Source organism: Xanthobacter aminoxidans (assembly GCF_023571765.1).
Taxonomy (GTDB): domain Bacteria; phylum Pseudomonadota; class Alphaproteobacteria; order Rhizobiales; family Xanthobacteraceae; genus Xanthobacter; species Xanthobacter aminoxidans.
The window spans coordinates 1-53,220 of sequence record NZ_JAMJXC010000026.1 but is presented as its reverse complement, the minus strand read 5'-3'; the positions used below and the strand labels follow the sequence as shown (position 1 = coordinate 53,220).

Below are 53,220 nucleotides of genomic sequence, written 5' to 3'. Positions count from 1 at the left end.
CGCCGGTGACGGCCATCGCCCGAAGGCCGGACATGAGCAGATAGTTCTGGACCTCGAACGCGTTCAGGCCGTCCGGCAGGAGATATTTCTGCTCGAAGATGCGGTCCTTGTAGCCGAACTCGACGCCACGCTGGGCGAAGGCGGGCGCCGGGCCGAGAACGGCGAGAATGACAGCGGCGAACGTCGCATTATGGAAATTGGCTGAGAGTTTCATGGTTGCGCTTGTGCACATAATGGACAACTATTAATATACATTTTGTTCGTAGACGGCACAAGGGGTGCCATGAACATTTTGTTCTCATGGATCTCTTTGCAGCCAATCTTCGAGCCCGTGCCGCGGCGCTCAATCTCTCCAACGCCGAAGCCGCCCGCCGGGCCGGCCTGAACGAGCGTCGCTACTTCCATTATGTGAGCGGGGCGAGGGAGCCGGACTTGGCGACGCTGGTTAAGATATCGAAGGCGTTGGGCACGACGCCCGATGCGCTGCTCGGGGTGAAGCGCGAGCCTGAAGACCTGCCTGAGCCGACGGAGCGCTCGAAGCTGATCGACCGCATGGTGTCGGCCGTGAACAATCTGGACGACTACGAACTGGCCATCGCGGTTCAGCAGGTCGAAATCATCCTGCGCCTGCAGGGCGAGAAGGCGGCTGCGACGAAGGCACGCGAATAGCTCGCTAAATGCTGTCCTCGCGCGCACGAGACGACAGAAACGAAATGTGGGGCAGAATGAGGGGCTTGAGGTTAGGTGCCAGGCAAACTTATTGTTTTTATTGAGTTTTTAATGGTATCTGGCGGTGGCCGCAGTCGGCTGCGAACTCGTCTCCGCTGAATTTCCCTGTTTCCCGGTAATTTGCAGGAAATTTTGCCGATTCCGGATTCCATTCATGACTTTGGCTCGTATATAATATTGATATCATGATTTTTCTCACAAGATCCCATAAATCGGAACAGCGAATAGTTTTTCCGAGAACAGGGAACGTGCAAGCGCCTGTAGGGAAAGGTCCACCGAGATCGGTTCTATCGCTCAATGCGTCTTGTCCAGCGCTATCGTGCCGCTAATCTGACACGCCGGAACACACCGCTGGGCGCCCTGTGTCCGTGAGCAGCCTCACCTGCGGGCCTTCAGTCCCATGAGCCCGGCCACCAGGGTCCGCAGTGTCTCCGATGTCCCGGCCGCGATGGTCGCCGAGCGGGCATCCCGATAGTGCCTCTCCATGGCATATTCGGTGCTCAGCCCGTAGGCCCCCATGATCTGCACGCCCTGGCCGGCCACCTTCACGAAGGTTTCGGAGGCGAACAGCTTGGCCTCGGTGATCTCGCGCAAGGCGTCGCGCCCCCGGGTCACGAGGAAGACGGCGCGCAGCATCAGCATCCGTGCCGCGTCTACCGCCGTCTGCATGTCTGCGACGGCGTGGCCGATGGCCTGGAAGCTGCCGATCGGCGCGCCGAACTGATGGCGCTGGCGCGCATAGGCCACGGCGAGGTCCACCACCGCCTGCGCGCCGCCGCAGCTGCTCGCGGCCGAGACCGCCCGTTCCAGCTGAAGTCCGGACATGAGGCAACCCCATCCACCGCCCTCTCCGCCGACGAGGCGGGTGGCGGGCACGCGGACATCGTTGAAAAAGACCTCATAGGTGCCCGTGCAGCGCCGTCCCAGCATCTCCAGCTTGCGCAGTTCCACCCCGCTCGTGTCATTGTCCACCAGCAGCAGCGACATGCCGTCCCGGAACGGCGCGTTGCGATCCGTCTTCAGATAGACGTTGAGCACCGCATCCTGGAGACCGGCGCCGGTGTTCCAGAGCTTCTGGCCGTTGACGACATAGTCCTCGCCGTCCTGCCGGGCGTGGGTGGTCATGGCGCCCACGTCGGTTCCGGCGCCGGGCTCGGAGATGGAGATCACGTGTTTGACGGCACCCGACATGATGCGCGGCAGCCAATACTGCTTCTGGTCTTCGCTGCCCTTGCGCAAGACGTTGAGGCCGCAGAACACCGTGCTGGAATAGTTCATCGACAGGTCTGTACTGAAGCGCGAGATGGCCTCCACCGCCAGCGCCACGTCCATAGCATCGCCGCCGAGGCCGCCATATTCGACCGGGAAGGGCAGCTGAAGCAGGCCCGCCGTCACCCATTCGCGATATAGCGCCTCGGGAAAGCTACGCGCCGCATCCCAGGACCGCAGCCGTTCCTCGGGTGCATGCCGCCGCATGAGGGTGTCGATGCTGGCAACCAGCAGTTCCTGTTCCTCGGTCAGGTCGAGATCCATGGCGCCCCCCTCAGCGCACGACGATCAGCGCGTCGAGGGGGAGCGCGCCCTCCCCCTCGGCGAATACCATCAGCGGATTGATATCCACCTCCGCCACCTCCGGATGGGCGCGCATGAACGCGCCGAGCGCGGCGGCGATCCGCCCCACCGCCGTCACGTCGCGGGCCGCGGAGCCGCGGAAAGGGCCAAGCACCTTCGCACTCTTTAGCTGCCGGAGGGCGAGGACGATATCGGCCGGCTCGGTGTCTGCGGGAACAAGGCGGACATCGCCCAGCGCCTCCGCGAACACGCCACCGAGCCCCACCGCCAGCACCGGTCCCCAATCGGGATCATTGCGGGCGCCGAGGATCAGCTCCGTGCCGGCCGGCGCCATGCGCTCCACCAGCACGCCATCGAGCGCGATGCCCGGCGCCGCCGCGGCAACGTTGGCGTTGAGCTTCTCCCAGCCCTCAGCCAAGGCGACGGGATCGCGCAGGTTCAGCACCACCCCGCCCACGTCGCTCTTGTGCGGCAGGCCGGGAGCCTGCGCCTTCAAGGCCACCGGATAGCCGAGCGACTCGGCCGCGGCACCCGCCGCCTCGACGGTAGGGGCGAGGATACGCGGCGGCATGGGCACACCGGCGGCCTCCAGCACGGATTTCGACGCATATTCCGGCATCACCCCCAGCGGGAGGGGCTCGCCGGCCGGAACGGGCGCACTTTCGCGCACCGGCCGAGCGGCCCAGGCCGAGAGGCGCGCGAGGGCGCGCAGGGCGCGCTCGGGCGAGCGGAAAAAGGGCACGCCCAGAGCGCGCACGGCATCAATGTATGCGTCGCCGATGCCTGCATCGTCGCCGAGCATGGCGAAGATCAGCGCCCGACGGTCGGCAAACGTGCGAATGAGGTCGAGCAGCGGCGGCATCTTCCGCTTCGCCATGCCCGGACTGGTGAGGCTGATCGCAAGCAGCACGGCGCCGCTGCGCGGGTCTTCAAGCAACGGCGCAAGAGCACGCGCGTAGAGGCTCGGATCCACCAGAGCCTGGGCGGTGAGGTCGAGCGGATTCACTGGCAGGATGAGGCCTGGCGCGAGGCTTGCCAGGGCCTGCGCGACCTGCCCCTCGGGCTGGGGCAGGACGAGGGCGATCTCCTCGCAATAGTCCAGGATGAGGGCCCTGAGCGCCCCGGACTCGCCTAGGACCGAGACGCCGCCGAACGGCCGCTGCCGGCATCGCTGCAGACATTCGCTGAGGTCGATGAGTTCCTCGAGCGTGTCGGCCACGAGCACTCCGGCGGCCTCCGCCAACGTGCGCATGACGGCATGATCGCCCGCCATCGCGCCGGTGTGGGTGCGCGCCGCCTCCCGCGCCGCGCCCGACTTTCCCGGATGCAGCAGCACAATGGGCTTGCCCGCCGCATGCGCGCGCCGGGCGAGGTCCAGAAATCTACGCCCTTGACGGAAATGCTCCACGACAAGGACGATCACCCGTGTCTCGTCGTGGTCCACAAGGTATTCGACATAGTCCTCCACTCCGCTCGCCGCCTCGTTGCCGGTGGAAACGGAGAGCGACACGTCGAGACCGCGCCCGTGGAGTGCTGCGCGCACGCACGCCGCCATGATGCCGCTCTGGGAAACGACGGCGATGCCGGGTCCCGCCAGCGGATGCGGCTCGGTGGCGCTGAAGCTGAGGGGAATGCCGTCCGCATAGTTCAACGTGCCGAGACAGTTCGGTCCCTCGATGACCATGCCCGTGGCGCGGCTGATGGCGGCGAGCTCTGCCTGCGCCGCCCGGCCGTCCGCGTCCTGCTCGGCAAAGCCGGCGGCGAAGATGATGACGCCGCCCACCTTGCGCGACGCGCAGCCTCTGACCGCCTCCAGGACCCCCGCGGCCGGAATGGCGAGCACCACGCAGTCGACGCCCTCGGGCAGATCCGCCGTGGATCGCACGCAGCGCCTGCCGCGGACCTCGGCCTCGCGGGCGTGGACCAGATGGATGTCGCCGGCAAAGCCGAAGCGTTCGAGATTGTCGAGCACATCGCCGCCGAGCGATCCGGGCTTCGATGAGACCCCGACGATGGCCACCGAGCGGGGCCGCAGCAGCCGGTCGAGGGGCCGGCGCGCGGGGCGCACTTGCTGTTCCAAGGTTTCCTCCCTGCCGGCGCGGGCCGATGCCCGGCGCCGGTCCTGTTTTCCCTGCCCCCGCGCGCCCTGTGGCCGGGCGCTGCATTCTCTTCGCGAGGCTGCCACAGGAGTAGCCCGAACGGCAGCGCCCGAACGTCAGCGCTGATAGGCGCCGAGGCCGGGCTTGTAGGTCTTGTCGTCGAGGAACTGTTTCAGGCCTTGCTCACGCCCGCGCTCCGGGTCGAGCGCCGTGGTCTGGTCGCCCTTGGCGTGCAGATATTCGGCCGCCTGCTCCCAGCTCATGTCCTGGGCGAAACGGTAGGAAATCTTGGTCGCGCGCAGCACCGCGGGATTCTTGCCGAGCAGCACCCGCGCCAGCGCCCGGGTGCGCTCCACCAGTTGCGCCGCCGGAACGGATTCGTTGACGAGGCCGAGTTCGGCCGCCTTGCGTCCGTCGAACTGCTCCCCGGTCATGGAGTAATAGAGCGCCTGCCGATGGTTCATCAAAGTCGAAATGGCCTTCGGCACCACGCCGCCCGGGATGATTCCCCAGTTGATCTCGGAGAGACCGAAGACCGCCTCGTCCGCGGCAATGGCCAGATCGCAGCACACGAGCGGCGTGAAGGCGCCGCCGAAGCACCAGCCGTTGACCATGGCGATGGTGGGCTTGCCGTAGACCATCAGCTTTCGGAACTGCCAGTCTCGGTTCTTGCGGTAGGCCTGGATGCGGTCCACGTCCGACATGGCATCGACCGTCCGGAAGAAGCCCTTGAGATCCATGCCGGCGGACCAAGCCTCGCCCTCTCCGGTGAGCACCACCACCCCGGCGCGGTCATCGACCTCAAGCGCGTCCATGACCTCGTTCATCTCATAGGCGAGTTCGAGGCTCATGGCGTTGCGCTTCTCGGGGCGATTGATCTTCAACCAGGCGATGCCGTCCTCGAACTCCACCTTCACCGTCTTGCCGCCCGGAACCTGCCGCTCAGCTGCCTGCGCGTCGTTGCTGCCCATGATCGTGTCCTTTCCCTGCGGTGATCGTCCCCCGCCCAGTGACCGGCGCGAAGATGCTCAATAATCAGGATACCTGATATCAGGTATCCTTATATCTGCGACGCGATCGGCGTCAACGCAAAAAATCCCGCGGCGGAGACACCTTCCCGCAGGCGGAAGCAAAGCAGGTCGGCGCGGCGCGACGATTCAGGCGGGATTGCCGCGCCAGAAGCCGCGGGCGCGGAGCACGTCCACCTGCTCGGTGATGGCCTTGCGCACCTCCACGAGCGCCCGGGAGATCTGGGTGGATCGGCGCTCGGCCATGGCCAGCGTCCAGTAGAGCGGGGGCGTGAAGGGAATGGTCTTCAGCGTCCCGGCATTCACTTCCTCATAGACGCCCGCATAGCTGAAGGCAGTGAATCCGAGCCCTGCCTCCACCACCGCCTTGGTGGCGCGCATGCCGTCGATCTCGGTCACGATGTCGAGCGCGACGCGGTGCTCGGCCGCGGAGCGTTCCATGAGCGCACGCAGGCTGTGCGTCGGTCCGGGCAGGACCAGCGGCAGGGCGCCGATCTTCTTCAGTCGGAAACGCCCGCGACCCATGGTGCCCTCCGGAAAGGGCGGATGGTCCGCGGGGGCAATCAGGTAGACCGGCTCCCGCAGGAAGGGCGTGATCACCAGTTCCGCGCTCTCCTCCGGATTGTAGAGAAGAGCGATCTCCACGCGTCCTTCGAGGAGCCAGTCGTGGATCGCCCCGCTGAACCCCTCGCGGATGTGCAGCCTCACCCGCGGGAAATTGCGCCGGATCTGGGCGAGGACCAGCGGCGCCAGCACGGTGGCAGTGGTGGGCGGAAGGGCTATGCGGATCTCCCCGCTCGCCTCCTCCGCCCGAGAGAGCATGTCGCGCTCGATCTCCTTCAGTTCGGCGACGAGGCCGCTGGCCCGGTCGAGCAGCGCGATGCCGTGCTCGGTCAGCCGCACGCCGCGGCCGTGCCGCTCCAGGAGGCGCACGTTGAGGTGATGCTCCAGCCGCGTGACGCGCTTGCTCAGGGCGGACTGGGCGACCCGGCGCTGGGTGGCCGCACGGGAAAAACCGCCGTGCCGCGCCACCAAGATGAAGGCTTCCAGATCCTCGAAGTTCATGGCCGGATGTCCGAAGGGGCTGGCAGTTGCGCCGGGCGCTTCACGGGTCAGCCCGCCTCGTCCGTATCCGGCGAAAGGGCATTCAGCATGCGCTTCAGGGTCACGCGGAAACGCTCCAGCTCGTCGGCCTCGATGTCGGCGAAGAGGTCCGCCTCCAGCGCCTGCACCATGGCGTCGCAAGCATGCAGCGTGGCATCGCCGGAATCGGTCAGCGTGATGCGCAGCGTGCGGCGGTTGCGGGGATCGGGCGTGCGGCAGATCAGGTCCCGCCGCTCAAGGGCGAAGATCACCTCGTTCATGGACTGGGGCTTCACATGATAGTGCCGTGCAATGTCGGCCGACGAGAGCTGTGCGCGGCCCTTCAGCAGGCTGAGGATGGTGTATTGCACCCCGGTCAGCCCCGCCGGCGACAGCACCTGATCGATGCGCCCGCGCACCGCATAGTGCGCGCGCGACAGGAGGTAGAGCGTGCGCGTGGACGCAGGCGCGCCTCCTGGGCGGGGCGCTGCCTTCGCGGGCTTTGCCGATCTGCGCGGCGCCACGGCCTTCGATTTCGCTGTCGCCATGGCCGGGTCGGCCCTTCTGAATAAGGAAGCCTGATACCGAATGCTAGCCGATGCCGGGCGCCGCGACAATGCGGGTGCCGGAGCCTCGATCGTTCTCGATCCGAGATCGGTTCCATCCCTCTATGCGTCTTGTTCGACGGCATTGCGCCGCTATCGTGACCCATGACGAACGCAGCTGCGGACAGGTCGTTTCCGGTTGTCTGCGGTCCTTGCGCAAATATCCGACGAGAAGAAATCCGCGATCTACCGCTGCGCCGCAGCATGAATGACCCGCGGTGCGGAAGGAGATCCTAGATGAAGCTGGTGCGTTTCGACGGTTGGCGTGTGGGCGTGACCGACGGGGTGAAAATCGTCGATCTCAGCGCCCTGTGCGGCGCCTCCGAGGCGGATTGGCCGCCTGTCGCGATGAACCGGCTGATCCGCGACTTCGATGCGCTGCGACCGCGCATCGCCGCCCTGCTTGCGGGGGAGGCGGGCGTACCCCTCGCCAGCGCGCGGCTCGAAACGCCGGTGCCGTGGCCGAACAAGCTCGTCGCATTCCCGGTCAACTATCACGACCATGCACGAGAGATGGCCTCGACCGGCCTCGCCAACATCCAGGGCTTCTTCCTGAAGGCCAATTCCTCGCTCTGCGGCCCGCACGACGCCATCGAGCTACCGGACCTGCCCGGCCGCCAGATCCACCACGAATGCGAGATCGGCCTTATCATCGGCAAGACCGGACGCGAGATTCCGCCCGAGAAGGCGCTCGACCACGTGTTCGGCTATTGCTGCCTGCTCGACATCACCGTGCGCGGCAAGGAAGAGCGGGTGATGCGCAAATCCTACGAGACCTTCACGCCGGTCGGCCCCTGGATCGTGACGGCAGACGAGATCGCCGACCCCGGCAATCTCGACATGCGGCTTTGGGTGAACGACGAGTTGCGGCAGTCGGCCAACACGCGCGACCTCATCGTCGACATCCCGAACATGATCGCCATCACCTCCTCCGCCACCACGCTCCATCCCGGCGACATCTTCGCCACCGGCACGCCTGCGGGGGTGGGACCCATCGTCGATGGAGACGTGGTGACGATCGAGGTCGGCGGCGTCGGGCGCATGAGCATGCCGGTGGTACAAGGCCGGCGCGGGCACAACGTCGTCTTCGCCAAACCCTACGATTTCCAGAAGATGCCTGTCTGAGGCGAGGCAAAAGATGAAAAGCACGACAATCTCCGAGATCCGCGCCGCCGACAGCCTCGACGATCTCTACAGGATCTTCAACGAGAACTGTCTGACGGCGGGCTGGCACAAGAAGCGCTCCTCCCTGTGGCCCGAGCCGCGCACTGCGTTCCGCCCGCGCAACTGGCGCTACGCCGAGGCCGCCGAGGCCATGGACCGCGCTGGCGAATGGATGAGCACCGAGGATGCAGAGCGCCGCAACCTGCTCATGTTCAACCCGGTCGACGACAACGACTACGACACGGTACGCACCATCGTGTGCGCTTACCAGATGATCAAGCCGGGCGAGTATGCCCGCGCCCATCGCCACACTGCCAACGCCATGCGCCTCATCCTCGATGCGCAGGAGGGCGTCCATACGGTGGTGAACGGCCTCAAGCTGCCCATGCGCGCCGGCGACTTCCTTCTCACCCCCAACTGGCACTGGCACAGCCATTTCAACACGGGCGGCGCCAACGCCTACTGGATCGATTTCCTCGATGTGCCGCTGGTGCATCGGCTGGAGCCGATGTTCTGCGAGAACCTGCCCGGCGGGCACCAGACGGTGGTCAAGGAGCCCGATCCGGAGGCATCGCCGTTCGTGTTCCCGCTGGCGGCGATGCGCGCGCGTCTTGCCTCCACGCCGCGGAGCCCGGACGGCAGCCGGCGCCACCGCATCGATATCGAACGGCATATCCCCACGCTCGCCGTGACCTATACCGAGATCCCCGCCGGGGCCGAGAGCGCGACGCCGCGCACCACGGCGAGCCGCATCTTTGCAGTGATTGAAGGCGAGGGCTCCGCACAGGTGGGCGGACATGACTTCGCGCTCACCCGGGGCGACGTCTTCTGCGCCCCCTCCTGGCACGCCTCAAAGGTAACGGCGGCCACGGACATCCTCGTCCTGGAGGTCAATGACGAGCCGACGCTCAGCAAGCTCGGCTTCCTCATCTCCGACGCCGCGCGGCCTGCCTGAGGGCCCCCTTCGCATCAACTGCCGGAACCGCCGGCCACCCGCCCCCCCCCCCGCGCGTTGCGGTACGGGAGCGGGTGACGGCGTCCGCAACCAAACGAGAGTGTCATGGGATCGCAATCGGGTCGTATCCTGCTCGCCGGTGGCGGCATCGGAGGCATGGCGGCGGCGCTGTCGCTGCTCCGGCGCGGCTTCGACGTGGACGTGTACGAGCAGGCCGGAGCCCTGCGCGAGGTGGGGGCCGGCGTGCAGATCAGCCCTAACGGCAACCGCGCGCTCCAGACTCTCGGCGCCTTCGAGCCGCTCCGGGCCCTGTCCTGCGATGCCGACGGCAAGGAAATCCGGCTCTGGAACAGCGGCCAGACCTGGAAGCTGTTCGATCTCGGCAAAGAGGCGGAAGCCCGCTACGGCTTCCCCTATCTCACCGTGTTCCGGCCAGACCTGCTGCAGGTGCTGATGGACGAGGTGCAGAAGCTGAAGCCGGACGCCCTGCACCTCGGCAGCCGGGTCGCCGGCCATGTCGAGACAGGGGAGAAGGTGGCACTCCTGCTGGAAGACGGCACGCGCATCGAGGGCGACGCGCTGATCGGCGCCGATGGCGTGCATTCGCGCATCCGCCGGAGCCTGTGGGGCGACAGCGCGGCACAATTCTCCGGCATGATGGCGTGGCGCGGCGTCATTCCCATGGAGCGCCTGCCGGACCACATGAAGCGCCCGGTCGCGACCAACTGGGTGGGGCCTGGCGCGCACGTCGTCTGCTATCCCCTGCGCGGCGGCGCGCTGATGAATTTCGTCGCCACGGTGGGCCGCGACGACTGGCAGGTGGAATCCTGGAGCACGCAGGGCACACGGGAGGAATGCGCGACGGACTTCGCCGGCTGGCACCCGGACATCCAGACCATGATCGCCACCGCGCCCTCCCTGTTCAAATGGGCGCTCATGGGCCGCCCGCCCATGGCGGCGTGGACGCGCGGGCGAGTGACGCTGCTCGGCGACGCCTGCCATCCCACCCTGCCCTTCCTCGCCCAGGGCGCAGTCATGGCCATCGAGGATGCGGTGGTGCTGGGGCGGAGCTTCGAGAGGCACGCAGGCGACATTCCAGCGGCACTGGCGGGCTACGAGGCGGCACGCATCGAGATCACCGCCCGCAAGGTGCGCGGCGCCTCGGCCAATACGGAACGCTTCCACAACGCCGCCCTCGCCACGCAGGACGGCGCCGAGGCCTATGTGAACAAGGAGTGGAGCCGCGCGGCGATCCTCAACCGCTATGAATGGATCTTCACCTACGACGTCGACACCGTGGCGGTGTAGCGAGCGGATGGGAAGAGGGGCCGGGCCCCAAGGCCGGACCACAACGGGGCGGGCGGCGATCCGCCGGCAAGCGGGCCGGACGACGCGCGCGCTCCCAAAGATCAAGGCCGGCTCGATCCGGCTCCAGGGAGGACCAGGATGTTCCGCTTCATTGCCTCAGTGGCCTGCGCCTTATCGCTGCTCGCCGCGCTCCCGCACCCACCCGCGGCAGCGCAGAATTTTCCATCCCGCGCGGTGACGGTGATCGTCCCGTTCGCCGCGGGCGGACCGACCGACGCAGCAGGCCGCATCATCGCGCGTGCCATGCAAAGCCTTTCGGGCGAGCCATTCGTGGTGGAGAACGTGGCCGGCGCGGGCTCCACAATCGGCGCCGCCAAGGTCGCCCACACCCAACCGGACGGCTACACGCTGCTGCTCGCAACATCGAGCGCCATGGTGGTGGCGCCGCATCTCTACGCGAAGATCACCTACGACGGGTTCAGGTCCTTCGCGCCCATCGGGCTCATCACCGAGGCCCCCTTCATCCTGCTGGTGCCTGCGAATTCCCGGTTCGACAGCTATGACGCGCTCGTCGCATACGCACGGGCTCATCCCGGACAGCTGAACTACGGGACCCCCGGCCTCGGCACCGTCCAGCATCTTGGCCTCGAGCGCCTGCTGGAAGCCAGCGGCGTGAAGGCGGCCCATGTACCCTACAAGGGCACCGCCCCCTCGCTCATCGGCTTCCTGGGCGGCGAGGTGGACTTTATCGTCGAAACGCCGAACGCGGCCATGCCCCTGATCAAGGGGGACCGCGCGCGGGCGCTGGCAGTGACGGGCCCGGCCCGCCTGCCCGCCCTTCCCGACGTTCCGACCGTCGCGGATCTCGGAGTGAAGGGGGCTGACATGCGCTCCTGGTTCGCCCTGATGGCGCCGCGGGACACCCCGGCTCCCGTGCTTGCCACCCTGCGGTCGCTGCTTGAAAGGTCCCTCGCCGACCCGGCGAACGTGAAGGCGCTCCGCGAAGCGGGCTTCGAGGTGGCGACAATGGACCTGCCGTCCCTCCATAAGATGATGGAGCAGGAATACGGCCAGTTCGGCCAGATCATCAAGGCTCAAAACCTGGTCATCCGCTAGACGACCAGCCCATTGCGAGGGCGCGGCAACCCCGCCGGGGGAGCGCGCCCTCTCTTGCCGAAGAGCCCTCCAGAGCTTTCTCCGCCGGAAACGACTGAGAAACGCTCCGGATACTTGTCCTCGCGAAGGCGCTTCGCGCGAGCGCTCGCCCGCCTCGCCCGAAGAACCTCCCGGACGGCGCTGGACGGTGCTGATCGCACGGGGTTGGCTTCCCGTACGCGCAGGCGCGTGATCGCGCCGGCTCCCCACCCCCTCTCTGCGATCCGGACACATGAAAACGATCATCAACTCAAGAGACGTCCTCTCGGGCCTCCTCTTCATCGCCCTCGGGCTCTTGTTCGGCTGGCAGACCCAGGACCTGCCCATGGGCACGGCGGTGCGCATGGGGCCGGGTTATTTCCCGCTGGTGCTCTCGGGTCTGCTCGGCCTGCTCGGGCTCATCATTCTCATCAACGGCCTGCGCTTCCCCGGCGAGATGCCGAGCGGCATCGCCTGGCGGGCGGTGCTCATCATCACCGGCGCGGTGGTGTTCTTCGGCTTCGGCGTGCGGCCCCTCGGCTTCCTGCCTGCCCTCGGCATCTCGGTGTTCGTCTCGGCGCTGGCCTCGCGCCTGTTCACCTTCCGGACGGCGCTGCTGAACACCGCCGTGATGGTGGTGTTCGCCTGGGCCGTCTTCATCAAGGGCCTCGGCCTGCCGCTGCCGCTGCTCGGCCCGTGGCTCGGCGGATACTGAGGAGGCGCCCGTGGACCTTCTCGACAACCTCGCCCTCGGCTTCTCCGTCGCGCTGTCGCTGCAGAACGTCTTCTACTGCTTCGTCGGGGCGCTGCTCGGCACGCTGATCGGCGTTTTGCCCGGCCTCGGCCCGGTGGCGACCATCGCCATGCTGCTGCCGCTCACCTTCGGCCTGCCGCCGGTCTCCGCCCTCATCATGCTCGCCGGCATCTATTACGGTGCGCAGTATGGCGGCTCCACCACCGCCATCCTCATCAACCTGCCGGGCGAATCCTCGTCCGTGGTCACCGCCATCGACGGCCACCAGATGGCCCGCAAGGGCCGGGCGGGCGCGGCGCTCGCCACCGCGGCGCTGGGCTCCTTCTTCGCCGGCTCGGTGGCGACCCTGCTGCTCGCCCTGTTCGCGCCACCGCTCGCCAACCTCGCGCTGCAGTTCGGGCCGCCGGAATATTTCTCGCTGATGGTGCTCGGCCTCATCGCCTCGGTGACGCTGGCCTCGGGCTCGGTGGTCAAGGCCATCGCCATGATCGTGCTGGGGCTGATCCTCGGCCTCTCCGGCCAGGACATCTACACCGGCACGCCGCGCTTCACCTTCGACATGCAGGAACTCTCCGACGGCTTCGACTTCGTTGCGCTGGCCATGGGCATGTTCGGCATCAGCGAGATCATCCGCAACCTGGAGGATGAACACCAGCGCTCGCTGGTGGCGGCCAAGGTGAAGAGCCTGATGCTCACGAAGGAGGAGTTCAAGCGCATCATCGCGCCGGTCCTGCGTGGCACGGTGATCGGCTCCTTCCTCGGCATCCTGCCGGGCGGCGGCGCCATGCTGTCCTCCTTCGCCTCCTATTCCATCGAGAAGAAGATCTCGAAATACCCGCGCGAGTTCGGGCGGGGTGCCATCGAGGGCGTGGCGGGGCCGGAGAGCGCCAACAACGCCGGCGCGCAGACCTCCTTCATTCCCATGCTGACGCTGGGCATCCCCTCCAACCCGGTGATGGCGCTGATGATCGGCGCCCTCATCATCCAGGGCATCACGCCCGGTCCCAACGTGGTGACGGAGAAGCCCGACCTATTCTGGGGCGTCATCGCCTCCATGTGGGTGGGCAACTTCATGCTGGTGCTGCTCAACCTGCCGCTCATCGGCATGTGGGTGCGCCTGCTCACCGTGCCCTACCACGTGATGTTCCCGGCCATCATCGCCTTCTGCTGCATCGGCGTGTACAGCGTGAACAACAACACGTTCGACGTGTACACCATGGCCCTGTTCGGCCTGCTCGGCTACGCGCTGGTGAAGCTCGATTGCGAGCCCGCCCCGCTGCTGCTCGGCTTCGTCATCGGCCCCATGCTGGAAGAGTATCTGCGCCGGGCCATGCTGATCTCGCGCGGCGACCCCACCGTGTTCGTCACCCGCCCCATCTCGGCCGTGCTGCTGCTGCTCGCCCTGGCCGCACTGGTGGTGGTGCTGCTGCCCTCGGTGCAGAAGGGCCGCGAGGAGGCGTTCAAGGAGTAGCGTTTCTGGATGCCGGATAGTCCGAGAAACCCGGAACAGGGTTTTCCAGATCGTGCCGTCTGCTGGTGGAAATCGAACCCCCGGTGGAAAGCGCCTGGCGATGGGCCTGGCAACGGGCGTCTTCCAGACCGATCGGACCGCCGCCTTCGAATGCCCATCGCAACCTCCTTGGCTCAGGTGTTGCGACGACCGATTGAATCCGCCTTGGATGGCGCGATCTGATTGGTGGATTAGACCGGGCGCTGGCCTCTGGCGGTCAATCGCCATGGCGAGCGCCTCAAGCGCGAGCTGGTGTGCAGGGATCTCGCGCATGGACCAGCCGACTAGCTTGCGGGTGTGCATGTCGAGCGCGCCGGCCAGGTAGAGCCACCACTCACCGGTGGGGAGGTCGGTCAGGTCCGCCAGCCAGACCTGGCTCGGAGCCGTGGTCGTGAAGTTCCGGGCGAGCCTGTTGGGAGCAATCGGATAGGAAGGCCGGCTGTGGTCGTCCTGGAGCGACGCGCAAGGCGGCCATGCTCCGAATGCCGGCACGGCGCATCAGCCGCTCGATGTGGGCACGGCCCACGCGCCGGCCTTGCCCTTGCAAGACCTCACGGATCCGCGGCGCACCATAGGTCCCTCTACTCTCAGCGCGGATCATCCGGATGTCATCGATGAGTTCCGGCCGGGGCCGCTCACTGGGAATCGCCCAGCTGCAATGCTCGCCGCTTCCAGCCCCTCGCATGCGTGACCACATTCACAATCGGCGCACCGGCCGGACCCATGGCCGCTTCCCCGACCCCTAGATAGCCCGCGCGGATGGTCGATCAGGCTAACGGCGATGTCGGGCGCCTCAGGGATGCTCATCCTGAACTCAGCGGAATACGTGTTGCCCGTTTGGCAACGCGGCGTTTCCGACAAGCTGCTACATGCCCGACAGATTGACGTCTAACATATGCGCAGCATGTTTAGCTCGCAGCATTGGCAAATGAATCAAGCCACATGCGGCGAGACGGAACAGTTTAACATTAATTATTTGGAATATGTATTCGGAGGTACGCTGTGTCTTTAGCGCCGATCAGAGATGCAGAACTTTACTATGAAGTCGACGGCTCGGGTGAGCCGTTGATCCTGATCACGGGGATGGGTGGGCTGGCGTCATATTGGGCGCCGCAGGTCCAGGCGTTCGCGAAGCACTTTCGTGTCTACCGATTTGATCACCGCGGGACCGGTCAATCAACACATAGCGATGTTGCGTATTCGATCGAGCTTCTCGCGTCGGACACGATCGGGCTCATGTCAGCGCTAGACATACCGTCCGCACATTTCATCGGGCATTCGACGGGTGGAATGATGCTGCAGGTAATCTCCTCACAGCATCCTGAGATCGTCGCGAGCCAAGTCCTCTATGGCACCCGAGGTCGAACCGACGCATTCTCCCGCCGCGCCATGGGACTGCGCAAGGAAGCTGCGCTGCACATAGGGATAGACTCCTATGTGCGTTCTTCGCCCATTTTCCTTTATCCGAGCGCGTGGGTGCATGAGCACGATGCAGAGCTGGCTCAAGCCGAACGTCAAGCGGTGGCGTCGTCGGCACCAGCGAAGATCATCGCCAGCCGTCTCGATGCGGTGCTGCGGCATGACCAGATGCATGCGTTGGGGAAAATCGTGGCGCCGACACTTGTCACCTGCGCACGCGACGACTTTCTCACGCCGCCCTACTACTCGGAGGAACTGGCGGCGGCGATACCCAATGCCTCCCTTGAGTTCGTATCAAAAGGGGGGCATGCCTGCTCGATTACGAACGCTGGCGAATTCAACGACCGTGTTCTGAACTTTCTGCGCCAGCAGAGCAGCATAGCATAGCCGTCCAGCCCGATCAGAACGCCCGCGACCACGATCCCGCACCTCAAGACAGGAACACGCCATGCCGAAGCAGATCATCATTCCCCCCGGCAGCCCGCCGCCGCTGGCGCCCTATTCTCCTGGCACGCGGGCGGGCAATGTCGTCTACGTCTCCGGCGTGCTTGCCATGGCATCGGACGGCACGACCGTCGGCGTCGGCGACGTGGAAACCCAGACTCGTCATGTGCTCTTTACGATCAAATCCGTCGTCGAGACCGCCGGCGGAACAATGGACGACATCGCGTTCAACAGCATTTTCTTGAAGTCGCTCGACGATTACACCGCCATGAACCGTGTCTATGCGGAGTTCTTTCCCTCCAGTCCACCTGCCCGCTACTGCATCCGCGCCGATCTCGTGCGGCCGGAGTTCCTGGTGGAGATAGCGTCCATTGCGCACCTCAGTTGAGGGCGCGTTCGAGATGCGACAGGAGCGCGTGGGCGGCGAACGGAAGTCGCCGATCGCGGTGAGCTTGAACCTCGAGACGATACGGACCAAGCGGTTCAGGGGTCACCGGCCGCGCGCACAGCACACCCCGTGAGAGTTCGTCGCCGATGAACATTGGCGACATGAAGGTCAAGGCGCCCCCGTGCTGCACCATGGCCTTCAAGGCGACGACGGAGTTCGATGTCATCAGTTCGCGCGGCGCGAGACCTCGCCGCGCGAACTGCGCATCCATGAATTGGCGCGCGCCGAAGGATGGCTGCAACAGCGCCATGGGGTATGCCGCCGCTTCCTCCACTGTGATCGATGCGCGCTCGGCGAGCGGATGCCCGGGAGCGATGACGACCTCGAGCGTATCGATCCGCGACGCCACGGTCTTGATGTCCGGCCTGGCTATGGCATTGATAGTGATGCCAAAATCACACTCGTCCTTGACGATGGCCTCGACGATGCGGTCCGTCGGCGCGGTAACGACGCGATAGTCGATGCCGGGGTTCTCGCCATGAAAGGCGCCAAGAACCCTGGGCAGGAATTCGACCACCAGACCCTCGACGCAGAAGATGTCGATCTGACCGCGGCGCAGCCCCTTCAGGTCGTCAACGAGCGAGCGGATGCGCTGGAACTCCCGGAACGTCGACCGGCAGTGCTGTGCCACGACCTCCCCGGCCGCGGTCAGGCGAATGCCGCTCGGGCCGCGCTCGATCAGTTCTGCGCCCAGCTCATGCTCTAGATTGGCAATCTGCCGGCTGATCGCGGAGGCCGCGACATGCAGCCTGTTGGCCGCCTGCCGGATTGAGCGGCAATCGGCGACCTCGACGAAATAGCGCAGGGCCGTGTGGTTCATCTTCCCTCAGTGCGCAACGAGGGCGCCGCATAAGCCCGAAACCTGCCCGCGTCGATGCGAGTCAGCGCGCGGCGTGGTCAGGATCTCAGCCTAAGCAAAGCACAGGCGCATGCCTATCGCAATTGACCGCGAAGGGGTGATGCCGATTCGGCAACAGCGTGTACAGCACACGGTTCTACCCGCGAGCACGCGGGTCATGATCTATTCTCGCGAATGACCGGGGTCTGCCACAGATGGAGCTGATGATGACAGTAAACCAGGTGCGTGACGGCGTCACGAAGAGCTTGCGGCTGCCGGAAGGCAAAATGCGGATCGCTTCTCCCACAACGGCGCAGAAGATCGTGTTCGCACCGCGCTCCTACTACAATCCGTTGATCGATCGGGGCGAGACGCCCGTCTTCATCGGAATGCAGACCTGTGAGCCCAACTATCAGATTGGCGCCCACTGGCATCCTTACACTGAATGCCTGGTGGTGCTGGAGGGGGAGGCCTTTGCTTGGCTCATCGGTAAGGAGGAAGAAGGTGGCGTCGCGCGCGCCGGCGACGTTATCGAATTCCCGCCGATCCTGCCCCACGCCTTCCGTACCCATGGCGACAAGCAGCTTCGCGTGCTCGGCATCCACTGCTCGCCCACGCGGATCGTGCACTTCCTCGACGAAAGCCTCGTCCTCAAGAACGGCTACCAGGTGCTGAACGACGAGCTCCAGCCGACCTACGCGTGACACCCCGTCCACGTGCCTAGCCATACCCGACTGGATACCGCGCCGGCTTTGTCCGGCGCGGAATTCCGGACCGTTACGATCTCGAGGAAGCGATGAAGCTTTATTCCGCCGAAAACACCTGCTCGCTCTCACCCCATATCGTTTTGCGGGAGTTGGGCCTCGGCTTTGATCTGGTGATGATCAATAACAAGACGAAGGAGACGGCGACAGGCGAGGACTTCCGCACCATCAACCCGAAGGGCTACGTCGCCGCGCTGCAGCTCGATGACGGCCAAGTGCTGACAGAGGGCCCCGCCATCGTGCAGTTTCTCGCCGACCTCAAGCCGGACGCGGGTCTCGCCCCGCGGGCCGGATCGTGGGAGCGGGTCCGGCTTCAGGAATGGCTCAATTTCATCACCAGCGAAGTGCATTCGGGTTCGGCGCCGCTTTTTAACGCCTGGTTGCCCGAGGCGGTGCAAAGTCATTTCAAGGAACGGCTGTTCCACCGCTTCCGCGAGATCACGGCGGTTCTCGATACGCAGCCCTATCTGCTGAACGGCCATTTCAGCGTGGCCGACGCCTACCTCTACACCGTCCTGCGCTGGATGAAGTTCTTCGCCATCGATCTTCGGGACTGGCCCGCCATCTGGGCCTTCATGGAGCGAGTCGAGGCGCGTCCGTCGGTGCAGGCGGCGCTCGAGGCCGAGCGGCTCGCCCCGAAGCCGGCCTGATTCCATTTTTGTTCGAAACACGCGGTTCTAGCGACCGAGCGCCTGACGCGCGCTCGGCGAGAGGAGATTGTCATGTCGTCTTCCCCTATCAGGGCTCTCGATCCCCGCTTTGCCGACCTCGTGTCGGCCACGGCAGACCTGCAGCAGATCACCACAGGCTTCGGTTTCACCGAGGGCGTGACCTGGGTTCAGAATGGAACCCACGGACATCTGCTGTTTAGCGACATTCCGGCCAACGTTATCTACCGCTGGACACCGGACCGGGCTGGGGCGGGCTCCCTCGATGTTTTTCTCGAGAAAGCAGGGTACCAAGGGCACGATGTCTGGCGCGTAGGCATGCCGTTTACGAACGGCAAGGCGCCGGATGATCCCGGCTACGAGCAGTTCAACATGTTCGGCTCCAACGGCATCACGCTGGACTTGGAAGGGCGAGTCGTCATCGCCACGTGGGGTGGCAGATCCATCGATCGGATCGAGGAGGATGGCAGGCGGACGGTGGTCGCCGATCGCTTTGATGGCAAACGCTTTGGCGGCCCCAACGACGTCGTTGTCTGCAGGAACGGCTACATCTACTTCACCGATACCTTCGGCGGCATGCTCGGGCTCGGCGAGGACCCCTCGCGGGAGCTCGACATCAATGCCATTTACCGCATCCGTGACAGTGAGGTCATTCGCGTCATCGACGACATCCCCAATGTGAACGGCCTCGCCTTCTCGCCCGACGAAACGGTGCTCTACGCCAACGGCTCAATCGACAATTTTATCCGACGGTATGACGTCGATGCCGACGGCAATATCAGCAACGGCTCGCTGTTTTACGATTTTGCAGACGTTCCAGGCGACGGAATTACCGATGGGATGCGGGTCGACGTCGCGGGAAATCTCTGGACGACCGCACCGGGGGGCGTCTGGGCATTGTCGCCCGATGGTGCACCGCTCGGAATGATCGCGCTGCCGGAGGGCGGCAGCAATCTGGTGTTCGGCGGCCCCGACCGCAAGACGCTCTATATCTCGGCGGCCACCAGCATCTACCGCATCGAGACCAAGATTGCTGGCGCGCGGTAACAATAGCAGCAACACGGCTATGAGAAAAAACAATCGCAAAAACTAAATAAATCCAGGGGAATATAATGAAACGGCGCCAATTTCTTAAGATGTCGAGAGGCATCGGTTTCCTTGCGGTCGGAGCGGCGATCGGGCCGTTCGTCGCTCCGACGCATGCGCAAACCAGCGGGCGTAAGTCGATCCGGATCGGCATGTCGGTCGCCTCGACGGGGACATTCGCTCATGATTCCCAGTCCGGCCGCCGGGCGATCGATCTGTGGCTCGAACAGGTTAACGCGCAGGGCGGCCTGCTCCACCAGGGGCAGCGCTACCCGGTCGAGCTTGTGGTCCGCGACGACCGCAGTGACAAGCAGCTCGCGCCACGCGTGTACGAAAGCCTGATCTTCGACGAAAAGGTCGACCTCGTGCTCGCTCCTTACGGTTCGACTCTGACGGCGGCCGCGGCGACGATCACCGACCGCAACGACATCTTTATGATGGGGTGGGCCGTCGCCGCCGATTCGGTATTCAAGCAGGGCTACAAATATATCGTCAATGGAGGCACCACCCCCGTTTCGCGGGTGCCGGAGGTGCCGGTCCAGGCGCTGAAGCGCTTCGGCGGCAAGGTCGTTTCCACCATCGCGGTCGACGAGCCCTATTCGGACGCGCTCGCCGGCAGCTTTCGTGCCACGGCCGAGAAGAACGGTCTCGCTGTCGGCGTTGCGGAGAAGTACAGCCGGGGCGCGAAGGATTTTACAACCATCCTCAACAAAGCTGCCGCAGCAAAGACCGATCTTCTGTGCATCACGTCCTACGACACGGACATGATCGTCATGCTGCGGCAGATGAAGGAAAACGACATTAATTTTCCGGCGATTTTTTCGACCTTCTCCCAGAACTCGTCGATCCTCGCGCTCGGCAACGACGCCATCGGCCTCTGGGGACAATCGAACATCGACCCGCGCGTCGCCTACGCGGTCAATCTTGGACCCACCGCCGCGCAATATCTCGATGCCTACAACACCAAGTATCCGAACGGGCCGCAGTCAGACATCAATTCTGCTGTCGCCTTTGCGAGCCTCATGGTGCTGGGCGCGATCATCGAGCGTGCGCCGAGCCTGACGGCGCCCGACCTCAAGGCCGCGGCTCTTGATCTCAGCGGCCACCTCACTGTGCTGAACGGCACCTATCGGATCGACGAGACGGGCTTCCAGACCGGCTACGACATCTTGGTCATCCAGAATACCGCGAAAGGTGGAAGGGAGGTCATCGCGCCGGCTGCGGTCGCGACCTCGGCGCCGCTCTTTCCCATGCCCACCTGGGACCAGAAGGCGAAGATGTAGCCTTGCTTCGCCTGCGGCGGAAGCATCCGCCGCTCCTCGTCCTGAATACGGCGGCCACGCAGGAAGTCTCGATGTCCATGGTCATGCAATCTGCCCCTTCAGCCGAAACCGCCCCATCCGTGCGGCAACGTGCGCCGCTGTTCCGGCTGCATCGCGCCAGTGTCTGGATCTGGTGTCTCACGCTTGCAGGTATCAGCCTCATTGCGGTCTCGATCCCGGCCGTCTCGGCGGGTGTCTCGTTCTGGTTCTACTTGTTCCAGTGGATCGCGCTCGCGTCCGCGCTCAATCTGATGGCTGGAATGACAGGCTATGTGCCCTTCGGCTTTGCCGCCTTCTTCGGCATCGGCGCCTACGCCGCAGCGGTGCTGAGCCAGTTCCACCACGCGCCGACCTGGGCGGCGCTCGTCGGAGCTACGGCGGCCGGAGCGCTGCTCGCGGTGCTGTTTGCACCCACGCTGCGGCTACGCGGCGTGTTCTTCTCGGTGGTCAGCCTGTCGCTCGCCATCGTGCTGCGTAGCGTTATCGTCCTCCTGCCGGAGGACGTTGCCGGGGGCAGCAGCGGGATCACCATCACCGGGCGGCATGATCCGATCCGCCTCTATTATCTGATGGTCGCCGTCTCCATGGGGGCGGTGGCGATCGCCACGGCGATCTCGGTCACGCCCCATGGGCTCCGGCTCAAGGCGATCGGCGACGACCTCGATGCGGCGCAGATCATCGGCGTCAACGCGAAGGGGCTTCGGCTCGCCATGTGGATGCTTTCCGGCACCATCGCGGCGGTGTGCGGGGCGCTCGAAGGCCTCTATTCCTCCGCCATCGACCCCGCGGCCGCGTTCAACATCCTGATCTCGACCAAGGCTATCATCTATGCCGCGCTGGGCGGCCTCGGCACCGTCATGGGGCCAGTGGTTGGCGCTGTGCTCATGACCATCACCGACGAACTCATCTGGACCCGCTTTCCCATTGCCAACCTCTTCATCCTCGGGCTGATCGTCTCGGCGACGGTCCTGTTCTTCCCACGGGGCATCGTCGGCTCGCTGCTGCAGCGCCACCCGCGATTCCGCCGCTGGTTCTTCTAGGAGCGCCCCATGACTTCCCTGATGACAGGCGCCATCGTCAACGCGATCGCCCTCGGCATCCTCTACGGCCTGCTGGGCCTCAGCCTCACCATCGTCTACGGCGCCATGCGCATCGCCAACCTGGCCCATGGAGAGATGGTCCTAGCCGGGAGTTACGTGGCCTATGTGGTGACGACCCAACTCGGCTATTCGCCTCTGGCGGCAATCCCCGTCGCGTTCATTCTGCTGTTCCTGCTGGCGTTTGCGCTGTTCGCCGTCGCCGGACGCCGGCTGCAGGCGGCGCGCGATCCGGAAATGGCATCCTTCCTGTTCTTCTATGGCGTCTCGCTGATGGTCGCGTCGGGGCTGCTCTTTCTCTTCGACGCGGATGCCCGGTCGGTTATCTTCCAATTCCAGCCCCTATCGTACCGGGTGCTGGGGCTGGTGATCCCCAAGGCGCGGGTCGTCGCGGTGGGCGTCGCCATGGTGCTGGTTCCGGCGCTGTTCCTATTCCTCTACCGCACGACCTCCGGCAAGGCGCTGCGCGCCGCCGTCATGAACCGCGACGCGCTCCGGATCGTCGGCGTCGATGTCGAGCGCCTCTCGCTCGTCGCCTTTTCGGTCAGCGCGGGGATCGCCGGTGTGACGGGGGTACTTCTCGCGCTCGTCTTCCCGGCCTTCACGCCGTTTTCCGGGTTGGACTACACCATCACTGGCTTCGTCGTGATCGTTCTGGGCGGGCTCGGCAGCCCCCTCGGAGCCTTGCTGGGCGGGATGATCTTCGCCTTCTCGGAGCAGCTCACCACCTTGTGGATCGGGCAGAGCGCGGGTGTTCTCGCTGGCTTTCTGATCCTCGTCCTGGTCGTCGCAATCCGTCCCGCGGGCCTCATTGGCCAAGCCGAGTGGAAATCATGAGCCTTCAAATCTCTAATCTCTCCAAAAGCTACGGCCGGGTCCGAGCGCTGAGCGACGTATCTCTCTCCGTCCATCCCGGCGAGGTCCTCGGCATCATGGGGGTGAACGGTGCCGGCAAGTCCACCCTTCTGAACTGCATCTGCGGCTTTGCCACGCCGGATGCAGGAGCCATTGAACTGGGCGGTCGTGGCATCTGCGGGCAGCGACCCGACCACGTCAGCCGTGCGGGTGTCGGGCGAACCTTTCAGGTCCCGCGTTCGTTCCGGAGCCTCACCGTGCTGGAAAACCTGCTCGTGGTTCCCGCACGCGGGGAGCCCTCCGGCATCCGGCTCGACCGGGCGCACCACGCCCTCGAAAAGGTGAAGCTCGCGACCCTCGCGAACAATTATGCGGGCGAGCTTTCGGGCGGCCAGCAGAAGCTGCTGGAACTCGCCAGGATTCTGATCCTCGCGCCGCGGGTCGTCCTCTTCGACGAGCCGCTGGCGGGGATGCATTCCGACCTGTGCCGCGTCTTCCTCGACGAGGTGGCAGAGATGCTGTCGCGGTCAGTCGCGGTCATGCTCGTCTGCCACGATCCCGGCATCCTCTACCGGCTCGCGCGCGACATCGTGGTGCTGCACGAAGGCCGCGTGCTCAGCTCCGGCTCACCGGCAGCGGTCCGGTGCGACCCGGCCGTCATCGAAGCCTATTTGGGCGTCCAGCATTGATCGGGAGCTTATCTTGAACGCCTTGGCACAAATTGGACCCGACTCGACCCTGATCTCGTTCCGCAATGTGTATGCCGCCTATTTCGGCGACATCCATGTTCTGAAAAATCTCACCCTGTCCTTCCGCTCCGGCGAGGTTACCGGCATCATTGGCCCCAATGGCGCAGGCAAATCGACCGTCCTCAAGACGCTGCTGGGCTTCTTGAAGCCCAGCGCCGGGGATATCGTGTTCGATGGCCGGTCTTTGCTCGGAACACCTTCTCACGACATGGTGCACGTCGGCGTCGGCTACGTGCCCCAGAACAGCAGCCTCTTCCTAGACTTGTCCGTGGAGGACAACCTGATCCTCGGGTGCTGGCCCGTTCGTCGCGATGGCGCGCGGGTACGACGGGCCATCGACAGAGTGCTCGGCGACTTCCCCATGCTGGCTCCCTTCCGCCATGGGCGGGCGGGCGAACTCAGCGGCGGCCAGCGCCGCTTCCTGGAGATCGCCCGGGCGTTGCTGATCGAGCCAAAGGCCCTGCTCTTCGACGAGCCGACAGCGATGATCGCTCCGAAATATGCTTCCGAGGTCTATGATCACATCGCCCGACTGGCGCGTCAGGGAATTGCCGTCATCCTCGTGGATCAAAACGTGCGCCCCTGCATCCAGGTCTCCGACTACGTCTACATCCTGGAGCTTGGACAGAAGACCATGGAAGGCGATGCTGATGCGTTTCGCTCCGACGAACGCATACGAGCCGAGATTGGCCGCTGGCTCGAAGTGTCGGGGGGCTGAGGACATTTCTGACAGGCCTTCCGGTGGCGCGTCTCGTTCCGTCAGGCTCACATCATGCATCCCATGCCGGTGAGCAGGTCGTTGGCCTTCTTCTTCTGGTCATCGCTTAGCGCGGCGTAGAGGTTGCTTAGCGGCTGCTTCATATCCTTGAGAGCAGCGGCGCGGGCTTCCATCACCGAAATGCGGGACTCAAGACGATCCATCGGCGTGTCCGCGTCAAAGCTGGCGCGCATGGCCTGGCGCAGGCCCTGCATGCTGATGAAATTGTTCTTCATCGCCGCCACATAGGCATCCCACACCTTGGCCTGCGCATCGGTGACGCCGAGCTCGGCCTTCAGGAAGGCGACACGCCCCTCGATGAAGGCGGGCAACTGGCCGTCGGCATCACCCGTCATCCAGCCTCCGCAGCCACCCATCATGCTCCGAGCCGAGCGGTGGAATCCGGGGCCCCACCCTCCCTGGCCGGGCCCCATATAGCCCTCACCCTGGCCCATCATGCCCGGACCAGAGCCGGGCCCACCGCCCATCTGGGCGCTCGCCGGCACAGCGGACAATGCCGCGGCCAGCGCGAGCGCTGCGAACCGCGCAACGGAAACGGATTTGATCTTCATGACGCTCTCCCTACCTCTGGGCGGACATGTCCGCCCCTCCGAACTGCGCCGGGGGCGAGCCCGAACATCTTAGGCTGCGCCTGCGCCGTCCTGCCGGGTCGATCAGGCGTGGCACCACACGCGCGATGCACGGCGAATGGCTTCCCCGTCCTCCCGCGCGAACCAGAGCGGCGGGCCGTCAGACCCGAAACGGTCGTCCTCGATGGCCGAAACCTCCGCACCACCGACAATGATATTATTTATGCGCTTGCACGCATATGCGCATGAGCGTAAATTGAAGCCATGGACTCCGCGCTCACCCTTCTGTCGGCCCTGGCTGAACACACCCGCCTCGCGGCAGTCCGACTCCTGTGGGACGGGCGCGAGCATTGTGTATGCGAGCTTGTGCGCGTCCTCGGCGTCACCCAATCCCGCATGTCGCGCCATATGGCGGTGCTCAAGCAGGCCGGCATGGTGATCGACCGGCGGGACGCCCAATGGGTGCGCTACCGTCGCAATCCTGAACTACCGGCCGAGCAGGCCGCCATCGTCGATGCTGTTCTCAACAGCCTGAATGCTTCGTCCGATAGGAGAGCCGCATGAGCGCTGACCTGTCATTGACCGAGCGCAAGCCGCCGCGGGAGGCATCGCCTTTGGCCTGGGCGGCGGCAACGGTCGCGGCGATCGCGATCTGGTTCGTGGTCTATGCCCAGCTCGCGCCGTTCTCCCAATGGCTGGTGGCCCGTCTGCCGGTGGAACCCGGCAGCCATCTGGCCGAAGCGGTCGCGTTCTTCATCTACGATACGCCCAAGGTGCTGATGCTGCTGACGCTGGTGGTGTTCGCCATGGGCGTGGTGCGCAGCTTCTTCTCCGCCGAGCGCACGCGTGCGCTGCTCGCCGGACGGCGCGAGGGGCTCGGCAATGTCGCCGCCGCCGGTCTCGGCATCGTCACGCCCTTCTGCTCCTGCTCGGCGGTGCCCCTGTTCGTCGGTTTCGTCTCCGCCGGGGTGCCCCTCGGCGTCACCTTCTCCTTCCTCATCTCTGCGCCCATGGTCAACGAGGTGGCTCTGGGCCTGCTGTTCGCGCTCGTGGGCTGGAAGGTGGCGCTCACCTACCTGGCCTTCGGCCTTGGGGTGGCCATCGTTGCCGGCTGGGTCATCGGCCGGCTGCACCTGGAAGGCTGGCTGGAAGACTGGGTGCGCAACGTGCGCGCGGCTCCCGTCGATCTGCCGCCGAACGGCATGACGCTGGTGGATCGCATCAAGGCCGGCCTTGAGGCCGTGCGCGACATTGTCGGCAAGGTCTGGATGTGGATCATCGCCGGCATCGCGGCGGGCGCCTTCATCCACGGCTATGTCCCGGCGGACCTCCTCGCCTCCATCATGGGGCGGGATGCGTGGTGGTCGGTGCCGGCCGCGGTCCTGCTGGGCATTCCCATGTATTCCAATGCCGCGGGCATCATCCCGGTGGTGGAGGCTCTGCTGGCCAAGGGCGCGGCGCTGGGCACCGTGCTCGCCTTCATGATGGCGGTGATCGCCTTGTCGCTGCCGGAAATGATCATCCTGCGCAAAGTCTTGAGCCTGAAGCTGATTGCCGTGTTCGTGAGCGTGGTCGGCGCCGGCATCCTCGCAGTGGGTTTCCTGTTCAACGCGCTGTTTTCTTGAAACCGGAAAGGCTGAAGTCATGAAAGACGTGAAAGTGCTCGGCCCCGGCTGCTCCCGCTGTGAGACGACGGCGCAGATGGTGCGGGATGCGGCGGCCAAACTCGGGCTCGATGTCACGGTGGAAAAGGTCACCGACTATGCGGTGATCGCCGGCTACGGCATCGCTTCGACCCCCGGCATCGTCATCGACGGCAAGGTGGTACATGCCGGTGGCCTCCCGAAGCCGGATGATGTCGCCCGCTGGCTCGCGGCTTGAGCGCCCCATGCCGAAACCCAAGATCCGCGCGACACGGATCGACACACACGGCAGCCTCGCCCTGCTCCTCGGGGGGGATATCCCCCTTGAGCCGCTCAGCATCCCTCTTCTTCACCCAGAGGCGAAGGGACTGCTCACCCACCCCGAACTGGCGCGCGACCTCGCGATAGATGGTGCGGTCGCGCGGGTTGCGCAGCCGGCGGCGCTCCACCTCCTCGACGGAAAGATCCTTGACGTTGGCGTCGTAGCGGGCGAACGACGAAAGGGCATCGGACGGCAAGGCATCTGCTGCCGGAAGCCCGCCCTCCGGGGACCCATCCGCCTGGTTCTGCGCGCCGTCGCCGACGGTCTCGGCAGCGGCGGCGGTTTTGAGGGGAGCGCCGCGCATTTCCTTGCATTTCAAATATAAATCTAGTTTAGAATTTATATCGAGCCCGACGCGGAAGCAAGCCGGCTTTGGCCCTGCCGCCCATCCCGAACCGGATTCTCATGATGCCTGCCGCTCAATCTCTCGTCTCCACGCAGTGGCTTGGAGAACATCTGGGCGATGACGATCTGATCGTTCTCGAGGCCAGCGTCTACCTGGAGCCTGCGCGGGCGGACGGAACACGTGCCGAGTTCCGGAGCGGGCTCGACGATTACGAACGGCGCGGGCACATTCCGGGGGCGCGATTTGCCGACCTGTTCACGCAATTCTCCAATCCCACGGCGCCCTTCCCGTTCACCCGTCCCACGGCGGCCCAGTTCGCAACGGCGGCCAGCCGGCTCGGCATCTCGCGAACCTCGCACGTGGTCATCTATGACGATCTTGCCAACCAATGGGCAGCCCGCCTGTGGTGGGTCTTCCGCTCTTACGGGCATCCACGCGTGAGCGTGCTCGACGGCGGCCTGCGCAAGTACCGCGCCGAGGGTCGCCCCATGGAAAACGGCCTCTCGCCCTATGCCAGGGCGAACTACACGCTCCCGCTCCCGGCACCCACCGCGGCCACCACCCGCGATGTGCTCGACATCGTCGAGGGCCGGCGCTCGGGCCGGCTGGTCTGCCTGCTGCAGGAGGACGATTTTTCCGGACGCGTGTCGGGGCGGGCGCGGCCGGGCCATATTCCCGGCAGCACGAACCTCCCGTTCACGCAGCTGGTGGACGACACCGACAACACCCTGCGCCCGGCCGACGAGCTGCGCCGCCTGTTCGAGGCCCGCACCGCCCTCGACGGAGAGCTGGTGGTGACCTATTGCGGGGGCGGCGTTGCATCCGCGCTGGGGGCGCTCGCACTCTCTGTCATCGGCTACGAGAATACGCTCGAATATGACGGATCGCTTGCCGAGTGGACCGCGGATTCGACACGCCCCCTCAAGACCGGCAGGGACTGAAGTACGGCCAGCCAACCAGCCAGATTGGCAACGGGCCACGGAACCTGGAACACGCGTCCGATGCCCCGGGACGACGGCCGTCGCCTCCGCAACGGCCCGCCACCGCGTCGCGCCCGCAAAGACGCGGCCCAAGACGTCAACATCTCGCTCAATTCTACTGTGGGCCGCCCCCAAGACCAGCGCGCACGCCCCACTAAGTCCATACAATTCTTGGTGCATAACATGCCGGCATCAGGCATCAGGAATTGAGATTTGACAGCCGCGTGCGCGGGCGGGGAAATGCGCGGGCATGCAAAGAAGGAAAGCGTCCATGCTGATCGCGATCGTGCAGATTCCGGGCCTCCAGCGCAGCGCGGAAGAGGCCACCGCATCGGCACGGCTCTCGGCTCCGCTCTATGCCGGGCTCGACGGCCTGAAGCGCAAGTATTTCCTTAACGGAGATGCGGGCGGCGGCGGCGTTTACCTTTGGGAGACGCGCGAGCAGGCCGAGGCTTGGTACAACGAAGACTGGGCAAAGAAGGTAGAGGCGCGGTTTGGCGCCCGCCCGACGGTCACTTATTATGAGAATTACGTCGTCGTCGACAATGAGGCCGACGAGTTGCGCGTAAACGGCGCCAGCGAGCCTTTGCCCGAGCCTTCCCCCCGCTGAGGTCCTCCCTTCAGCGCCAGACAATGCCTTCCGGCGACGAAGCGGCAAGGTCGGCGAGGCGGGCCCGGATTTCGCGAATGAGCATCGCGAGCGGCTGCGAGCGAGGGCTGCCCGCCGGGAAGAGCAATTTCGGCTCCCATCGCAGATGCGGCACGAAGGGGCGCAAGATGATGGGGGGCTCCACCGCACCGCGCGCAGCCAGCGCATCGAGGATGGCGACGCCGGCGCCCAAGGCCACGAACGCGCAGATGGAGTTGCCGAGCGTGCATTCTCCGGCGAGATCATAGCCCACACCGTCCTGCTCGAAGGCCTGGGCGATCTGCTGGTGGAGGCGGGTGTTTTCCGGTGGCCCATAGATGATCTCCCCGACGAGGTCGCGCGGGCGTAGCTCGCGCCGCGCGACGAGGGGATGGCCGGGCGGGAGCAGGCAGACGATGGGGACCGCGGGCAGGTTCTCGTGATCGATGCCTGCGGTCTGCGGAGGGATGGCGGTGATGCCGAGGTGGCAGCGCCGCGTCGCCACCATGTCCAGGATTTCCGACGAACGTGTCACGGTGAGGCGCACGCGCAGTCCAGGGCGCGCCTCGCGCACGGCCGCAAGGGCGCGCGGCAGGCAGAGAACCCCGAACGCACCGGTGGCGGCAACGTGCAGCAGGCCTTCCCGCTTCTGGCGGATCGCCAGCGCCGCATGCTCCAGTTGCTGAAGACCGACGAAGCTGCGCTCGACCTCCGTGAAGAACGTAATCGCGTCGGTCGTGGCGCTGATGCCGCTGCCGCTGCGGATGAACAGGGCCAATTCCAGGGTCGCCTCGAGGTCGCGGATCAGCCGGCTCACGGCGGGCTGCGTGATGCCCATCATCTGCGCCGCGGTGGTCATGCTGCCGGTCTGGAAAACCAGGCGAAACGCTTCCACCTGGCGCGGGTTAATTCTCATCTTCGGCCATAACATTATCTTATGCAATGCGGCTGCAATGCATTGGACATTTGGGCTGGCGGTTTGTCAAACTTCCCGCGTCACTCGACAGCTGCCGTGGCCCGGCGCGCGCGGGAGGAAACGGGTCCGGAGGGGGAGTTATGGCGGCGGATGCCACCGAGGTGGTCGTCATAGGGAGCGGCTTCGGCGGCAGTGTCTCGGCGGCGCGACTGGCGGAGGGCGGGGCGAAGGTCACCGTCCTCGAACGCGGTCCCTGGTGGGACACGGTGCCCGTGCGCTCCATGGGCATCGCGAACCGGACTGCGTTTCCACGCGGCCTGAGCCTGTTCCGGCGGGCGCTGCGCGCGGTACACCATCCGCTGCTGCCGGGCGGCAGCCTGCGGATCAGCCGCAAGGGCCTGCTCGAGGTCTATGTCTCGCGCGGCATGGAGGTCATCTGCTCCTCCGGCGTCGGCGGGGGGAGCCACGTCTATTCCGCCCTGCATCGGCGTCCCGCGCGGCCCGATTTCTGGGACGGTCATTGCGACGGCCTGGACGAGGCGACAATGGCGCCCCACTACGCCGCATTCCTGGCCAGGGTCGGCTCGGCAAGGCCCGGCCTGTCCAACACCCCTCCGCATGGCGCGCTCAAGCTTTATGGCGATCATCCGCACTTCGCGCCGGTCGTCCCGAAGGACGAGGTGCGGGTCGGCTTCCTGTTTCCCCGCGACCCTGCGAACCCGCAATTGGTGACGACCGAGGCGGGCATCAGCCGCTGGGAGACCGACTACGGCAGCGGCGACCATGGCTTCCTCGGCGCGCCATCGGGCTCGAAGTCCACCATGGACTTCATCTATCTCGGACCGGCGCTCCGGCATGGGCTGGATGTCCGCCCGCTCAGCGAAGTGGTGGCGATCATCGCGCAACCCGGCGCGGCCCGCAGGTTTCGCATCGACTATGTGGACCACGCCGCCCGCCGGCGATCGGCCATCGAGGCGGACCACGTCTTCCTCGGCGCGGGCACGATGAACACGCTGCGGCTGCTGCTGCAGAGCCGGGACGTGCACGGTGGCCTCCGGGGCATGCCGCATCTCGGCCGGCGATTCAGCGGCAATGGCGACATCCGCGGCTTCTGGGACCTCAATACCCCCGATACGGACTACACCGAAGGCATTCCCAGCAAGGGGGCGATCCGCCTGCGCGACGAATCCCGGCCGCAGGTGGGCATCGGCCGCAACAACATGCCGAGCGTCGACGCCTATCCCTTCCCGCGCTTCGTCCGCCAGCGCCTCAAGCGCGGCATGGTCGTGAGCGGTATGGGTGAGGATGCCATGGACGGGACCGCCAGCATTGCGGGCGGGCGCTTCCGTATCGATTTCGATCCGGCGAACAGCCCCATCTACGGCCGCATCTACGAGGTCATGCAGGAGATGGCGCGCCTCTCCGGGCGCCCCGTCTATGCCGGCCGTCGACCCTCGACCGTCCATCCCATGGGAGGGGCGTGCCTGGGCCGCCTGGAAGCCGTCGGCGTGGTGGGCGCCGATGGCGAGGTCCACGGCGTGCCCGGCCTGCATGTGGTGGATGCCGCCGCCTTTCCCCGCCCGACAGCGGCGCCGCCCACCCTTAGCATTGGGGCCTGGGCCGAGAATGTAGCGGCGCGATTTCTCGCCAAAAACTGAAAAGATGATCTTGGACAAAGCGATAGCCAGACTTGGAGCAATTATTTAATTTTTTCGATAAAGATAATTGACAATAAACGCGGCCTGGGTTTTGTGGGCCATCACCATCGAGGGCGGCGCGCAAAGCAGCCGTCGCACAAGGAGACCGGATCCATGTCTGCCATGTTCAACCGCAGGATCGCGCTGGCGGCGATGGCCGCTTCGCTGCTCGCGCTTTCCGCGGGTCTTGCCCAGGCGCAGGAGGTGCTGCGCATCGGCGTCCTCGGCCCGCTGACCGGCCCCGGCGCCGCCTGGGGACTTGGCATGGACGGCGGGGTCAAGATCGCCGCGGAGGAGGTGAATGCGCGAGGCGGCCTCAAGGTCGGCGCCACCAGCTACAAGCTCGAGGTCATTTCCTACGACGACCAGTACAAGGCTGCAGAGGCGGTCACGGCGATCAACCGGCTGATCGGCCCCGACGATGTGCGCTTTGTCTTCGGCCCCATCGGCTCGGCCTCGCTCCTCGCCATCAAGCCGCTGACCGAGCGCGAGGGCGTGCTGTTGTTCACCGGGGCGTGGGCGGCGGATGTGCTGAAGGACAGCAAGTATATCTTCCGCGTCGGCCCGACCACGCAGGAATTCTCGCCCTCCACCGTTGCCTGGCTGAAAAAGAACAGGCCGAACCTGCAGCGCGTCGCTTTGGTCGCCGCCAATGACGAGACCGGCTGGAACAGCCAGAAGATCCAGAAGGCGGCGTACACGAAGGGCGGATTCGATGTGGTCGCGGCGGAATTCTTCGAGCGCAGCCAGAACGACTTCCGCGCCCTTCTGACCAAGGTCCTCGCGCAGAATCCGGACACCATCGAGCTCGACACCGCACCGCCGCGCACCGCGGGCCTCATCATCCGTCAGGCGCGCGAGCAGGGATACAAGGGCAGCTTCACAAAGTTCGGCGGCTATGACGTCGAGGAGATCGTGAAGGCGGCCGGCCCCGAATATGCGCAGGGCGTGGTGGGCACCACCATGGCCGCCCCCGGCACCGACACATGGAACCGCCTCGGCGCGCGCTTCGGCACGCTGCACAAGACCGAGATGAACGACTACGTGGTCATGTTCTACGACGCGGCCAACCTGCTCTTCTCGTCCTTGCAGAAGGCCGGCTCCACCAAGAGTGACGCCGTGGTCGCGGCCCTTGAGGCCAACACCCCGTTCCAGGGCTCGGTGGGGCCGCTGACCTGGGGTGGCAAGGCGGCCTACAGCGTGGATCACCAGATCTACCGCGCCGTCGTGATGGTCGAGATTCAGAACGGCAAGGGTGTCGTCATCGGCGAGGCCAAGCCGGACTGAGCGGGCGGATCATACAGGTCATGTTTCAGCAGTTTCTCGTGGTCGCCGGCCTTTCGTCGGCGACCTACATGTTGATCGCCCTTGGCTTCACGCTGATCTTCGGGATCATGCGCGTGGTCAACTTCGCGCATGGCGAGTTCCTGCTGATCGGGGCCTACGCGGTCTTCGTGGCCCAGCACCAGTTCGGCCTCGACTATCTGGTCGCCCTGCCTTTGGCGGCGCTGGTGGCCGGCGGCATCGGCGTCGTCGCAGAGCGCGCGCTGTTCCGGCGCTTCACCGGCGATGAGACCGGCGGCATGATCGTGGGGCTGGCTTTGGCCATCGCCATCAAGGGCGCCGTCACCATCCTGTTCGGCGTCGACAGCCAGCCCATCGCACGGCCGTTTTCCGGCTCGATCGAGGTCGCGGGGGCGTTCATTCCGCGCGACCAGCTGTTTGCCGCGGGCGTGGCGCTGGTGATGGTGGCCCTCATCTGGTGGCTCCTCAATCATTCCCGGCTCGGGCTGGCCATGCGGGCTGTGGCGCAGGCGCCCGAGGTGGCGCGACTGCAAGGCATCACGCCCTGGAAGACGTATCCGGTGGCGTTCGGCATCGGATGCGCGCTGGCCGGCTTGGCGGGGGCGCTGGTGGCGCCGATCTATGGCGCGGAGCCCAACATGGGCGAGGCGGCACTGATGAAGGCCTTCATCATCGTCGTGCTCGGCGGGCTCGGCTCCATCCCCGGCGCGTTAGTGGCCTCGTGCCTGCTGGCCACGATTGATTCCGGCATCTCCATTCTCTTCAACGCGACCATCGCCGCCCTGGTGTCCTTCGCGGCCGTGATCCTTGTCCTGCTGGTGCGGCCGGCAGGCCTCCTGGGGAGATCGTGATGCGCCCTTCCCGGATTGTCCTGGCCGCGATCGCGGCCGGGGTCGTCCTCGTGCCCTTTGCCGTGGATGGCCGCTTCGTCTGGCACATCGCGATCCTCATCGGCATCAAGTCGCTGCTGGCACTGAGCCTGCACCTGATGCTTCGCATCGGCCAGCTGTCGCTGGCCCAGGCGGGCTTCATGGGCATGGGCGCCTATGCCTCCGCCCTTCTGACGCGGGACGTGGGCACGCCCTTCCTCCTGGGAATGAGCGCGGGCATAGCCATCCCCGCTCTCGCGGCCTGGCTGATCGGCTCCGTCATCCTGAAGGTCCGCGGCGTGAATTTTGCCCTCCTCACCTTCGTGCTCGGCGAGGCCATCGTGCTGGTGTTCGTGGAGTTCGTCTTTCCCTTCGGCGGCAATAACGGGATCATGCGCATCCCTCCTGCCGCCATCCTGGGGTTCACCCTCCGCAGCCGGGAGAGCTTCTACGTGCTGGTGCTGGTCACGACGGCCGTGGCGCTGCTGGTGGTGCGTGCGATGCTGTCCGGCCAGCCGGGCCAGGTGCTGCGCGGGCTGGAGCGCAATGAGCCGCTGGTCCAGTCGCTGGGTATCGAAGCCCTGGCCTGGCGCCGCTTCGTCTTCACTGTCAGCGCCGGCATCGCTGGTGCCTCGGGCAGTCTCTATGCCCACTATATGGGCTACATCTCGCCCGAGGCCTTCAACGTCACCGCCACCATCAATGCGCTGGTGATGAATGTTGTCGGCGGGGTCGGGGCCATCCTTGGTCCCCTGGCGGGCGCCCTGCTGCTGGTGCCGCTTCCCGAACTCTTCCGCACGGCGCTCGGCTGGCAGCAATTCCTTTATGGCGTCTCCCTGCTGCTGCTCATGGTCTTCCTACCGCAGGGGCTGGCGGGTCTCGCGCGGAGGCTGAAATGAGCGCGGCGCAACTGCAGGTCCGCAACGTCTCGCGTAGCTTCGGCGGCATCCGGGCGGTGGAGGGGGTGTCGTTCGCGGTGGATCCGGGGCGCATCACCGGGCTGATCGGCCCCAACGGGGCGGGCAAGACGACACTCTTCAACCTCATCACCGGCGGTTTGCCCGCAGGCTCCGGCTCGATCCATTTCGATGGCCACGACATTTCCGGCTGGACGCCCGCCCGCATCGCCAAGGCAGGACTGGTGCGCAGTTTCCAGGCCGCGATGGTGCTGCCGGACATGACCGTGCGCCAGCATCTGGAGCAGGCCGTGCTCTTCCATGGCATCGGCACGCCGATGGCGCTGTTCGCCGGCCGGCGCCTGCGCGGCGCGCGCGAGGAGGCACGCGCGACCGCCGAGGATGTGCTGGCTTTCACCGGCCTCGGCGAGAATGCGGAGGACGTGGCCTCCACGCTGCCGTACGGCTTGCAGAAGATCCTCGGCGTCGCCATGGCGATCGCGACGCGCCCCCGGATGCTGCTGGCGGACGAGCCCGCCGCCGGCCTCAACGGGGCCGAGACGGCGCGGATGGAAGCCCTGTTCCGCGCCGTGCATGACACCCGCGGCATCGCGCTGGTGCTGATCGAGCACGACCTGCCGATGGTGATGCGGCTGTGCGACCGCATCATCGCGCTGTCGCAGGGGCGCCTGATCGCAGACGGGACGCCCGCGCAGGTCCGCCAGACGCCGGAATTCATCGAAGCCTATCTGGGGAGGGCCGCGGATGCGGCTTGAACTCCAGGAGGTCTCGATCCGGCACGGCGCCATTGCGGCAGTGCTCGGGGTCTCGCTCACCGTCGAATCCGGTACGGTGGCCGCGATCCTGGGAGCCAACGGTGCCGGCAAGTCCACCATCATGCGCGGCATCGCCGGCCTGGTGCCGCTCCACGCCGGACGCATCCTGATCGACGGGCGGGCGATCGAGAACCTGCCCACCGAGCAGCGGATCCGGGATGGCATCGCCCTGTCCCCCGAGGGACGGCGGCTGTTCCCGGAGATGAGCGTCCACGACAACCTTGTCTGCGGCGCCTATCTGCGGCGCGACCAGACGGGTGTGCGGGCCGATCTCGACAAGGTGTATGCGCTGTTCCCCCGCCTCGCCGAACGGCGCAACAGCCTGGGCCGCAACCTCTCCGGGGGCGAGCAGCAGATGGCGGCCATCGGCCGGGCGGTGATGGCGCGCCCCCGTCTGCTGCTGCTGGACGAGCCCTCTCTCGGTCTCGCTCCGGCGGTGATTCATGTGATGGCCAACGCCATCCGCCGCATCGCCGCCACCGGGGTGACGGTGCTGCTGGTGGAGCAGAATTCGCATCTGGCCCTGTCGCTTTCGAAAACCGGGCATGTGCTGGAAAGCGGCCGGCTGGTGCGTTCCGCGCCGGCCGCGGAACTCCTGGCCGACGCGGATCTGAAGCGCGCCTACCTGGGCGACGACCCGCTGGCGCTGGAATCCCTCGCCGCCAGCCCTCCCCCGGTCTGATGCCAATACGCGCGGAACCATCCATCCTGTGCACCCGCGAATGGCTCGCCACCCATCTGGGCGCCCCCGGCCTCCGGATCTTCGACTGCAGCGCCGAGATGCTGCCCCAGCCAGTCGGCCGCTCGCGGCTCGTCAGCGGTCGCTCGGACTGGGAGCGCGAACATGTCCCCGGCGCCCGCTATCTTTCCATGTTCCACGAGCTGTCAGCGCCGCAGGGAACCGTGCCCTACGGCCTTCCGGCGATGGAGCACGTCACGCATGCCATGCGCGCCCATGGCGTGAACGATGGCGACACCATCGTGCTTTATGGCAGCGGCTATCTCGGGCCCGTGGTCCGGACATGGTGGGTGCTCACCGCCTCCGGCGCGCACGACGTGCGTGTGCTGGATGGCGGTCTGGAGGGATGGCGCGAGGCTGGCCTGCCGCTGACCGCCGACGCCGGACCCGAGCCGGTGCCTGGAACCTTCACCGCCCGCCTGCGCCCCAGCCTGAGGGCCGACGCCCAGGAGGTCGCAGCCACGATGAATGATCCGCGCGGGGCTCTGGTGAACGCGCTCTCGCCGGAGCAGTTCTCGGGGCGCGGCGGCGCGCATTACGGCCGCCCGGGCCGCATTCCGGGCAGCGTGAGCGTGCCTTTCCGGGATCTGCTGCGTCGTGGGACGTCATGGTTTCGCAGCGCGGAGGAGATTCGCTGCATCTTCGCCTCCGCGGGCGTTCTCGAACGCCCGCGGATCATCAGCTATTGCGGCGGCGGCATCGCCGCCAGCGGCATCACGTTCGCTTTGCATCTGATCGGTCGTAGCGACGCGGCGCTCTATGACGGCTCGCTGACCGACTGGTCCGCGGATCCTTCGCGCCCGATGGTCACCGGCGAAGCGTGACGAGGGGAATTGATGATCGCGGCCGGGCCAGGAGAGGAAACGCATATGGAGTGTTGCCACTGCCATTCCCAGTGGGATTTCCGCAAGGAGCACGGCGCCGGGATACACCTGACGCCCCAGAAGACACTCGCGGCGCTGTCTCTCGTCCGCGAGGGCGGCATCCACGACATTAGCCACGACATCTATTACGGCGCGCCGATGATGCGGCCGAACCAAACGCCCTTCCTCATGTCCATGTTCGCCAGTTGGCGCGACACCATCAGTCGTCGCCGCAAGGCCGGTGTGCGCAACGAGGTCGGGACCAACCTCGAGCGCGTCGAGATGACCATGCACGTGGGCACCCATGTGGATGCGCTGGGGCATGCCTCGGTGGGCGCGCGCATGTTCGGCGGGCGAGATGCCGAGGAGGAGGTGACCAGTTGGGGGCTGGAGACGCTCGGCGCCGAACACATCCCGCCCATGGTGACGCGCGGCATTCTCTTTGACGTGGGCGGTGCAAACGGCCTCGCCGCGGGCGAGGTGGTGAGCGTCGACGACCTGGAGCGCGCGGCGGCGCGCGGCGGCTTCACCGTGGAGCCGGGCGACGTCGCCATGATCCGCACCGGCTGGGGCCGCCATTTCGAGACCGACAACGCGCGCTATCTGGAGGGCGAACCCGGCATCGATGTCGCGGCAGCCGAATGGTTGATCGCCCGTGGCGTGGTGGCGATCGGAGCGGACAACATGGCCGTGGAGGTGATGCCCAACCCGGACCTGGGGCTCCTGCTGCCGGTGCATCAGCTGGCGCTGGTGGAGCATGGCGTCTACCTGATCGAGAATCTGGCCCTTGAGAAGGTGGCTCAGGCCGGGCTGTTTGTGTCCTGCTTTGCCATGCTCGCCCCGCGTTTCCGAGGGGCAACAGCCGCCCCGGTGCGCCCCGTCCTGCTGCGGTGAGGGCCTGCGTCACACCGTAACCGGGTGCGTCTCATCATCTACGGCTTCGACAAAGACCAGCGCGACGGCGCCTGGAAGAAGCTGCTGACAGATAATGCCGAGCAGCTTAAGGGCATCGAGATCCTAGCCCGCGGGAATCCCGGCGACATCAGGCTGTGAGGCCCACCAAGCGGTCGCGGCAATCCCAGCTTTCCGTGCGCGCAGGAGCTGTTCCGCACCGGCCAGCTACCGGGGCGGTACGGCTTCAGGAGCTCCAGGTCGACGGTCATCGATCTGGCGGGAATTCAAGACGCACTTGAGCGGACGGGCCGGCCCGACACCTTGAATTTCGCGCCGCTGTAATGGGCGTCGAAAGCGAAGCGGGTCCGTTCAGGCTGAAGATGGAAGGCGTCGAGGATCACCGCGCGGAATGCGGCGCCGGCAAGCTGCCGATCGATATAGGCGGTGAAGACCGCGTCGCGCACATGGTAGACGACACGCCCACGCGGCCAGTCCTCATACTCGCCTACCAGCTTCAGCCTTTTCCGCAGCCCGGGCCAGAAATCATAGTGTGCGGTCGCCTCGGTTTTGAAGTCGCCATAGTCCTCCGCGTCCCGCCAGGGCGTCTGGCAGGTGAGAAGCTCGGGCCGGCCGGCCTGCATCACGAACCAGAAGATGCCGACGCATGGTGTTTGCTGCTGGCGTTCCGTCCCGCTCTCCCGCTTCTCATCGGGTCCATTGTTTCCGCCTGTCGGATCCATGGTCATCGTGCAACCTCCGTCAGGTCATCAGCGAGAGTAGTCATCGGCCTTGGGACTGGCCCGCCGAACCGGACACAGGCGGTAGAGAAGCGGCTCTCCCGTCGCGATCATCAGGCCACCTTTCCGCATCTGCACGGCTAGGGTGCCGAGATAGAGCGGCGCAATCTCGTACTTGATCGTTCCCCTCTCTCCCACGGAGTCGCAGTCGGTATCGATCACGCAGAAATACCCCTGGGCCGATATGCGCCGAATGCGGCAATGGATTTCGTATTGATGGATCTCCGACCTAGTGATCAGCATCGTGTCCTTGCTGTCCGGGTCATCGCAGCCGCCCTCCTGCCCGGAAGAGTAAAGCCCCGGCTGGATCGGCTCCAATTGCCGATTCAAGGCTGTGGCGGTGCACGGCACGAGGAGTGCGGCGCCGACGCCAAGGAACGTCGAAATACGAAGTGGGCGCCGGTGTCCTCTCGAACGCGCAGCCGAACCTCATCGAGGCAGCACTGCGGTTCCTGGACGGCGTAGAGAGCAGCGGCGAGGCTCGGGTGGAGAGCCAAACTCCATTCGTCTGAAGAAGCGGATAGGCCAAGACGGTACCCCGCAGCGCGAAGCGCCCATTACGGGCGGGAGGAAGATCACAAGCCGCGCGTCCATTTGCGCCGTACGCATACGACGAGGGCCGCGGGGCTAGGTGCCCGCGCGCGAGCGATGTTGGCGCTATGATGGTGCGGCGTGGGGGTCAGGCGGCCTGCTGATCGGCGGGCTTGTCGGCCTCTCGCAGATGCTTCCATTCCCAGGGCAGCAGTTCGTGCAGACGCGATGCGGGAAGATCGGCGATGCGGGCCAGGATATCGGCGAGCCAGGCTTTCGGATCGACATCGTTGAGGCGGGCCGTGGCGATGAGGGTGAGCATGACGGCGGCGCGATCGGCGCCACGCTGGGAGCCGGCAAAGGTCCAGTTCCGCCGTCCCAGGGCGATGCCCCGCAGCGCTCTTTCGGCGGCGTTGTTGCTGAGGCAGATCCTGCCATCCTCGAGGAAGCGGGCGAAGTCGGCCCAGCGCCTGAGCATGTAGTTGACCGGCTTCAGGACCTCGGCGGAGCGCGAGAGGGTTTCGCGTTCGCGGAGCAGCCAGGCCTGCATGTCGTCGAGAAGCGGTTTGCTCTTCTCCTGGCGCACAGCCCGCCGCTCGTCGGCGTTGCGCCCGTTGATGGAGCGCTCGATCTCGAACAACGCGTCGAGGCGCCTGACCGCCTCCAAGGCGATCGGGGAGACCGGTTTGCCCTTCTTGCCGTCACGAGTCTTTTTCGCGATATCGGCCAGCTCGAAGAAGCCACGCCGCGCATGAGCAAAGCAAAAGGCCGGCGTGATCGGTTGTTCCTTCCGCTGCGGATCGAACAGCGGCTCGAAGCCACCGTAAAAGTCGCACTGAAGGATGCCGGCGAACCCGGCCAGATGCTTCTGCGGGTGCTCTCCGCGTCGGTCGCCCGAGGCGTAATAGACCGCCGCCGGCGGCGCAGGTCGGCAGCGCCGCCAGGGCACTTGCGAGGTCTGAAGGAAGATCGTCAGCCTTCACCATCATAACGCCAGTGAATCAGATTTTACTCGCGATTTCAAAAGGTAAATGCTAGCCGACCCGGGTCGGCCGCCACGTTTCCTGAGGATTGCGCCAATCGATTCCGGACAGAAGATAGCCGAGTTGTGCCGTCGAGATCGTCACCGCTCCGTCCGCCGGGCTCGGCCACAGGAACCGGCCCCGTTCCAGCCGCTTCGTGAACAGACAGACGCCCTGGCCGTCATGCCAGATCACCTTCAAAAGATCGCCACGGCGCCCCCGAAAGCAGAACAGATGCCCGCTCAGCGGATCCCGGCGAAGCACTTCCTGCACCTGCAGCGACAGGCCCGGGAAGCCCCGGCGCATATCCGTGTAACCCGTCGCCAGCCAGACCCGGACGCCCGTCGGAACCGGGATCACGCAAGCCGCTCCAGCGCTTGCACGATCCGGAGCAGAGCCTCGACGTCGACATCTCGGTTCACGATCACACGCCGCCCGTTCGCCATCACGATCTCGATCCGGCCGCTGCCGTCCGCCGTCAGCGGGCCGGTCGCTGCCGCGATCTCCGGCACGATCACAGCCGGAACAAATCCTGCGCTCGAATCCCCTCTTGTCATCAGGGGCGGCAGGTAGGTGACGCGGAAAGCTCCTGCCGGCCCCGGCCGCCGAGCGGCGTCGATCATGGTTCGCCGGGCACAGCTCCGGCGCGGTCCCTCTCCGCTGCAACGGTTGGAGCGACTCCTGCCGAACGAGGCCTCAGAATCTCTGGTCTTACTGCCACCGATCCGCGACGTGCCAGCAAGCAGGCGCACCAATCCCGCCTGGCGATGGGTGCCGGTCTTCGCGAACACCCTTGAGCTGGACCCAGATGGTTTCCCCGGACGCGCCGAGGCTCGTCGCGACTTTCACCGGCTACTCAACGCAGCATGCATTTGGCCACTTGGCCTGAAGACGACGGTTACGCTTGACCAAATCAACCCCATCAGAGAAGTCTCTCAGACGCCGGCCGCGCCCACGGTCATGCCACCGCAGACGTAGAGCACTTGGCCCGTGACGAAGCCGCTACGGGCGTCCAACAGCCAGACCGCCGCGTGGGCCACGTCGTCCGGCGTTCCGAGCCGCCGAACCGGGACGGCGGCCACGATGGCCTGGGTGCGAGGTGAGTCGGGTGGGTTGGCACGTTCGAACAATTCGGTGCGGATCGGCCCCGGACCTACAGCATTAGCGGTGATGCCCAGCGGCCCCAGCTCCAGCGCCCAGACCCGCGTCATGCCGATCAGTCCTGCTTTGGTTGCCGCATAAGCTGTACGCAATTCCTTGCCCAGCGCGGCGCGCGAAGACAGGTTGACCACCCGGCCGAAGCCGGCAGCCTTCATACTTGGCAGTACCGCCTGCAGACACTGGAACGCGCAGCGCAAGTTCAAGGAGACAGCCAGATCGAACTCAGGCAGAGTCTGGTTCTCCACCGCTGCCGGCACCACCGTGCCGACATTATTGACCAAGCGGGTGATCGGCCCCCCCGAAAGCGCCAGGTTCAGGGCCCGCGCTGTATCCGCGGGATCGGATAGATCAGCCTGAATGGCGCCGGGCGAGTGGTCGACGGCACGGTCGATCACTACCGGATCCCACCCCTCCTGGCGGCAGCACGTCGCGATGGCTGCCCCGATGCCGGCGTTGCCGCCGGTGATCAATACCCGCTCACGGATTGCCGAACCGGAATTTATCATCGACGTAATCCCATGTTCAGCCTGATCGATGCAGTAAGTAAAAGACGCGATTTTATAGCTTACTTCCTAGGTATTAAAATCAGCGTCCGAATTTAGTAGTATCTGGTCGCCGTTTTTCCTTGAATGATTTATTAAGCTCCTCATGCTCGTCCGTTTGCAGATAGGTCGGCAGCATCAGATCATGAGCTACCCTTGCAAAGCCAGCAACGCCACCATGTCGCGCCAGGAAGGAGCTTTTGATTGCCGCTAGGGCATAAGGTCCGCGATCCGCGATCTCCAGCGCGATCTGTCGTGTGAACTCGCGGAGTTTGTCGTCGGGCACTACGTGGTTGATGAGACCCCACTCGAGCGCCTCTTGAGCCGTAAGCTTTGGGTTGCGGTACCACATCTCTTTCGCGCGCTTCTTGCCGACTAGGTCTTCCAGATACCAGGTTCCGTAACCCGCGTCGAAGCTTCCCATCATTGGGCCAACCTGTCGAAAGACAGCACTTTCCTTGGCAATGGTGATATCGCACACGACCTGAAGGACGTTACCGCCGCCGACGGCGAAGCCATTGACACAGGCGATTACCGGCTTTTGAAGCTTGTCGATTGCCTCGTACATCTCGACGGTTGGGATCGTACCCTCATACATCAACGTGTCGGGAAGCCCTTCCTTGCTGCCGCCAATGCAGAAAAACTTGTCCCCGGCGCCGGTGATGACCAGCACGCGGGTGCGCGTTTCCCGCCGGATCTCGTTGATGCAGTCGCGCACTTCAAGCGCCGTCTGCGATGTGAACATGTTCCCATCCTCGGGCCGATTCAATGTAATCATCGCGATGGGGCCGTCTTCACTGTAAATAATGTCTTGAAACTGTCTCATAATTACATTCTCTCTCGGCTTTATCCCGGCAGGAAGTGAAGATTGGCTTGTTGGCTGAATCGAAGCGAAGGCGGTTTTTCTCCCGCGAGACCGTCGGAGCAAGAACAATCATGCAACTCCGCTATCGGCCACGGTGGCCGCGATCGATATCAAGCAGCTTGAAGACGCCTCGCGCGATAGTGACAAGCTGGCCATCCCGGTCGCGCACATCGCCCTCACAGAAAACAATCGACCTCCCCCGCCGGATACAGCGTCCCTCGATCCATAGTTCGGATTTGGCTTCATTGAGGAAATGGGTTGCCAAATCGATTGTCACGACGCTGTAATTGAGCGGAGCGTGGCTCCGCGCCGCAGCACTTAGTGTGAAGTCAAGGACGCTCATTAATGCGCCGCCGTGGACTACGCCTCTGCTGTTTACAGTTTCTGTATTGAGCGGCAGACGAGTCGAGCAGATGTCTGGACCCATCGATACCGGCTCGAGGCCAATGTGCCGCATGAAGGGAACTTCGATGCCGAAATAATCGCTGTTGCGTTCCATGCGTGCTGTCATGCTTCCATGGCGGTCAAATTGGTCAATTCGTCGATCTGGATGACTACGGCAACTTACCGTGCCGTTGCCATCGTTCGAAAGTTCCGGAATCTACGTAATCGGCATAATCTGCAATTCGACTGAGAAGATTGAGTTGCAGACCTGCTGACGCGGCCAAATTTTCAGCCAAGTGCAGATCCTTGGCCAGGATCTTCATTAACGAACCGAAAGCATCAGGCGAGCGAGCCCAGGCGGCGTACTGATGCCGGCCTTCTTCGGCATCGACCGTTAGAAAGTTGCGCCCGGAACTCACGTTCAGGATCGGCGCGAGCTTCTCGAACGACACGCCTTGCCGTTCAGCGAGATCCATCACCTCTGCGGTCAGGAATTGGACCGCGATACAGATTGCGTTGTTTGCTACCTTGACCACTTCTGCGGAACCCAGATCACCGCACTCAAAGACGTTCTTCCCCATAACCCGCATCAACGGGCTAACGAGCTCGCAGTCTTCACGCTCGCCCCCCATCAGAATGGTCAGCGTCCCCTTTTGCGCCCCGACAATCCCGCCGCTGATCGGCGCGTCCATCACCCTGGCGCCGGCGGCGACAAGCGGACCTGCCACACGTTTGATGGTTTCAGGATGGGTCGTGCACATGATGCACACGACCGGGCTGTGTCCCGACGGAATGCCATGCAGGATGCCTTTCGGTCCGATCGTGGCATCGAATATCTGTTCGTCATTGGCGACGAGCACGATCACCACGTCCGCCGCGGCACACTCGGCAGCAGTGTTGGCTATGTTGGCGCCAACGCTGCGGAACCGATCCACCACGTCGGAATTCGGATCGCAAACCGTGAGTTGATAGCCGGCCTCCTTCACACGCATGGCCATGGGAGCGCCCATGCTCCCCGCGCCGATAAACGCCACCTTCGCGATGCTCATCTTATCTTTGCCCCGCCTGCGCTCTTAGGCCGTCTCGTCAACAGGCCGGCCCGATATACCCCCGTGCTGTCAAGCTCGCGTCTAGAATAGCAAGACGGATTCGGTCTTAGACTGCACAAATTCCGACGTTACGTTTGGCGCAAGTTTTCTGACGGCCAAACCTTTATCGGTTACATCGATCACAGCAAGATCTGTAATAATGCGATCGACAACCGCCTTACCGGTCAGCGGCAATGTGCACTCGTCCAGAATCTTAAATTCGCCAGTCCGCGTCGTGTGTTCCATGACGACAAGCACGCGGCGAACACCGGCTACCAAGTCCATGGCGCCGCCCATGCCCTTCACCATTTTTTTGGGGATCATCCAGTTTGCGAGATCCCCGGTGGCGCTCACCTGCATCGCTCCCAGGATCGTCAGATCGAGGTGCCCGCCACGAATCATCGCGAAAGACTCAGAGGAAGAGCAGATTGATCCACCGGGAACGATCGTGACCGTTTGCTTGCCAGCCTCGATCAGGTCCATATCCACTTCGTCCTCGAAGGGAAACGGGCCGATACCGATCAGGCCGTTCTCCGAGTGGAGCCACACCTTCGCTCCATCAGGAACGTGCTGCGCCACTTTCGTCGGCAGTCCGATCCCGAGATTCACATAATCCCCGTCTTGAAGCTCAAGCGCGGCAATGGCTGCCATTTCGTCATGTGTCCAAGCCATATCAAGCCTCCGGCTTCGGGCGCGGTCGCGCCGCGAGGCGCTCAACTCGCTTTTCCGGATTGGGGACGATCACGATCCGGTCCACGAAAATGCCCGAGAGATGTACGTCGTCGGGGTCAATACTTCCCGTGTCTACTAACTCCTCGGCCTCTACGATTGTCAGCTTTCCGGCCATCGCGATCTCGGGATTGAAATTACGCGCAGTGCGGGCAAAGCGAAGGTTTCCGTCATGATCGACAGTTTTTGCCTTAACCAACGAGATGTCCGCTTTCAGTGACGTCTCCATCACGTAAGAGGCGCCCTGGAAGTCCCGCACTTCCTTGTTTTCCGCAACGGGCGTCCCCACTCCGGTACGAGTGAAGAAGGCCGCGATACCCGCGCCGCCTGCTCTTAAGCGTTCGGCCAAAGTGCCTTGGGGATTGAACTCCAGCTCGAGTTCGCCGCTCAGGAATTGGCGCTCGAATTCCTTATTTTCTCCAACATAAGACGCGATCATCTTGCGGATCTGACGCGTGTGAAGGAGCAGGCCTAGGCCGAAATCGTCGACGCCGGCGTTATTACTGATACACGTTAGATTTTTGACGCCAGAGTCGCGCAGCGCTTCGATGAGCGAAGATGGGATTCCGCAAAGACCGAACCCACCGATCGCGACGATTTGCCCGTCGGCAACCACTCCGTTCATTGCGGACGCCGCGTTGTCGAATATCTTTTTCATAAGCCCAACAATGATGAGTGGAGGAGTATTGATAATTCGTACCGAATTACGGAATGCTCAGGACTGAGCGGATGGGATTTCTCTGGCGAGAGGTCCGTTGGTTGCATCACGCATGCTTCGATGTTGTGCTATTGTCCCAATGTGCGGCCGTCGAAGCAACTACGTGCGGCGCACAGTCTCTGTGCGCCAATGCACATTCGCAGCATATCATCAGGCTGATCTGAACCCAGAAAACTTGACCGTTTGGAGCTAGAGTTTCCCGCGCAGTCGCCCCTTGGCAGGGAGGAGCGGAAGACGATGGAGGCATCGAATTTTTCGGAGGCCCAGAAGGCGTTCGCCCTGCAGCAGGGGGCTGATGGGATGCCGGTGGCGGACATCTGACGCCGGGCCGGCATCAGGCAGGCCACCTATTTCAACGGGAAGAAGAAGTCGGAGGGCTGGCGCCGCTGGAGATGCGGCGGTTGAAGCAGCTTGAGAATGAGAACGCCAAGCTGCGGAAGCTGGTGGCCTGCCCGCATCCCATGCAGAGCATGAGGCAGCTGACTGCGGCAGGCGCCTTATTGAAACGCCATCTCACCAAGGCTTGCCTGACCGCGACGCCTACCGAGGCGTCGCGGTCGGCCTGCGCGATAGGCGAAGATGATCCTCGCTGCTATCGGCCTCAAATCCTGTGCATTGTCGCACAGAGGCTGTGCGTTTCGCGGGATTGCCTCCGATGCACACACAAGAAACACTCAACCGCATTGAAGCTACGCGGCGGAGGTTGCGGCCTGATCAAAAGCATCGACCTAAAGCGGCGCGCTTTGGGCATGCACGGCGCAGAATCGGTAGCCCTCTCCCCTTTCCGCTCCTCATTGAGCGGATCATGAGAAAGATATTCGACAATGCGGCGGCGGCGATGGGGGGAGTGGTTGTCTATGGACAAACCATTGCGATCGACGGATTAGACCTTTGCGGCGTTCCGTCCTTGATGATCGATGCGCTACGCGACGTAGGGGTGAAGAATCTAGCGTGCAAATGCGATCGACCCGGGACAGATCCGCGCCGACTTATTCAGCCGCGCCAACCCACCTGACACTCAGGCCATCGTGGCCGGCCTCCCGGTGCGCCGCCTCGGAAGCCTGGACGACGTGGCCCACTCGGTGACGTGGCGGCTGGATGCCTGCAGCAGTTTCGTCACGGGCTAGGTTCTCTATGTTTATGACAGCCTAATCGCCTAATCGCCGGCAAGGTCGTGTCTCAGGCGGGGCTTCTACGCTCTGCATCCAGCTGAATTGACGCGGAGCCACTGGAGCGAATAGCAATGCCTAGGAATAACGAGATCTTCGGAGCAGGTTCTTAATTTATGATCAAGCGAAAATAGGGCGAACAAATAAAAATAATACGTCGAATTATATCGAGGAAAATGCAACCAACGGAGAAGAGATTATGAACCAAATCGAGACCGCACGAACAAGCTTGCTCGCCTCCTTCATCGCCGCCTTGGCCTTCGTACCCGTTCCGGCCCTCGCCCAGGCGCCGGTGATGACCAAGGAAGCGCCGGCCGCTTCATCGCCCCTTCCATCTCCTACGCCGGGACAGTCCGCCGGCGCGCCAACGCCGAAGCAGGGCCTTCGCATCGGCATGCTGATCCCCCACCGCACCAATCCATTCTGGGTCGCCTTCGCTAAGTCGAGTCAGGAGGCGGCGAAGGCGCTTAACGTCGACCTGCGTATTGTCGATCACGAAAATCGTGAAGAAAAGCAAATCGACACGCTTCAGGGATTGATCGCTGGAGGTGTAGATGGCCTTATCGTTGTCCCGTACAATACTCAAATGGGACCGGCGATCCTCGACATGGCTGCCAAGAGCCAAATTCCCGTTACCATTGCAGACCGCTGGCCAGGTGTTGGTCCAGAATCCGGAAAATATATTGGTTTCGTCGGCACGAACGATGAGCAGGCTGGCTATAACATCGCTTCGGCACTGCTGCGGCAGGGCTGTACCAAGATCGTCGTGAACAACGGCGTGCGCGGCGTTTCCCTCTACCAAGCGCGCACCCGCGGCCGCACCAAAGCGACCACCGAACATCCCGAGGTGCAGATCCTGCGCGATGAGTATGCAAATAGCGTTCGCGCTGCGGGTGCCAACACAATGGAAGCTTGGCTAACGGCATTGCCCGGGCCGGAGTTCGACTGCCTTTACGGTGGCAATGACGACTGGGCCATGGGTGCTTGGAAGATCCTTTCTGATCGTGGAGTCGCAGATAAAGTCAAAATTGCTGGATTTGACGCGATTCCGGAAGTGATCGAAAAATTGAAGCAGGGCTCATTTTCTGTTTCGGCCGGTGGGAATTGGCATGAAGGTCCGCTGAGCGTCGTCCAAATGTACGACTACCTCCACGGGCTCAAGCCAGCCAAGCCGATTTCCCTGGTGAGCGTTGCCGTCGTGACCAAGGACAATGCCGCGAAATTCGAGGAAAAATTCTACAAGAATCCGACGGTCATGGACTGGAAGCAGCGCTCGCGTGTCTTCAATGCGGATGCACCAGCGGACTTCGTCGTCCAGGTCGACAAGCCGTGATCGGGCCGAAGAGGGCGAGCCAAGGGATAGTCTGCGCCTACCTTCCCATCCGAGATGGATTACGGATGTATGTCCATAGTCGGCAATCGGCATGGATATTCCGGGCCGGCTGGTGCCGGCCCGGAATATACACCAATAGGGGACAAATGTGATTACAATACAAGAAAGAATGGCCGGTAAGCTTGCCGGTGAAAAGCTGAAGCTCTCGTTTCGGGGGGGGATTCTCATTCCGCTGGTGTCTCTCCTTGTCATTGTCGTGATTTTCGGAGCGCTGGCCCCGACCCGCTTCCTCACCATCCCGAACGCGCAGGTCGTGCTCACCCAGGCCGCGGTGCTGGCCATCGTCGGTTTCGGTGTGACGCTGGTCATCATTTCCGGATCGATCGATCTTTCGGTCGGCTCGGTTGCTGCAGTCGCGGGGATCGTCGCCGCCCAGCTGGTCCCGCAGGTCGGGCCGATTCCGGCGCTCCTGCTCGGGGTGGCGATCGGCGGCGTCGCCGGCGCGGTCAACGGGCTGGTGTTCGTCTATCTACGGGTGCCCTCTTTCCTGGTCACTCTGGCGATGCTCACCACCGCCCGCGGCATCGCCTATCTCATCTCGGACGGAGAATCCTTCACCGTCTACGGAGTGCCGATTCTGGGCGATCTCGGCGCCTATCCCACAGTTGTGCTCATCGCCGCCGCGCTGCTGGCGCTGTTCTGGATACTCCTCAACAAGACGCAGATGGGCCTCTACATCCGGGCGCTCGGCGGCAGCGAGCATATCGCGCGGCTGGTGGGCTTGCCGCTCAATCGCATCAAGGTCAGCCTGTTCATGCTGTCGGGCCTTGCCGCCGGCCTCGGCGGTCTGGTGCTGGCCTCGCGTCAGGGTGCGGCCACTCCCAATCTCGGCACCTCGCTGGAGCTTGATGTGATCACCGCCGTGGTGTTGGGCGGCACGCCGCTTACCGGCTGCGTCGGCAACGTCACCAATACAGTGATCGGCGCTATTGCCATCAGCGCCTTGGCGAACGGGCTGATCATCATCGGCCTGACCAGCGACGTACAGATGATCGTCAAGGGCATGGTGCTGGTGTTGGCGATCCTCGTCGCGCTTGAGCGCTCGAAGATCGGGATCATCAAGTGAGGGGAGAGCGCGACATGATTCAGCAATCTACGGACGCCGCTCCCGTTGTCGAGTTGCGCAACATCGAGAAGCGCTACGGCCAGGTCTCGGCGCTGCGCGGCATGAGCCTCAATCTCCACAAGGGCGAGGCGGTCGGCATCGTCGGCGATAATGGCGCGGGAAAATCCACGCTGGTGAAGATCCTGTGCGGCGCGGTGCAGCCCACCTCGGGGGAGATACGGCTCAATGGAAAGCCGATCGGCTTCAATTCCCCGCACGAGGCCAGGCTGAGCGGGATCGAGATCGTATATCAGGATCTCGCCGTCATCGGCCATCTCACCATCACGCAGAACGTCTTTCTCGGCCGAGAGGAAACGAGGAGCTTCGCCGGCGTCAAGCTGCTCGACAATCGCAAGATGGACCGCATCACGCGCAAGCTGATTGCCGGGCTCGACCCAGGTCTGGAAAACCGCACGCGGGTCAGCGTCGACAGCCTCTCCGGTGGCCAGAAGCAGTCGGTGGCGGTGGCGCGGGCCATGGCTTTCGGGCCGAAGGTCATGATCCTCGACGAGCCGACGGCGGCGCTTTCGGTGGAGAAGATCGAGCGTATGCTGACACTGATCCGCACGTTGAAGGAATCCGGTCTCGCCGTAATTCTCATCAGCCACAGGCTCCAGGACATCATGACGGTGTGCGATCGCGTCGTGGTGATGAAATCCGGCGCGCTGGTGCGCGACCTCCACGTGTGCACCACCGATATAGACGAGATTGTGAAGCTGATGGTTTCCGGGGGCGAGATGGGAGCCGTCTCCGGGGCCCTTGGGAGCGCTCACCCCGAAGGGGCTTCCACGCGGTCTGGGTGAATCGAGTTGTGCCGAAATGGAATGTACCTGGAACAATCCGGTCGCAACTCCCTGCCGAGCGGAGAACGAACATGCCCAACGGACACGAACTGATTACGGAGTTTCCTATCAAGGAGAATATTCCCAGCGTTCTGGGAGTTTCGGGCCACGGAAATGCGGGACTGTTCGAGGCTCCATACAACGTGGAATCGAATATTTCGCTGGTCCCGGCCCGGTCCAAACAGACGTCCGCTCCTCATGGCAGATATTGATGGCGTCGCAGAGGATGCACCCGTCTTTTCATGCGATCACTGTCGATCGACGCATTTGCTAGGGAGCGGCCGGCCCGTGCTTAGATTGAGAATTCTTGAACCGCGTAACGAAACGCAGGGATGGTGATGGGACATCGATTCGAGGGCAAGATCGTTGTTGTTTCTGGCGGCAGCCGCGGCATCGGGCGCGCGATTGCGACGGCGTTTGCGGCCGAGGGCGCGCAGACCGTGCTGGTGGCGAAGTCGGAAGCCAACCTCAAGGCCGCTGCTGATGCGATTGCCGCGATTGGCGCGCCACGGCCCCAAGCTTGCGCAGTTGATCTGGCCCAGATGGAAGGTTGCGAGCACGCGTTTCGCCTGGTCACCGAGAAGCACGGCCGGTGTGACGTCCTCGTTAACTCGGCAGGCGCGACGCGGGCTGGTGCGTTCCTTACCCAGGGCGACGATGCTTGGCAGGATGGCTTTGCGCTGAAATTCTACTCATGTGTGCGACTGTCGCGGTTATTCTGGCCGCTGCTGAAGGCAGCGAAGGGGTACATTGTCAACATAGTCGGCGTTGCGGCGCGGGTGCCCGACCCTGAATTTCTGATCGGCGGGTCGGTGAATGCAGCGATGCACAATTTCACCAAGGGCCTTGCGGGACTGGGCAAGCGCGACGGCATCAACGTCAACGCAATCCTGCCGGGCCTCACCGAAACCGAACGCGTGGTCCAGCTCTTCCGACAGCGTGCGGAGAGTATGGGGATGACCGTCGATGACGTGCGCGCGGCGATGATCGCAAAGGACGGCCTGACACGCTTGTGCCAGCCTGAAGACGTCGCCGCGCTCGCGCTGTTTCTCGCATCCGACGAGGCTCGGCAGATCCAGGGCGCCGCCGTCGCCGTTGATGGTGGAGCGACGCCTGCGGTGTATTGACCCCACGACAGTTCAGGGAGGAGGCAATCATGAAAGCCTATGTGATTTCGAGCATCGATGTTCAGGATGCCGAGCGCTACGCTGAATACGCCGCGCTTGCACCACAAACCGTGGTCGCATTTGGTGGCCGCTACCTTGCGCGCAACGGCCTCAAGCATCCTCTCGAAGAGCAGGTGCCCGATAGTCGGGTCGTGTTGATGGAGTTTCCGTCGGTACAACACGCCAAAGCCTGGCACGCATCGCCCGCCTATCAGGCGATCATTGGTATCCGCCACAACGCCTCAACAGGGAGCATGTTCATCATCGAAGGGTGTGATCCGCCGGAAGCGACCTGACTTGGAAATCGGCCCACAGGTATCGGCGACGAGCTTCTCGGCATGCGGGAGAACATGAATTACCGAGAAGGTTGTGAACAACAACAGCAATGGGTGGTTGTCGGCAAGTATAGGTCTTTTCGATCAATTCCTATCGACAGGGGGATGGAAATGAGAGGTCAAATCAAAGGCAAGGTCGCGCTCGTTACCGGAGGGGCTTCAGGAATCGGTGAGGCTATCGTCCGGCGGTTCGTCGCCGAAGGCGTTTCAACAGCTTTCTCGGATATCGACGAGCAGAATGGACAGGCGCTGGAAGCCGAACTGAAGGAGGCTGGCCACAAGGTTCTCTTCTACGGGGGCCCCATGGACGTCGAGAGGGAGGCGGTGGGGTTCGTCGCGGCAGCTGTCCAGCTTTTTGGCCGTGTCGATATCCTCGTCAATAATGCTGGTATTCGTCTCTATCAGTCGGTTCTGGAAGCGACGGAGGAAAGCTGGGACAAGATTTTAGGCGTCAACATCAAGGGAGTGGCCTTCGTCTGCAAAGCCGCAATTCCGGCCATGAAGGAGGCTGGTGGCGGTGCGATCGTCAATATGTCCTCGATTCGAGCGACCATCGCCGGAGGCAATATGGTCCAATATGATACGTCGAAGGCTGCGATCGACGGCATGACACGCGCGCTCGCCTACGATCATGCCAAGGATAATATCCGTGTCAACGCAATTCTACCAGGATCAATCTTTACGCAGTTTCACGCGCGAAGAGCAATTTCTATCGGTAAAACAGTTGATGAATTTAAGAGGGCATTCGGTCAAGGCAGCATGCTTAAAAGACCAGGAATGCCGGAAGAAATCGCATCCGTTGCACTCTTCCTCTCTTCCGACGAGTCCTCCTACGTCACGGGCGCTTCGATCTATGTGGACGGGGGGCTGTCCGCGGTCGATCCCGATACTCTCACGACTTGGCTTCAGACCGGCAAGTGATAGAAAAATCGAACCGCGGCCAGCGCGCCGCGCTATCAACACTTTAAATAAATTAGGGCGGTAGGCGCTGATCGCGCAAGAGACGTCGAAGCGCGATCCGCACGCGGGCCACCTGATCGTGTTCCGGGGCCGCCGTGGCGACCTGGTGAAGATTCTCTGGCACGACGGACAGGGCATGTGCCTGTTCGCCAAGAGGCTGGAGCGGAGGCGGTTCCTCTGGCCGTCGACGGTCGACGGCACGGTGACGATCACGGCCGCGCAGCTCGGCTACCTGCTCGAAGGGATCGACTGGCGGATGCCGCAGCAGACCTGGCGGCCGACCGCGGCGGGATAAGATAAACCATTGCTTCGGCACTGCTTTGTGGCAGAATCATCGGCCTGATCGAAGCTCCCGATTTGCCCCAGGATTTGGCCGCTGACGTGAGCCCCTGATCCTCGTCCAGATTTAGGTAGAGTCCGTCGATCATGGAGACGGACGATGCGAGCCTCACGGTTCACAGAGGAACAGATCATAGGGATGCTGAAGGAGCAGGAGGCGGG

The 53,220-nt window shown here is 64.1% G+C and carries 59 protein-coding genes and 2 pseudogenes; 40 read left to right on the top strand and 21 right to left on the bottom strand.

Features of this window, described 5'->3' with window-relative positions; all coding sequences use genetic code 11:
* The coding region (locus EJ105_RS25240) for a hypothetical protein (RefSeq protein ID WP_250168508.1) at positions 1-214 on the bottom strand (214 nt) is incomplete at its 3' end.
* An 86-nt stretch (positions 215-300) separates the two neighbouring features.
* On the opposite strand from EJ105_RS25240, the gene EJ105_RS25235 reads away from it, so the two are divergent.
* Positions 301-669 carry a helix-turn-helix domain-containing protein gene (locus tag EJ105_RS25235; RefSeq protein ID WP_250168507.1) on the top strand — a complete coding sequence of 123 codons (369 nt, stop codon included), beginning with the start codon at positions 301-303 and terminating at the stop codon, positions 667-669.
* Between the two features lie 438 nt (positions 670-1,107).
* Here the strand turns inward: EJ105_RS25235 and EJ105_RS25230 are convergent, their stop codons facing one another.
* The 5 genes from EJ105_RS25230 to EJ105_RS25210 all read right to left on the bottom strand — a co-directional run bounded on the left by EJ105_RS25230 (position 1,108) and on the right by EJ105_RS25210 (position 7,059).
* Positions 1,108-2,262, bottom strand: coding sequence for an acyl-CoA dehydrogenase family protein (locus EJ105_RS25230; RefSeq protein WP_237354722.1), 1,155 nt, complete (start codon positions 2,260-2,262; stop codon positions 1,108-1,110).
* A gap of 10 nt (positions 2,263-2,272) precedes the next feature.
* Positions 2,273-4,381: an acetate--CoA ligase family protein gene (locus EJ105_RS25225; protein WP_250168506.1), complete on the bottom strand. Its 2,109-nt coding sequence runs from the start codon at positions 4,379-4,381 to the stop codon at positions 2,273-2,275.
* A gap of 135 nt (positions 4,382-4,516) precedes the next feature.
* A complete protein-coding gene (locus EJ105_RS25220) occupies positions 4,517-5,371 on the bottom strand; it encodes a p-hydroxycinnamoyl CoA hydratase/lyase (protein WP_250168505.1) in 855 nt (284 codons plus the stop codon).
* A 186-nt stretch (positions 5,372-5,557) separates the two neighbouring features.
* A complete protein-coding gene (locus EJ105_RS25215; RefSeq protein ID WP_250168504.1) occupies positions 5,558-6,493 on the bottom strand; it encodes a LysR family transcriptional regulator in 936 nt (311 codons plus the stop codon).
* 47 nt (positions 6,494-6,540) lie between these two features.
* Entirely contained in the window at positions 6,541-7,059 is a 519-nt protein-coding gene (locus tag EJ105_RS25210) for a MarR family winged helix-turn-helix transcriptional regulator (protein WP_250168503.1), read from the bottom strand.
* 294 nt (positions 7,060-7,353) lie between these two features.
* On the opposite strand from EJ105_RS25210, the gene EJ105_RS25205 reads away from it, so the two are divergent.
* From EJ105_RS25205 to EJ105_RS25180, 6 genes are all read left to right on the top strand, one after another.
* Positions 7,354-8,241, top strand: coding sequence for a fumarylacetoacetate hydrolase family protein (locus tag EJ105_RS25205; RefSeq protein WP_250168502.1), 888 nt, complete (start codon positions 7,354-7,356; stop codon positions 8,239-8,241).
* 13 nt (positions 8,242-8,254) lie between these two features.
* Positions 8,255-9,235 (top strand): cupin domain-containing protein, encoded by a 981-nt coding sequence (locus EJ105_RS25200; protein WP_250168501.1) that lies wholly within the window; start codon positions 8,255-8,257, stop codon positions 9,233-9,235.
* A 105-nt stretch (positions 9,236-9,340) separates the two neighbouring features.
* Entirely contained in the window at positions 9,341-10,543 is a 1,203-nt protein-coding gene (locus EJ105_RS25195) for an FAD-dependent monooxygenase (RefSeq protein ID WP_250168500.1), read from the top strand.
* Between the two features lie 138 nt (positions 10,544-10,681).
* The gene (locus EJ105_RS25190; protein WP_250168499.1) at positions 10,682-11,659 is read left to right on the top strand and encodes a Bug family tripartite tricarboxylate transporter substrate binding protein; all 978 of its coding nucleotides are present in this window, start codon (positions 10,682-10,684) and stop codon (positions 11,657-11,659) included.
* Between the two features lie 271 nt (positions 11,660-11,930).
* Positions 11,931-12,392, top strand: coding sequence for a tripartite tricarboxylate transporter TctB family protein (locus EJ105_RS25185; RefSeq protein WP_250168498.1), 462 nt, complete (start codon positions 11,931-11,933; stop codon positions 12,390-12,392).
* Between the two features lie 10 nt (positions 12,393-12,402).
* Positions 12,403-13,902, top strand: a complete 1,500-nt coding sequence (locus EJ105_RS25180) for a tripartite tricarboxylate transporter permease (protein ID WP_250168497.1) — start codon at positions 12,403-12,405, stop codon at positions 13,900-13,902.
* A gap of 162 nt (positions 13,903-14,064) precedes the next feature.
* Here EJ105_RS25180 and EJ105_RS25175 read toward each other — a convergent pair.
* Positions 14,065-14,638: pseudogene (locus EJ105_RS25175) on the bottom strand (IS3 family transposase); the annotation flags it as partial.
* 305 nt (positions 14,639-14,943) lie between these two features.
* On the opposite strand from EJ105_RS25175, the gene EJ105_RS25170 reads away from it, so the two are divergent.
* Positions 14,944-15,747: an alpha/beta fold hydrolase gene (locus tag EJ105_RS25170; RefSeq protein WP_250168496.1), complete on the top strand. Its 804-nt coding sequence runs from the start codon at positions 14,944-14,946 to the stop codon at positions 15,745-15,747.
* Positions 15,748-15,808: 61 nt separating this feature from the next.
* Positions 15,809-16,192, top strand: a complete 384-nt coding sequence (rutC, locus tag EJ105_RS25165) for a pyrimidine utilization protein C (RefSeq protein ID WP_250168495.1) — start codon at positions 15,809-15,811, stop codon at positions 16,190-16,192.
* On the opposite strand, the gene EJ105_RS25160 is transcribed toward rutC, so the two are convergent.
* Complete coding sequence (locus EJ105_RS25160) at positions 16,185-17,072, bottom strand: LysR family transcriptional regulator (RefSeq protein WP_250168494.1); 888 nt, start codon at positions 17,070-17,072, stop codon at positions 16,185-16,187. The two genes, rutC and EJ105_RS25160, sit on opposite strands and share 8 nt — an antisense overlap.
* Before the next feature lie 233 nt (positions 17,073-17,305).
* Between EJ105_RS25160 and EJ105_RS25155 the strand changes: the two genes are divergently transcribed.
* The 8 genes from EJ105_RS25155 (at position 17,306) to EJ105_RS25120 (ending at position 24,349) form a co-directional block, all read left to right on the top strand.
* Positions 17,306-17,794, top strand: coding sequence for a cupin domain-containing protein (locus EJ105_RS25155; RefSeq protein WP_250168493.1), 489 nt, complete (start codon positions 17,306-17,308; stop codon positions 17,792-17,794).
* Between the two features lie 92 nt (positions 17,795-17,886).
* Complete coding sequence (gstA, locus tag EJ105_RS25150) at positions 17,887-18,504, top strand: glutathione transferase GstA (protein WP_250168492.1); 618 nt, start codon at positions 17,887-17,889, stop codon at positions 18,502-18,504.
* Positions 18,505-18,576: 72 nt separating this feature from the next.
* Positions 18,577-19,569, top strand: a complete 993-nt coding sequence (locus tag EJ105_RS25145) for an SMP-30/gluconolactonase/LRE family protein (protein ID WP_250168491.1) — start codon at positions 18,577-18,579, stop codon at positions 19,567-19,569.
* A gap of 65 nt (positions 19,570-19,634) precedes the next feature.
* Positions 19,635-20,891, top strand: coding sequence for an amino acid ABC transporter substrate-binding protein (locus EJ105_RS25140; RefSeq protein ID WP_250168490.1), 1,257 nt, complete (start codon positions 19,635-19,637; stop codon positions 20,889-20,891).
* Between the two features lie 71 nt (positions 20,892-20,962).
* On the top strand, positions 20,963-21,970 hold the full coding sequence (locus EJ105_RS25135; protein WP_250168489.1) for a branched-chain amino acid ABC transporter permease: 1,008 nt from the start codon (positions 20,963-20,965) through the stop codon (positions 21,968-21,970).
* 9 nt (positions 21,971-21,979) lie between these two features.
* Positions 21,980-22,864 (top strand): branched-chain amino acid ABC transporter permease, encoded by an 885-nt coding sequence (locus tag EJ105_RS25130; RefSeq protein ID WP_250168488.1) that lies wholly within the window; start codon positions 21,980-21,982, stop codon positions 22,862-22,864.
* Positions 22,861-23,571, top strand: coding sequence for an ABC transporter ATP-binding protein (locus EJ105_RS25125; protein ID WP_250168509.1), 711 nt, complete (start codon positions 22,861-22,863; stop codon positions 23,569-23,571). The genes EJ105_RS25130 and EJ105_RS25125 overlap by 4 nt, the downstream gene beginning before the upstream one ends.
* 13 nt (positions 23,572-23,584) lie before the next feature.
* The gene (locus tag EJ105_RS25120) at positions 23,585-24,349 is read left to right on the top strand and encodes an ABC transporter ATP-binding protein (protein WP_250168487.1); all 765 of its coding nucleotides are present in this window, start codon (positions 23,585-23,587) and stop codon (positions 24,347-24,349) included.
* 47 nt (positions 24,350-24,396) lie between these two features.
* On the opposite strand, the gene EJ105_RS25115 is transcribed toward EJ105_RS25120, so the two are convergent.
* On the bottom strand, positions 24,397-24,960 hold the full coding sequence (locus tag EJ105_RS25115; protein ID WP_250168486.1) for a Spy/CpxP family protein refolding chaperone: 564 nt from the start codon (positions 24,958-24,960) through the stop codon (positions 24,397-24,399).
* Between the two features lie 282 nt (positions 24,961-25,242).
* On the opposite strand from EJ105_RS25115, the gene EJ105_RS25110 reads away from it, so the two are divergent.
* The 6 genes from EJ105_RS25110 to EJ105_RS25085 all read left to right on the top strand — a co-directional run bounded on the left by EJ105_RS25110 (position 25,243) and on the right by EJ105_RS25085 (position 28,879).
* Complete coding sequence (locus EJ105_RS25110) at positions 25,243-25,542, top strand: ArsR/SmtB family transcription factor (protein WP_250168485.1); 300 nt, start codon at positions 25,243-25,245, stop codon at positions 25,540-25,542.
* The gene (locus EJ105_RS25105; protein WP_250168484.1) at positions 25,539-26,603 is read left to right on the top strand and encodes a permease; all 1,065 of its coding nucleotides are present in this window, start codon (positions 25,539-25,541) and stop codon (positions 26,601-26,603) included. The genes EJ105_RS25110 and EJ105_RS25105 overlap by 4 nt, the downstream gene beginning before the upstream one ends.
* Positions 26,604-26,622: 19 nt before the next feature.
* Complete coding sequence (locus tag EJ105_RS25100) at positions 26,623-26,859, top strand: thioredoxin family protein (protein ID WP_250168483.1); 237 nt, start codon at positions 26,623-26,625, stop codon at positions 26,857-26,859.
* A 7-nt stretch (positions 26,860-26,866) separates the two neighbouring features.
* Positions 26,867-27,268: a hypothetical protein gene (locus EJ105_RS25095; RefSeq protein WP_250168482.1), complete on the top strand. Its 402-nt coding sequence runs from the start codon at positions 26,867-26,869 to the stop codon at positions 27,266-27,268.
* 83 nt (positions 27,269-27,351) lie between these two features.
* Positions 27,352-28,230: a sulfurtransferase gene (locus tag EJ105_RS25090; RefSeq protein ID WP_250168481.1), complete on the top strand. Its 879-nt coding sequence runs from the start codon at positions 27,352-27,354 to the stop codon at positions 28,228-28,230.
* Positions 28,231-28,540: 310 nt separating this feature from the next.
* Entirely contained in the window at positions 28,541-28,879 is a 339-nt protein-coding gene (locus EJ105_RS25085) for a monooxygenase (RefSeq protein WP_250168480.1), read from the top strand.
* 10 nt (positions 28,880-28,889) lie between these two features.
* On the opposite strand, the gene EJ105_RS25080 is transcribed toward EJ105_RS25085, so the two are convergent.
* Positions 28,890-29,792 (bottom strand): LysR family transcriptional regulator, encoded by a 903-nt coding sequence (locus EJ105_RS25080; RefSeq protein ID WP_250168479.1) that lies wholly within the window; start codon positions 29,790-29,792, stop codon positions 28,890-28,892.
* 161 nt (positions 29,793-29,953) lie between these two features.
* Between EJ105_RS25080 and EJ105_RS25075 the strand changes: the two genes are divergently transcribed.
* From EJ105_RS25075 to EJ105_RS27925, 9 genes are all read left to right on the top strand, one after another.
* Positions 29,954-31,471, top strand: a complete 1,518-nt coding sequence (locus EJ105_RS25075) for a GMC oxidoreductase (protein WP_250168478.1) — start codon at positions 29,954-29,956, stop codon at positions 31,469-31,471.
* Positions 31,472-31,624: 153 nt separating this feature from the next.
* Positions 31,625-32,797 (top strand): ABC transporter substrate-binding protein, encoded by a 1,173-nt coding sequence (locus EJ105_RS25070; RefSeq protein ID WP_250168477.1) that lies wholly within the window; start codon positions 31,625-31,627, stop codon positions 32,795-32,797.
* Positions 32,798-32,817: 20 nt separating this feature from the next.
* Complete coding sequence (locus tag EJ105_RS25065) at positions 32,818-33,666, top strand: branched-chain amino acid ABC transporter permease (protein WP_250168476.1); 849 nt, start codon at positions 32,818-32,820, stop codon at positions 33,664-33,666.
* Positions 33,666-34,583 carry a branched-chain amino acid ABC transporter permease gene (locus EJ105_RS25060; protein WP_250168475.1) on the top strand — a complete coding sequence of 306 codons (918 nt, stop codon included), beginning with the start codon at positions 33,666-33,668 and terminating at the stop codon, positions 34,581-34,583. The genes EJ105_RS25065 and EJ105_RS25060 overlap by 1 nt, the downstream gene beginning before the upstream one ends.
* Positions 34,580-35,356 carry an ABC transporter ATP-binding protein gene (locus tag EJ105_RS25055; RefSeq protein WP_250168474.1) on the top strand — a complete coding sequence of 259 codons (777 nt, stop codon included), beginning with the start codon at positions 34,580-34,582 and terminating at the stop codon, positions 35,354-35,356. The genes EJ105_RS25060 and EJ105_RS25055 overlap by 4 nt, the downstream gene beginning before the upstream one ends.
* A complete protein-coding gene (locus EJ105_RS25050) occupies positions 35,346-36,098 on the top strand; it encodes an ABC transporter ATP-binding protein (protein ID WP_250168473.1) in 753 nt (250 codons plus the stop codon). Before EJ105_RS25055 ends, EJ105_RS25050 begins: the two co-directional genes overlap by 11 nt.
* Positions 36,098-36,979: a sulfurtransferase gene (locus EJ105_RS25045; protein ID WP_250168472.1), complete on the top strand. Its 882-nt coding sequence runs from the start codon at positions 36,098-36,100 to the stop codon at positions 36,977-36,979. Before EJ105_RS25050 ends, EJ105_RS25045 begins: the two co-directional genes overlap by 1 nt.
* 45 nt (positions 36,980-37,024) lie before the next feature.
* Positions 37,025-37,912 (top strand): cyclase family protein, encoded by an 888-nt coding sequence (locus tag EJ105_RS25040; RefSeq protein ID WP_250168471.1) that lies wholly within the window; start codon positions 37,025-37,027, stop codon positions 37,910-37,912.
* Positions 37,913-37,936: 24 nt separating this feature from the next.
* Entirely contained in the window at positions 37,937-38,071 is a 135-nt protein-coding gene (locus EJ105_RS27925) for a hypothetical protein (RefSeq protein WP_284145640.1), read from the top strand.
* Between the two features lie 125 nt (positions 38,072-38,196).
* On the opposite strand, the gene EJ105_RS25035 is transcribed toward EJ105_RS27925, so the two are convergent.
* The 11 genes from EJ105_RS25035 to EJ105_RS24985 all read right to left on the bottom strand — a co-directional run bounded on the left by EJ105_RS25035 (position 38,197) and on the right by EJ105_RS24985 (position 45,689).
* Positions 38,197-38,658, bottom strand: coding sequence for a hypothetical protein (locus EJ105_RS25035; RefSeq protein WP_250168470.1), 462 nt, complete (start codon positions 38,656-38,658; stop codon positions 38,197-38,199).
* Between the two features lie 21 nt (positions 38,659-38,679).
* Positions 38,680-39,027, bottom strand: a complete 348-nt coding sequence (locus EJ105_RS25030) for a hypothetical protein (RefSeq protein ID WP_250168469.1) — start codon at positions 39,025-39,027, stop codon at positions 38,680-38,682.
* A gap of 361 nt (positions 39,028-39,388) precedes the next feature.
* Entirely contained in the window at positions 39,389-40,216 is an 828-nt protein-coding gene (gene tnpC / locus EJ105_RS25025) for an IS66 family transposase (RefSeq protein ID WP_394042882.1), read from the bottom strand.
* Positions 40,217-40,274: 58 nt separating this feature from the next.
* Complete coding sequence (gene tnpB, locus EJ105_RS25020; RefSeq protein WP_250168468.1) at positions 40,275-40,622, bottom strand: IS66 family insertion sequence element accessory protein TnpB; 348 nt, start codon at positions 40,620-40,622, stop codon at positions 40,275-40,277.
* Complete coding sequence (locus EJ105_RS25015) at positions 40,619-40,885, bottom strand: hypothetical protein (protein ID WP_250168467.1); 267 nt, start codon at positions 40,883-40,885, stop codon at positions 40,619-40,621. Before EJ105_RS25015 ends, tnpB (EJ105_RS25020) begins: the two co-directional genes overlap by 4 nt.
* Before the next feature lie 312 nt (positions 40,886-41,197).
* A complete protein-coding gene (locus EJ105_RS25010; RefSeq protein WP_250168466.1) occupies positions 41,198-41,929 on the bottom strand; it encodes an SDR family oxidoreductase in 732 nt (243 codons plus the stop codon).
* 79 nt (positions 41,930-42,008) lie between these two features.
* Positions 42,009-42,743 (bottom strand): enoyl-CoA hydratase-related protein, encoded by a 735-nt coding sequence (locus tag EJ105_RS25005; RefSeq protein WP_284145642.1) that lies wholly within the window; start codon positions 42,741-42,743, stop codon positions 42,009-42,011.
* Positions 42,744-42,912: 169 nt separating this feature from the next.
* On the bottom strand, positions 42,913-43,329 hold the full coding sequence (locus tag EJ105_RS25000; RefSeq protein ID WP_250168464.1) for a PaaI family thioesterase: 417 nt from the start codon (positions 43,327-43,329) through the stop codon (positions 42,913-42,915).
* A 55-nt stretch (positions 43,330-43,384) separates the two neighbouring features.
* On the bottom strand, positions 43,385-44,263 hold the full coding sequence (locus EJ105_RS24995) for an NAD(P)-dependent oxidoreductase (RefSeq protein ID WP_250168463.1): 879 nt from the start codon (positions 44,261-44,263) through the stop codon (positions 43,385-43,387).
* Positions 44,264-44,344: 81 nt separating this feature from the next.
* Positions 44,345-44,974 (bottom strand): 3-oxoacid CoA-transferase subunit B, encoded by a 630-nt coding sequence (locus EJ105_RS24990; RefSeq protein WP_250168462.1) that lies wholly within the window; start codon positions 44,972-44,974, stop codon positions 44,345-44,347.
* A 1-nt stretch (position 44,975) separates the two neighbouring features.
* On the bottom strand, positions 44,976-45,689 hold the full coding sequence (locus tag EJ105_RS24985) for a CoA transferase subunit A (RefSeq protein ID WP_250168461.1): 714 nt from the start codon (positions 45,687-45,689) through the stop codon (positions 44,976-44,978).
* Positions 45,690-45,986: 297 nt separating this feature from the next.
* Here EJ105_RS24985 and EJ105_RS24980 point away from each other — a divergent pair.
* From EJ105_RS24980 to tnpB (EJ105_RS24945), 8 genes and pseudogenes are all read left to right on the top strand, one after another.
* Positions 45,987-46,198 (top strand): annotated as a pseudogene (locus EJ105_RS24980) (transposase); the annotation flags it as partial.
* A gap of 919 nt (positions 46,199-47,117) precedes the next feature.
* Positions 47,118-48,251, top strand: a complete 1,134-nt coding sequence (locus EJ105_RS24975; RefSeq protein WP_250168460.1) for a sugar ABC transporter substrate-binding protein — start codon at positions 47,118-47,120, stop codon at positions 48,249-48,251.
* Positions 48,252-48,420: 169 nt separating this feature from the next.
* Positions 48,421-49,377: an ABC transporter permease gene (locus EJ105_RS24970; RefSeq protein ID WP_250168459.1), complete on the top strand. Its 957-nt coding sequence runs from the start codon at positions 48,421-48,423 to the stop codon at positions 49,375-49,377.
* A gap of 14 nt (positions 49,378-49,391) precedes the next feature.
* Entirely contained in the window at positions 49,392-50,219 is an 828-nt protein-coding gene (locus tag EJ105_RS24965) for an ATP-binding cassette domain-containing protein (protein ID WP_250168458.1), read from the top strand.
* Positions 50,220-50,590: 371 nt separating this feature from the next.
* Positions 50,591-51,385: an SDR family oxidoreductase gene (locus EJ105_RS24960; protein ID WP_250168457.1), complete on the top strand. Its 795-nt coding sequence runs from the start codon at positions 50,591-50,593 to the stop codon at positions 51,383-51,385.
* Between the two features lie 29 nt (positions 51,386-51,414).
* A complete protein-coding gene (locus EJ105_RS24955; protein ID WP_250168456.1) occupies positions 51,415-51,720 on the top strand; it encodes a DUF1330 domain-containing protein in 306 nt (101 codons plus the stop codon).
* A gap of 42 nt (positions 51,721-51,762) precedes the next feature.
* The gene (locus EJ105_RS24950) at positions 51,763-52,680 is read left to right on the top strand and encodes an SDR family NAD(P)-dependent oxidoreductase (protein WP_250168455.1); all 918 of its coding nucleotides are present in this window, start codon (positions 51,763-51,765) and stop codon (positions 52,678-52,680) included.
* Positions 52,681-52,747: 67 nt separating this feature from the next.
* Entirely contained in the window at positions 52,748-53,014 is a 267-nt protein-coding gene (gene tnpB / locus EJ105_RS24945) for an IS66 family insertion sequence element accessory protein TnpB (RefSeq protein WP_347881344.1), read from the top strand.
* Positions 53,015-53,220: the final 206 nt, after the last annotated feature.

What these genes read in the sequence shown, in the direction of transcription:
- EJ105_RS25235 (WP_250168507.1), top strand. Translation starts at nt 301, where the DNA reads ATGGATCTCTTTGCAGCCAATCTTCGAGCCCGTGCCGCGGCGCTCAAT.
- EJ105_RS25230 (WP_237354722.1), bottom strand. Translation starts at nt 2,262, where the DNA reads ATGGATCTCGACCTGACCGAGGAACAGGAACTGCTGGTTGCCAGCATC.
- EJ105_RS25220 (WP_250168505.1), bottom strand. Translation starts at nt 5,371, where the DNA reads ATGGGCAGCAACGACGCGCAGGCAGCTGAGCGGCAGGTTCCGGGCGGC.
- EJ105_RS25215 (WP_250168504.1), bottom strand. Translation starts at nt 6,493, where the DNA reads ATGAACTTCGAGGATCTGGAAGCCTTCATCTTGGTGGCGCGGCACGGC.
- EJ105_RS25210 (WP_250168503.1), bottom strand. Translation starts at nt 7,059, where the DNA reads ATGGCGACAGCGAAATCGAAGGCCGTGGCGCCGCGCAGATCGGCAAAG.
- EJ105_RS25205 (WP_250168502.1), top strand. Translation starts at nt 7,354, where the DNA reads ATGAAGCTGGTGCGTTTCGACGGTTGGCGTGTGGGCGTGACCGACGGG.
- EJ105_RS25200 (WP_250168501.1), top strand. Translation starts at nt 8,255, where the DNA reads ATGAAAAGCACGACAATCTCCGAGATCCGCGCCGCCGACAGCCTCGAC.
- EJ105_RS25195 (WP_250168500.1), top strand. Translation starts at nt 9,341, where the DNA reads ATGGGATCGCAATCGGGTCGTATCCTGCTCGCCGGTGGCGGCATCGGA.
- EJ105_RS25190 (WP_250168499.1), top strand. Translation starts at nt 10,682, where the DNA reads ATGTTCCGCTTCATTGCCTCAGTGGCCTGCGCCTTATCGCTGCTCGCC.
- EJ105_RS25185 (WP_250168498.1), top strand. Translation starts at nt 11,931, where the DNA reads ATGAAAACGATCATCAACTCAAGAGACGTCCTCTCGGGCCTCCTCTTC.
- rutC (WP_250168495.1), top strand. Translation starts at nt 15,809, where the DNA reads ATGCCGAAGCAGATCATCATTCCCCCCGGCAGCCCGCCGCCGCTGGCG.
- EJ105_RS25160 (WP_250168494.1), bottom strand. Translation starts at nt 17,072, where the DNA reads ATGAACCACACGGCCCTGCGCTATTTCGTCGAGGTCGCCGATTGCCGC.
- EJ105_RS25155 (WP_250168493.1), top strand. Translation starts at nt 17,306, where the DNA reads ATGGAGCTGATGATGACAGTAAACCAGGTGCGTGACGGCGTCACGAAG.
- gstA (WP_250168492.1), top strand. Translation starts at nt 17,887, where the DNA reads ATGAAGCTTTATTCCGCCGAAAACACCTGCTCGCTCTCACCCCATATC.
- EJ105_RS25145 (WP_250168491.1), top strand. Translation starts at nt 18,577, where the DNA reads ATGTCGTCTTCCCCTATCAGGGCTCTCGATCCCCGCTTTGCCGACCTC.
- EJ105_RS25140 (WP_250168490.1), top strand. Translation starts at nt 19,635, where the DNA reads ATGAAACGGCGCCAATTTCTTAAGATGTCGAGAGGCATCGGTTTCCTT.
- EJ105_RS25135 (WP_250168489.1), top strand. Translation starts at nt 20,963, where the DNA reads ATGTCCATGGTCATGCAATCTGCCCCTTCAGCCGAAACCGCCCCATCC.
- EJ105_RS25130 (WP_250168488.1), top strand. Translation starts at nt 21,980, where the DNA reads ATGACTTCCCTGATGACAGGCGCCATCGTCAACGCGATCGCCCTCGGC.
- EJ105_RS25125 (WP_250168509.1), top strand. Translation starts at nt 22,861, where the DNA reads ATGAGCCTTCAAATCTCTAATCTCTCCAAAAGCTACGGCCGGGTCCGA.
- EJ105_RS25115 (WP_250168486.1), bottom strand. Translation starts at nt 24,960, where the DNA reads ATGAAGATCAAATCCGTTTCCGTTGCGCGGTTCGCAGCGCTCGCGCTG.
- EJ105_RS25110 (WP_250168485.1), top strand. Translation starts at nt 25,243, where the DNA reads ATGGACTCCGCGCTCACCCTTCTGTCGGCCCTGGCTGAACACACCCGC.
- EJ105_RS25105 (WP_250168484.1), top strand. Translation starts at nt 25,539, where the DNA reads ATGAGCGCTGACCTGTCATTGACCGAGCGCAAGCCGCCGCGGGAGGCA.
- EJ105_RS25100 (WP_250168483.1), top strand. Translation starts at nt 26,623, where the DNA reads ATGAAAGACGTGAAAGTGCTCGGCCCCGGCTGCTCCCGCTGTGAGACG.
- EJ105_RS25095 (WP_250168482.1), top strand. Translation starts at nt 26,867, where the DNA reads ATGCCGAAACCCAAGATCCGCGCGACACGGATCGACACACACGGCAGC.
- EJ105_RS25090 (WP_250168481.1), top strand. Translation starts at nt 27,352, where the DNA reads ATGCCTGCCGCTCAATCTCTCGTCTCCACGCAGTGGCTTGGAGAACAT.
- EJ105_RS25085 (WP_250168480.1), top strand. Translation starts at nt 28,541, where the DNA reads ATGCTGATCGCGATCGTGCAGATTCCGGGCCTCCAGCGCAGCGCGGAA.
- EJ105_RS25075 (WP_250168478.1), top strand. Translation starts at nt 29,954, where the DNA reads ATGGCGGCGGATGCCACCGAGGTGGTCGTCATAGGGAGCGGCTTCGGC.
- EJ105_RS25070 (WP_250168477.1), top strand. Translation starts at nt 31,625, where the DNA reads ATGTCTGCCATGTTCAACCGCAGGATCGCGCTGGCGGCGATGGCCGCT.
- EJ105_RS25065 (WP_250168476.1), top strand. Translation starts at nt 32,818, where the DNA reads ATGTTTCAGCAGTTTCTCGTGGTCGCCGGCCTTTCGTCGGCGACCTAC.
- EJ105_RS25060 (WP_250168475.1), top strand. Translation starts at nt 33,666, where the DNA reads ATGCGCCCTTCCCGGATTGTCCTGGCCGCGATCGCGGCCGGGGTCGTC.
- EJ105_RS25055 (WP_250168474.1), top strand. Translation starts at nt 34,580, where the DNA reads ATGAGCGCGGCGCAACTGCAGGTCCGCAACGTCTCGCGTAGCTTCGGC.
- EJ105_RS25050 (WP_250168473.1), top strand. Translation starts at nt 35,346, where the DNA reads ATGCGGCTTGAACTCCAGGAGGTCTCGATCCGGCACGGCGCCATTGCG.
- EJ105_RS25045 (WP_250168472.1), top strand. Translation starts at nt 36,098, where the DNA reads ATGCCAATACGCGCGGAACCATCCATCCTGTGCACCCGCGAATGGCTC.
- EJ105_RS25040 (WP_250168471.1), top strand. Translation starts at nt 37,025, where the DNA reads ATGGAGTGTTGCCACTGCCATTCCCAGTGGGATTTCCGCAAGGAGCAC.
- EJ105_RS25035 (WP_250168470.1), bottom strand. Translation starts at nt 38,658, where the DNA reads ATGACCATGGATCCGACAGGCGGAAACAATGGACCCGATGAGAAGCGG.
- EJ105_RS25015 (WP_250168467.1), bottom strand. Translation starts at nt 40,885, where the DNA reads ATGATCGACGCCGCTCGGCGGCCGGGGCCGGCAGGAGCTTTCCGCGTC.
- EJ105_RS25010 (WP_250168466.1), bottom strand. Translation starts at nt 41,929, where the DNA reads ATGATAAATTCCGGTTCGGCAATCCGTGAGCGGGTATTGATCACCGGC.
- EJ105_RS25005 (WP_284145642.1), bottom strand. Translation starts at nt 42,743, where the DNA reads ATGATTACATTGAATCGGCCCGAGGATGGGAACATGTTCACATCGCAG.
- EJ105_RS25000 (WP_250168464.1), bottom strand. Translation starts at nt 43,329, where the DNA reads ATGGAACGCAACAGCGATTATTTCGGCATCGAAGTTCCCTTCATGCGG.
- EJ105_RS24995 (WP_250168463.1), bottom strand. Translation starts at nt 44,263, where the DNA reads ATGAGCATCGCGAAGGTGGCGTTTATCGGCGCGGGGAGCATGGGCGCT.
- EJ105_RS24990 (WP_250168462.1), bottom strand. Translation starts at nt 44,974, where the DNA reads ATGGCTTGGACACATGACGAAATGGCAGCCATTGCCGCGCTTGAGCTT.
- EJ105_RS24985 (WP_250168461.1), bottom strand. Translation starts at nt 45,689, where the DNA reads ATGAAAAAGATATTCGACAACGCGGCGTCCGCAATGAACGGAGTGGTT.
- EJ105_RS24975 (WP_250168460.1), top strand. Translation starts at nt 47,118, where the DNA reads ATGAACCAAATCGAGACCGCACGAACAAGCTTGCTCGCCTCCTTCATC.
- EJ105_RS24970 (WP_250168459.1), top strand. Translation starts at nt 48,421, where the DNA reads ATGGCCGGTAAGCTTGCCGGTGAAAAGCTGAAGCTCTCGTTTCGGGGG.
- EJ105_RS24965 (WP_250168458.1), top strand. Translation starts at nt 49,392, where the DNA reads ATGATTCAGCAATCTACGGACGCCGCTCCCGTTGTCGAGTTGCGCAAC.
- EJ105_RS24960 (WP_250168457.1), top strand. Translation starts at nt 50,591, where the DNA reads ATGGTGATGGGACATCGATTCGAGGGCAAGATCGTTGTTGTTTCTGGC.
- EJ105_RS24955 (WP_250168456.1), top strand. Translation starts at nt 51,415, where the DNA reads ATGAAAGCCTATGTGATTTCGAGCATCGATGTTCAGGATGCCGAGCGC.
- EJ105_RS24950 (WP_250168455.1), top strand. Translation starts at nt 51,763, where the DNA reads ATGCGGGAGAACATGAATTACCGAGAAGGTTGTGAACAACAACAGCAA.